This window comes from Halogeometricum rufum (genome assembly GCF_900112175.1).
Lineage (GTDB): Archaea > Halobacteriota > Halobacteria > Halobacteriales > Haloferacaceae > Halogeometricum > Halogeometricum rufum.
This window is the reverse complement of sequence record NZ_FOYT01000002.1, coordinates 440830-495887: the sequence shown is the minus strand read 5'-3', so window position 1 is coordinate 495887 and position 55058 is coordinate 440830. Positions and strand designations below refer to the sequence as shown.

Genomic DNA, 55058 nt, shown 5'->3' with positions numbered 1-55058 from the left:
CCATCCTGACGGTGTTCACGATACTCGGCCTCACGATGGCCGACCTCTCGACGCTCCGCCCGTTCGCGCCCAACGGGTACGGTGCCATCCTCCCCGGGACGGCACTGGTGTTCGTCTCGTTCCTCGGGTTCGCGAAGATAACGACCGTCGCGGAGGAGATTAAGAACCCCGGACGGAACCTCCCGCTGGCCGTCGTCGGTTCCGTCGTCATCGTGACCGTGATGTACGCCGTCATCATGGTGATGCTGATGGGCGTCCTCAACTGGACGGAACTCGCTCAGTCGGCGACCCCGGTCATCGACGTGGCGGAAGTCGTCTTCTCGAACACGCTCGGCCTCGGCGTCGTCGGCGCGGGTCTCATCCTGTTCGGCGGCCTCCTCGCAACCGCGTCGAGCGCGAACGCGTCCATCCTCGCGTCCTCGCGAATCAACTTCGCGATGGGACGCGACAGGCTCATCACGGCGTGGCTGAACGACATCCACCCGCGCTTCTCGACGCCGTACCGCTCTATCGCCGTCACCGGCGTCCTCATCCTCCTGTTCATCGCCGTCGGCAACGTGAAGGTGCTGGCGAAGGCAGGCAGCGTCCTCCACCTCATCGTCTACGGGCTGATGAACGTCGCTCTCATCGTGATGCGGGAGGCCGACGTCGCCGACTACGACCCCGAGTTCACCGCCCCGCTCTACCCGGTCGTCCCGATTCTGGGGGCCGTCCTCTCGTTCGGACTCATCGCCTTCATGGAACCCATCGAGATAGCGCTCGCCGCCGGTTTCGTCGTCGCGTCGGTGGCGTGGTACCTCGTCTACGCGCGCGGAAAGACGGAGAAGTCCGGCGTCCTCAGCGAGTACGTCCTCAACCAGTCGGAGAAGATGCCCGACGCCGCCGTCTCGGCGGCCACGTCCGTCCAACCGGACGGCGGCCAGTACCGCGTGATGGTGCCGCTGGCGAACCCCGCACACGAGACGGACCTCATCACCCTCGCCAGCGCCGTCGCGAAGGCCCGCGAGGGAACCGTCGTCGCCGTCCACATCGAACAGGTGCCCGACCAGACGGCGCTGGAGTCCGCCCGCGAACGCGGCGACTTCGCGGAGGCACACGAACTGCTCGAAGCCGCCCGCGAGGACGCCGAGACGTTCGGCGTGCCCGTGGAGACGCACACCGTCCTCTCGCACCGGTCGTTCGAGGAGATATTCGACGCCGCTCGCACGTACGACGCCGACCTGACCGTCATGGGCTGGGGCCCGGACGCCCACGGGGCCCCGGGTCGCGCCGAGAGCGCCATCGACGAACTCGCCAGTTCGCTCCCGTGCGACTTCCTCGTCCTGAAGGACCGCGGGTTCGACCCCGCGGAGATTCTGGTCCCGACGGCGGGCGGTCCCGACTCGGACCTCTCGGCCGCCGTCGCCGCCACCCTCGCCGAGCAGTACGGCTCGACGGTCCGCCTCCTCCACGTCACCGACGACGAGGCGGAGGGCGAACGGTTCCTCTCGGAGTGGGCCGAGAACCACGGACTCGGCGACGCCGAACTGATCGTCGAGGAGTCCGACGACGTGGAATCGGCCATCGCGCGCCACGCGCGAGACGCGACGATGCTCGTCATCGGCGCGACGGAACGCGGCCTGCTCTCGCGACTCGTCCGCGGGACGCTGGTCCTCGACGTGGTGAACGAGGTGGACTGTTCGGTCCTGCTGGCCGAGAAGACGCGGAAACGCTCGCTCGCGGAGCGGTTGTTCGGTAATCGCTGACCGGGCGGCCGGTATCGGCCGGTCGGCCGCCGCCGCGGTGAGGCGACCCCTCCATCGAGCGATAGCGTATTTGTCCACGGGTCCCCTACGGACGGTATGTCGTCTCTCGACACCGTTCACGACGGCGGCGTCACGCCGGACGTCGTGGGGATGCGGGGCGAATCGCAGTTCGTCGACGTGGGCGACGTCGAACTCCACGTCGTCACCGCCGGCCCGGAGGACGGCGAACCGGTCGTCCTCCTGCACGGCTTCCCCGAGTTCTGGTACGGCTGGCACGAGTGCATCGGTCCGCTGGCCGACGAGGGGTACCGCGTCGTCGTCCCCGACCAGCGCGGCTACCACCTGAGCGACAAGCCCGAGGCCGTCGCCGCCTACCACCCCGACGAACTCGCCGGCGACGTGCTCGGACTCCTCGACGCCCTCGACGTGCCGGACGCGCACCTCGTCGGACACGACTGGGGGGCGTTCGTCGCGTGGTGGGTCGGACTCCACACGCCCGAGCGAGTCAGGACGCTCTCGGCGCTGAACGTCCCCCACCCGACGGCGTTCAGACGAGCGCTCAAGAACGACTGGGAACAGCGGTTCAAGAGCTGGTACGTCCTGTTCTTCCAGCTCCCGAAGGTGCCCGAGGCGCTGGCGAAAGTCGGCGGCTACCGCACGCTCTGTGACCTGATGCGCCGGTCCAGTCAACCCGGGACGTTCAGCGAAGCCGACTTCGACTGCTACCGGGCGGCGTGGTCGCAACCTGACGCGTACCGGTCGATGGTGAACTGGTACCGGGCAATCGTCCGGTCGAACCCGCGACCGAAGACCGAACGCGTCGAGGTACCGACGCTCGTGCTCTGGGGGGCGAAAGACGCCTTCCTCACCCGGTCGCTGGCCCTCCAGAGCGTCGAGTACTGCGAGGACAGCCACCTCGTCGTCCTCGACGACGCGACTCACTGGATACAGCACGAGGAACCCGTCCGCGTCCGGCAGGAACTCACCGACCACTTCCGGATGTGCGAGAACTGAGCGGGACGGAGGCGGCGGCTCTCACGACTCCCTCCTGAGTCTATATACCCTCACCGAGTCGACTTAGCGACTTACTTAAGGAAGCGGGAGAGACGTTCTAGTGACGCGGAAAGAGGTCGCGTTACCGGGACTGGATGACCCCGACCGATACTACCTCGTTCGCGTCTCCTTCATGAGCCGACCGGTCGCCCCCCGTGCGGCCGGTCGCTTTCCCTCACCGTGACTGGCGAGACGACCGTCCGAACGCGACTTCGAAGCGCGCACCGCCGGACCGACTCTCGCCGACGCTGACCCGCCAGTCGTGCGCGTCGGCTATCGCGGTGACGATGGCGAGACCGAACCCGGTGCCGTCGTCGTCGCCGGTGACGCCGTACTGGAACACGGAGTCGCGGCCGCTCTCGGGGATTCCGGGGCCGTCGTCGGCGACGTAGAAGCCGTCCTCGGTGCCGCCGACTTCGACGGTCACCTCGGGGCCGGCGTGCGACCCGGCGTTCTCGAACAGGTTCTCGAGGAGGCGGCGGAGGCGGGACTCGTCGGCCGACACCGTCTCGGGCGGGTCCGCGAACGCCAGCGTCCCCGTCTCCGGGCCGGCGACGTTCCACGCTCGCTCCGTCACCGTCGACAGCGAGACGGCGGTCCGTTCGACCGACCGCGCGCCCTCGTGTGCCAGCGTCAGCGCTTCGTCGATGCGGTCGTTCATCCGCAACAGCGACTGGTACGCCGAGTCGAGGTGGGGGTGGGACTCGCCCGGATACTGCGCGCGGGCCACGTCGAGTTGAGCGAGTGCGGCGCTGAGCGGGTTCCGCAGGTCGTGCGTGACGCTGCCGGCGAAGGCGGCCAGTCGCTCGTTGCGGCGTTCGAGCGAGCGTCGCTCCGAGCGGTAGTCGGTCACGTCTCGGACGACGAGGGCGTACCCGTCCGCGCGGACGCCCGGAGTCGCGGGCGCATCGGGAACGTCGTCGTCTCGGAGCGACGTGACGGCGACGTGAGCGTCGTACGCCTCACCGTCGCTGTCCCGCGCCACGCACTCGACTTCGACGCGCCCCGCCGCGTCGGTCTCTTCGAGGAGCGTCGTCGCTCCCACGTCCGCGTCGAGGACGGCGTCGACTGCCTCCCCGCGGGCGGTGGTCCGGTCGTACCCCGTGAGTCGCCGCGCACTCGCGTTCCACGTCGCCACCCGCCCCTCGTCGTCGAGGAGCACCACCGCCGCGTCCACGGCGCGTTCGCCGAGTGCGCGGTAGTCGGCGTCGCCGCCGTCGCCGTTCTCGTCGGCGGCGCGTCGTGACTCCGAGGCCGTCGAGTCCTCCCTCACCGTGTTCCTCCTTCGGTCGGCGACTGACGAACGGCGTCGGCGGGCGCGGTGGAGGGCCGATAGCTCCGACGGGCGGTCGGAACGCGCGGCACCGGAGCGCCCGGTCCGCATCCGGGTGACATCGAATCGTCCTCACCGACGACATATCGCCTGGTATATCTTACGGCAGTTCCGGGGGCGACAACGGCACGTTGAAACCGACCGCCGTCGACCGTCCCCCATGAGCGACCTCGGAAAGGTGGACCGCGCGTTCTTCGACCGGTACGTCTTCTCGAACCTCGGGGCCGACCGCGACGACGTCGCCCTCGGTCCGACCCACGGCGTCGACTTCGGCCTCCTCGACGTCGACGGGACGGCCGTCGCCGTCGCCACCGACCCCGTCTCCGTCCTGCCGGACCTCGGACTCGCCCGCGCCGGCCGGTTCGCCCTCGACTTCGTCCTCGCCGACGTTGCCGTCTCGGGGCTTCCGCCCTCCCACCTCGCCGTCTCCTTCACGCTCCCGCCGGAGTTCGAGGACGAGGCGTTCGCCGAACTGTGGACGGCGATGCACGAGGAGGCCGCGGACCTCGGCGTCAGCATCGTCACGGGGCACACCGCCCGCTACGCCGGGTGTTCGTTCCCGTGGGTCGGCGGCGCCACCGCACTCGCCGTCGGCGACCCCGGTGACGTGATTCGCCCGGACGGCGCCCGCGTCGGCGACGACGTCCTCGTCACGAAGGGGCCGGCCGTGGAGGCGACGGGTCTGCTGACGACGCTGTTCCCCGACCAGTTCGACCTCCCGGCGGATACGCTCCGCGAGGCGCAGGCCCGCTTGGACGAGGCCGACTGCGTCCGCGACGCGATGACCGCGGCGGCCGCCGGCGGCGTCCACGCGATGCACGACGCCACCGAGTGCGGCCTGTTCGGCGCGCTGAACGAAGTCGCCGACGGCGCGGGCGTCCACCTCGACGTCTCGACCGACGAGATACCGGTTCGCCCGGGCGTCCGCGAGGCGTGCGCGTTCCTCGATATCGACCCGTGGACGGCGACGACGGGCGGCACGCTGGTGCTCGCCGTCGACCCCGACTCGACGGCGGCCGTCGTCTCGGCGCTCGAATCCGAGGGGACGCCCGTCGGCGTCGCCGGCACCGTGTGCGAAGGGACCGGCGTCACCGTGGACGGCGAGTCGGTGCCGCACCCCGAGGTGGACCCGTCGTGGGCGGCCTACGAGGAACTGGCGCGGCGGAGCGAGTCACCGTAGCCCGCGCGGGTTCGAACGCGCCTGCCGGCGACCGACGGGCGGCCGATTCGGCTCGGCCCCGCCGGAGGAGAACGTTCAACTCGGCTCCGCGTGACCGCGTATCGGATGGACAGAAACGGATTCGTGAAGCTTTCGTTGCTCGCGTTCGGCCTGATACTGCTGAGCTTCGTGATTCTCGGTCTCTCGCGCATCGTGCTCCCCTACCGAACCGCGCGACTGCTCTCGGCGCCGACGACGTTCCTCGCCGCCCTCCTCGTCGCGTACCTGTTCGTCCGCGCGGTCCTCGCGTGGGTCGGTCTGCTCGAAATCGAGTGACCGCGCTCAGAACTCGGACAGTCGCTCGACCACCCGGTCGAACGCCTCGTCGGCGGCGTCCGCCTCCGACGCGAGACTCAGGAAGCCGTGGACCATGCTCGGGTAGTGCTGGTGGGCGACGTCGACGCCCGCGCCCCGGAGTCGCACGGCGTACCGCGTCCCCTCGTCGCGGAGCGGGTCGAACCCGGCGGTGACGACGCACGCCGGCGGCGTCTCGGCCAGCAGTTCCTCGTCGGCCCGCACCGGCGCGGCGAACGGACTGTATCTGTCCACCTCGCTCCGGAGGTAGTGGTCGCGGAACCACGCCATGTCCGCGCGCGTGAGGAGGGGGCCGTCGGCGTTCTCCTCGTAGGAGTCGGTGTCGAACGTCTGGGCGGTGATGGGGTACGCGAGGAGTTGGCCCGTCGGCGTCGGGCCGTCGCCCTGCGTCGCGTTCGCGGCGGCCCGCAGGGCGACGGCGGCGGCGAGGTTGCCGCCGGCGCTCGTCCCCCCGACGGCGACGTTCCCGCTCCCGCCGAGCGACGCCGCGAACTCGCACGCCCACTCGAACGCGGCGAAGGCGTCGTCCAGCGGTTCGGGGAACGGATGCTCGGGCGCGAGTCGGTAGTCGACGCTCACGACGAGGCGACCCGACCGGGCGGCGAGGCGACGGCAGATTTCGTCCACCGAGTCCAGCGTCCCCAGCACCCAGCCGCCGCCGTGGTAGAACACCAGCACGTCGCGCGTCTCCGCGGGCGCGGGGTGGTACGTCCGGACCGGAATCGCCCCGTGCGGGCCGGGAACCGAGAGGTCGCGGACGCGTTCGACGTCCGGCGGGTCCGCGGGCGCGAACGCCTCGTCCTCGACCCGGCGCGCGCTCTCGACGGAGAGGGAGTGCCACGGGGGGAGTCCCTCGCGTTCGAACGCCGCCACCACGTCCGCCACGTCGGAGTCCAGTTCGGGGGCACGTCGGTCCATAGTGGGTGCCCGTGGCGGACGACCAAAAAGCGGCGGGCTGGCGGTGTTGGACACTTCGACGCCGGGGCGAGGAGAGTCCGACGGCGCGGCGAGGCGAACCGCTTTGTGGCCCGCGGCGGAGGTGTGGACATGGACGACTCACGCGACGACGCGGACGCCGACGCGTCCCCCGAATCGAGCGCCGGCCGCCCGCCGACGCTGACCGAGGCCCGCGAACGCGACGCCGACGACCCGCTGGCGACGCTCCGCGAGCGCTTCTTCGTCCCGGACGGCGAGTTGTACATGGACGGCAACTCGCTCGGACTCTGCGCCGCGGACGCGGCGGCCGCGTTGGAGGAGGCCGTCGAACAGTGGCAGACGCTCGCCATCCGCGGGTGGACCGACGCCGACCCCGACTGGTTCACGTACGGCGAACGCCTCGGCGACCGACTCGCCGGCCTCGTCGGCGCCGACCCCGCGGAAGTCGTCGTGGGCAACTCCACGACGGTGAACATCCACACCCTCGTCGGGACGTTCTACGACCCCGACCGGGGCGCGGAGATTCTCGTCAACGACCTCGACTTCCCGACGGACCACTACGCCATCCGCGCGCAACTCCGGCAGGCCGGCCGCGACCCCGAGGAGGCCCTCCGCGTGGTCGAGAGTCGCGACGGCCGAACCGTCGACGAGGACGATATCGTCGCCGCCATCGACGACGACGTGGGGATGGTGTTCATGCCCTCGGTCCTCTACCGGAGCGGGCAACTGCTGGACGTGGAGCGAATCACCGAAGCGGCGCACGACGCCGGCGCACTCGCCGGGTTCGACCTCGCGCACTCCGTCGGCGTCGTCCCGCATCGCCTCTCGGACGTCGGCGTCGACTTCGCCGTCTGGTGTCACTACAAGTACCTCAACGCCGGCCCCGGCGCCCCCGCCGGCCTGTACGTGAACGAACGCCACTTCGGCGTCACGCCGGCGCTCGCGGGGTGGTGGGGCCACGAGAAGGAGACGCAGTTCGAGATGCGCCACACGTACACGCCCGCGCCGTCGGCGGGCGCGTTCCAGATAGGCACGCCGCCGATTCTCGCCGCCGCGCCGTTGGACGGCGCCCTCAACGTGACCGAAGACGCCGGCATCGAGGCGCTCAGGGAGAAGTCCGTCGCGCTCACCGACTTCCTCGTCGCCCTCGTGGACGACCGACTCCCCGACTGCGAGGTGGGGACGCCGCGGGAGGCGGCGCGGCGCGGCGGCCACGTCGCCGTCGAACACCCCGAGGCCTACCGCATCTCGGAGGCGTTGAAGGCCCGCGGCGTCGTTGTCGACTTCCGCACGCCGAACGTCGTCCGCGTCTGCCCGTCGCCGTACTACGTCGGCTTCGAGGACGTCTACCGCGTCGTCGAACACCTCGAAGCGATTCTCGACGACCGGGAGTACGAGCGGTTCGAGACGCGCGGCGGCGGCGTGACGTAGCGCCGCGCGTTCGGCGTCCCCCGGCCGAGACGGCCGCCGTCAGCAGTACCCGGAGGGGTCCAGTACGTCCCGAGACACGCCCGTCAGGCGCACGCCGGACTCGGAGACGACGTAGGTCGTCTCGGTACTGGTGCCGTCGAGCGATTCGTCCGGGGTGCCGTCGCCGTCGCAGTCGAGTTCGAGGCTGTACCCGACGGAGACGCGAACGACGACGCCGCTCTCGTTTCGCTCTACCACCTCGGACTCGGCCGGTCTGAGGATACCGAAGCCGAGGCCGCCGACCGCCTCGTACTCGCTCAGGCGACGTTCGATTCGGGACTGCTCGGCCTCGATGGCCCGTTCCCCGGCGTCGTCGGCCGAAATCGTCGCCGTCGACGTGGGCGTCGGCGTCGGCGTCGGTGTGGGAGTCGCCGGTGGCGTCGCAGACGATGTCGGAGACGACGGCGACTCGCCGACGCCGCCGAGACACCCCGCGAGGACGAGGAGCACACAGACGAGTAGCAGGGGCCGTGTTCGTGTCACTACGCTGTACGGAAACGGGGCGCAGTATAGTTTTTCTGCACCGCCGCCGCTACCAGTCGATGACCTCTCGGTCGCGCCAGAAGTGCCCCGACGGCGAGTCCGGTTCGAAGCGACAGAGGTAGACCGGCGTCTCTGCGCCCCGTTCGACCGACCGGTCGGCCTCCTCGCCGCCCATGTCGGTCCGGACCCACCCCGGACAGACCGAGTTCGCGAGGAGTCCGTCGTCGCCGTACTCGCCGTCCAGATACTTCGTGAGGCCGTTCAGACCGGTCTTCGAGACGCGGTAGGAGGGGGACCCGCCCGACTGGTCCTCGTTCAGTGCGCCCATCCCGGAGGAGACGTTGACGACGCGGCCGCCCTCGTCCTGCACGAGGAGGGGGACGGCGTGCTTGCAGAGGAGCATCGGCCCGCGGAGGTTCGTCGCCAGCGTTCGGTCGAGGTCCTTGACCGACTCGGCGACGATGTCACCGTCGCCGCCGCCGACGGCGGCGTTGTTGACGAGGATGTCCAATCGGCCCGCACTCGCGAAGATGTCGTCCACCGCGTCGGATATCTCGCCCTCCTGCGTCACGTCGACGAGGAGGTGCTCCCACTCGTCCGGTATCTCGTGGGTCATGCTGCGCGTGGCGGCGAACACCGTCGCCCCCAGGTCGTGCAACTGTTCGGCTATCTCGCGGCCGATGCCGCGGTTCGCGCCCGTCACGAGGGCGACTTGTCCCGAAAGCGAGTCGTACAGGTCGGGTTCCGCAACGTCCTCGGTCATCAGTCGGGGGGAAGCACCGACGCCGCAAGGGGGTTGCGTTCTCGGCCCGCGGTCAGTCGGCCCGAGTCAGGGACAGGCGGTCGAACGTCTCGCCCGTCCAGCGGTAGGCGTTCAGTCGACCGTCCGGGTTGCAGAGGAGGTAGACGTACCCCGGCCACGTCGCCCGTCGCTCGTCCGTTCGACTCGGAACCGGGTCGCTCTCGGGGTGACTGTGGTAGAAGCCGACCACGTCCAGTCCCGTCGATTCGAGGCGGTCGATGGTCGCGACGGTTCCCGCGGGGTCGAGTTCGTACTCGCGCCGGGGGTCGCCGGCGACGTTGGGAACCGGTTCGGCCGCGGTCACGGTGTCCGTCTCCGCGGCGTCGCCATCGAACGCGCCGTCCCCCCGGTCGGCGCGACGGCCGCCGAGGACGCCGCAGACTTCCTCGGGGGGCGTGGTCGCCGCGCCCTCGCGGGCGTGGTCGAGAATCGACTCGGCGACGCCCCGTTCGAGGACGAGACTACTCTCCGTCCTCGAAGTCACGGCGCATCGCTATCTCGAACCACGGGCACAGGCGCAGTTGGCGGTACCACTGCGGGTGTTCGTGGAGATGTTCGTAGTCGACCCACAGCAGGCCCGCTATCTCATCCTCGTCGGGGTTCAGCGTCGTGTCCTCGAGCGTCACCTTCAGGACGGCACAGACCTCCCACTCCAGACCGGCGTTCTCGTAGTAGCGCTTGTACTCGAACCGGTCGGTGACCCGCAGGTCGCCGTACTGGTCGGGCGTGATGCCCAGTTCCTCTTCGAGTCGCTGTTCCGTCGCCTCCTCCTGACTCTGCCCCTGCACGGGGTGGGAGGCGACGGTGCCGTCCCAGTGGGTGTCCCACAGGCGCTTGTTGGGCGCGCGTTGGGCGAGGAGCAGACGCCCCTCCTCGTCGAAGACGAGACAGGTGAACGCGCGGTGGCGCGTCCCGTGACCGGTGTGGGCCTCCAGTCGGTTGACCAGTCCCGTCTCGTTGTCGTCGGCGTCGACGGCGATGACGTCCTGCGCGGCGTTCTTGTGGAGTTCGCTCTCCGCGTCGGCGGCGGAACTCCCGCCCTCGTCCGTACTCATACCGTGGACATTGGCGAGGTGGGTCAAGGAGTCTTCGATGCGCGGCAGTTCACGCGGCGTCGGTCGGGTCCGGCGGCGACGGGTCGTATCCCTCGCCGACGCGGAACCGCATCGCTCCCGGGCGGGCGTCCGCGCGAAGGTGCCTCGCCTCCACGAGTTCGCCGTCGAGGCTGACCTGTCGGGCCGCCCCGGCGTCCACTTCGAGGTGGCTCACTCGCAGGTGCGTCAGGTGCGACGCCCCGCGCCGCAGGAGTCTGTCCGCCGCGCCCGTCGTCAGGTAGTCCAACGCGGGGCGGTTCTTGACGACGACGACGTTCAACAGCCCGTCCTCCATGTTCGCCTGCTGGAGTCGTTCGCCCGGGAAGCGTCGCCCGTTGCCGACCAACAGCATCAGCGCGTCGCCGGTCCACACCGGGTCGTTCCGGGGACCGGCCCGCACCTCCAGCCGCAGTCCCTCGAACGTCCGCTTCCCCTGAAGCGTCGAGAGGACGTAGGCGACGACGCCCAAGCGACGCTTCGCCTCGCGCGTCGTCCGCGCACTCGCCTCGGCGGTGAGTCCGAAGACGCACGAATTCACGAACGGTCGTCGCGGCGCGTCCGAGAGCCCCGCCGAGGACGCCGCGGCCGTCCACCGGGCGCTCCCGAGGTCCAGCGACCGCTCCCGTCCCGATTCGAGCACCTCGAAAGCGTGGGCGACGCCGCGGACGCCGAGGTTGTCCGCGAAGTCGTTTCCCGTGCCCGTGGGGACGATGCCCAGCGTCGTCTCCGCCAACCGCCCCGCTTCGTCCACGCCGCGGACGACTTCGTTCACCGTGCCGTCCCCGCCGCAGGCCGCGACGAGCGACGCCTCCCCGACTGCCGCCTCGCGAGCGATGTCGACCGTGTCGCCCGCCCGTTCGCTCTCGCGGACGTCGTAGCCGCGTTCGACGGCGAGCCGCCTCGCGCGGTGGCTCTGCTTGCCGTCTCCGCTTCGAGGGTTCAGGACGAGGATACGGCGGGCCACGACCGGGAGTGGGGGCAGAAGAACAAAGCCGTACCGACCCCTCGGAGCGTCTGTGTTCGCCCTCGATCTCCACACCCACTCTCGCTTCTTCCACTGGTCGCCGGGTGGTCCGACCCGGTTCGACCCCATCGGTCTCTCACTCGCCACCGCGGTCGCGCGTCTCCGAGGACTCGACGGCATCGCGGTGACGAACCACGACTACGCGTACGCCGCAGAGCGGCGACTCCAGACGATTCCGGGCATCGAGGTGACGACGACGGACGGGCACCTCCTCGTCGTCGGACCCGACCCGCCGAGTCGGACGGAACCGGACGAGTTGACGCCGCAGGAGGCCGTCGAACTCGCCCACGAACGTGACTGCGCCGCCGTCGTCGCGCACCCGTTTCGGAACAGCGAACTCAAGGACGCCGACGCCGACTTCGACGCCCTCGAACTGAACGGGAAGAACACGGAGCACGTCGAACGGACGCGAGCGCTCGCCGCGGAGATGGACGTCCCGCTGACCGGCGGGAGCGACGCCCACTACCCCGTCGAGGTGGGCCGAGCGTACACGCTCGTCCACGCCGACGAACTGACGCCCAGCGCCGTCGCGGACGCCATCCGCGACGGCCGGGTCGAACCGGTCGTGAACCTCAACCGATTCGAGCGGACGGTTGACAGGGCGTACACGCGAGTCCACGCGGCGAAGGGGTTCGACACCGACGACGTCTCACAGCGAGTGGACGACGCGTAGGAGGGACGGACCGGTCGGACGGCGGAACGGGGACGCCGACTGGTCCTACGGGTTCCGACCGAGTCGTTCGTCGAGGATGAGGCGCGTCTTCGTGCTCTTGACCTCGTCCAACTCGCGCGCCTGCGTGATGAGTTCGTTCACCGCGCGCGTGTCGGCGGCGTCGACGACGAGGACGACGTCCTCCTCGCCCGACACCTGCCAGACGAAGTCGACCTGGTCCCACTCGGCCATCCGGTCGGATATCTCCGTCGTGTCCACGTCCACCTTCACCGACACCTCGATCATCGCCTTGATGTTCCCCGTGCGGGTGGCGATGGTGAACCGTTCGATGACGCCGTCGCTCATCAGACGCTCGACGCGGTTGCGGACCGTCCCCTCGGAGGTGCCGACCTGTTCTGCGATCTCCGTGTAGGGAGTTCGAGCGTCCCGCCGGAGGATGTCGAGAATCTCTCGGTCCAGGTCGTCCATGTTCCCTCTCTCCCCTGCGGCGACTTACCGATTACGAAATTCGTAACTCAACTACGAAAGCAACATTTATACCCCCAGATTCCGTGTGTTTCTCGTAATGTCGGACGCCTATCTGGCTCTGGAAGACGGCCGCGTCGTCGAAGCGCGCGGTCGCGTTCCGGGGCGCACACGTGGCGAACTGGTGTTCACGACCGCGTACACGGGCTACGAAGAGAGCCTCACGGACCCCTCCTACGAGGAGCAGGTCCTGACGTTCTCGTACCCGCTCATCGGGAACTACGGCGTCCGAGACGAGCGATTCGAATCGGACCGCGTCCACCCGCGCGCCGGTATCGCCCGCGAGTTCACCGACGACGTGGTCGAGTGGCTCGACTCGGAGGACGTGCCCGCCATCGACCACATCGACACGCGCGACCTCGTCACCTCCATCCGCGAGGAGGGGGCGATGAAGTGCGGCATCGCCGTCGGCGACGACGCGACCCCCGCGGACGCCGAAGCCGAACTCGCGGCGTGCAAGGGCATGAGCGAGCACACGGACATCGGTAAGCAGGTCAGCGCCGTCGAACACGAGACGTACCGCGGCGGCGGCGAGGCGCAGGTCGCTCTCGTCGACTGCGGGGCGAAGAAGTCCATCGTCGACTCGCTGAACGAACGCGGGGCCGACGTGCACGTCCTGCCGTACGACACGACGGCCGACGAGATAGCGGACCTGGACCCCGACCTGCTGTTCATCTCGAACGGTCCGGGCGACCCGGCGAACTTCGACGACGCGCAGGCACTCGTCGAGGAGTACGTCGGCGAAGTCCCCCTCGCGGGCATCTGCCTCGGCCAGCAGGTCATCGCGCGCGCGCTCGGCGGCACCACCGAGAAGATGGACTTCGGCCACCGCGGCGTCAACCAGCCCGTCCGCGACCTGAACACGGGCAAAGTCGTCATGACGACGCAGAACCACGGCTACACCGTCGGCGACCCCGGCGACCTGAACGTCACGCAGGTGAACGTCAACGACGACACCGCGGAGGGACTGGAGAACGACGACCTGAACGTCATCACCCGCCAGTACCACCCCGAGGCCCACCCCGGGCCGCACGACTCGCTGGGCTTCTTCGACGACGTCCTCGGCATGGTCGACGCGGACGCCCGCCGAGTCGCCGCCACCGACGACTGACCATCCCACCCTACCTGACCGTTCGCGCACCACCGCACCGCCGGAGGCCGCCGGCACCGCTCTCCTTCCCTCTCCTCGCTTCGCTCCCGTCGCAACCCACGTCGCGCCGACCGTCGGTCCCGCCGCCGTCGCTCCGGAGGGGCCGAGAACGCCAGACGAGAGCACGCTTCCCGACTAGTTGGGTAGTTCGGCTATGCGTTTCGCAGACGACGGTACGAACCGCAGATGCACTCACTACGACGACGCGACGTTCTGAAAGCGGTCGGAGGCACGGGCGTGCTACTGGCTGTCGGGGCCGGGTCGGCCAGCGCTCGACGCGGTGCGAGCGCGCCGGACACCATCGTCGATATCGCCGCCGCGACGGACGACCTGAGCATCCTCGCCGCCGCGGTAGACAGAGCCGGACTTCTCGGGCTGTTGAGCGGGAACAGGCAGCTGACGGTGTTGGCACCCACGAACGCGGCGTTCGAGTCGTTCCTGGCGAGTTCGCCGTACGGCTCACTCGACGACGTGCCCGTCGACGTCCTTCGGGCCGTCCTCGCCTACCACGTCCTCCCCGGCCGCCGCTACTCGGAGTCCATCGTGAACGCGCCGCGCCTCCCGACGCTGAACGGCGCGCCCGTCACCGTGGACGGAACCGAACTGAACGGCGGACAGGCCGAAATCGTCGCGACGGACGTCGAGGCGTCGAACGGCGTCGTCCACCTCCTCGACGGCGTGTTGACCCCGCCGTAGCGCCGGCCGACGGCGTCTACGCGGTCCTTCTCTCGAAGCGAGTCAGAACGCCCGGTCGGGGGACCGTTCGGGAGCGAACGGGTCGGTCAGGCGGGAGGATAGAAGCGGGTCGGGTCAGGTCAGGTCGGCTTCCATCACGAACGTCGGTTCCTCCGCGATGTCGGCCTTCGCGCGGGCGGCGTCGGTGACCCAGCGGACACCCTCCGGAATCAGCACCCGCGTCCGGTCGGCGCCGACGGCGGCGGCGTCGCGGGCGACGGCGGCGAGGAGGGCGTCGGCCGCGTCGTCGTCGCGCCACGCCCACGCGCCGACGGCGTACTCGGCCCACGTCTCCGTCTCGCCGTCGGACTCGCGTTCGTACGTCCGACTGCGTGCGGCGAACCCGCGCGTCGGACCCGCGCCGGCGACGAGCAATCGGCCCTCGTCGGCCGCCGCGCGGAGTCGGTCGCGGGTCAGTTCGGAGACGGCCCACGACTCCTCGAAGTCGAGGACCAGTCCGCTCAACCGCGTCCGGGCCTCGCTGTTCGTCCAGAACGACCACGCGGCGTCGGGGTTCGCGTCGCCGGTGAAGACGGGAACGTCTGCGTCGCTCTCGGCCGTCGCGCCCGCGTCGGGCGTCGGGTGGACCCAGCGGAACTCGATGCCGGGGTCGTAGCCCGTGTCGCGGGCCAGCCCGAGACTCCGCACGTTCCACGAGAATATCATGTTCCTGAGGACCGTCGCGCCCGCATCGCGCGCGAACGCGAAACTGGCCTCCGTTATCGCCTTCGCCAGCCCGCGGCCGCGGTAGTCGGGGTTGACCCGGAGGCCCTGTCCCCACGCCTCGTACGGCGAGAGCGTCACCACCTGCACGATTGCGCCGAGTTCCGCGGAGGGCGTCTCCGCGCCCACGTCGACGACGAACGTCTGTCGCGTCTCGCCGTCGTCGTCGGCGATCCAGTCGTGGTAGATGTCCGGGATGTAGTCGCTCCCGCCCCTGTCGGCCCACGTGTCCGCGGTGAACGCGGCGACGGCGTCGTAGTCGTCGGGCGTCGCCGCGCGGACGGTGACCGTCTCGCCCGTGTCGTCCTCGTACCAGCCGAACGTCTCGGGCACCGTCGCGTTCACTCCCACGGCACCGACCGCTGAGTGAGTTCGCCCGACAGCGACCGCTCCATCGCCGCCGCGGGGTCGTCGAGGTTCGCCGCCGCCCACATGAGTTTCACCTTCGCGGTGCCGGGGAGGGTGTCGCCCGCCTCCACGACGCCGGCGTCGAGGAGGTCACGGCCCGTGTCGTACACTCGGTCGCAGACGCGGCCGTCCAGACACTGCGTCGTCATGGTGACGACGGTGCCCGACTCGACCAGTTCCGCCAACACGGGGATGAAGTCGGTGTGGACGTGGCCGAGACCCGTCCCCTCGACGACGAGTCCGTCGAGGTCCTGCCCGCGGAGGAAGTCGGCGTAGGCGTCGAGGTCCATGCCGGGGGTGAACTTCAGCAGGTCCACGTCGTCGCTGAGGTCCGTCGCGATGGAGAACTCCGTCTCGCCGCGGGCGTCGAACTCGCGGCGGAAGGTCACCGCTTCCGTCTCGTAGTCGACTTCGCCCAGCGGTTTCGCGCCCACCGTCTCGAACGCGTCGCGCCGCGAGGTGTGGTTCTTGCGGACGCGGGTCCCGCGGTGGAGCGCGCAGGCGTCGTCGGACTCGCTGGCGTGCATGCAGACCAGCACCTCCGCGCAGTCGGCCTTCGCGGCTTCGACGGCGCAGACGGCGTTCATCACGTTGTCCGAGGAGGGGCGGTCCGCCGAGCGCTGACTCCCCGTGAAGACGATGGGGACGGGCGTGTCGAGCATGAACGACATCGCCGCGGCGGTGAACTGCATCGTGTCGGTGCCGTGCATGACGACGACGCCGTCGGTGCCGGCCTCGATTTCGGTCTCGATGGCCTCGGCGAGTTCCCGCCACACCGCGGGCGTCATGTTCTCCGAGAGGATGTTGGCGACGACGCGGCCGCGGTAGTTCGCCCGCCCCGCGAGGTCCGGGACGGCCCGGAGCACGTCTTCGGCGTCGAACTGGGCCGTCACCGCGCCCGTCCGGTAGTCGACCGTCGACGCGATGGTGCCGCCGGTGGAGATGAGCGAGACGGTCGGCAGGTCGTCGTCGAAGGCTATCTCGGAGGTGGTCGACTCGGACTGGGCCTCCTCGACGTCGTACACGTCCGTCTCCAGTACGTCGACGTCGGCGTCCTCGCGTTCGATGCCGACGTTGTACCCGCCGTCGAGTTTGACGACGAGGTACTCCGGCGTCGTCGAGGGCATCAGTACGCCCTCGTTCGTGACGCCCGCGCGTTCGACGCGGACGCGGTCCCCTGCGTTCATACCGCGAGGTACCGCCGGGCCGGACTTGAAATCTCCCTTTCGGCGTCGACGGGGCGTCGGCCGCCGGCCCCCGTCCGTCGCGTCGAGTTTCCCCGCCGGCGACTCGGCGCAAAGCCCATACTCTCGCGCCGCGCAGGTGAACGTATGCAACGGACAGACGAGAAGGAAGCCTCCACCACCGACTTCTCGCTGGACGACGAGTTCTCCGGGGTCGGGGAGTCCGCGGAACGGTCGCCGGCGTCGGCCCGGTCCGAGTCGAACGGCGGCCGACTCGGCGGCGCGTTCTCGCCGAAACTGTTCCTCGGCGTCCTGCTCGCGTCGCTCCTCGGGGCGTTCCTCGGCGGGTCGATTCCCGTCGTCGGCTTCGTCGGCCGCTTCCTCGGCCTGTTCGCCGTCGGCTTCGGCGTCGGCCTGCTCTCGGGTCGCCGCCGCTACCTGGAGGTCGGTCTGGCGGGCGCGTTCGCCTCGGGCCTGCTGTGGGTCCTGACCACGCTGACCTCGACGTTCGCGTTCGCGCCGTTCGCCGTCGAACTCCTCGCGCAGTACGGACTCGCCATCGCCGGCGTCGGTGCCGGCGCCGGACTGCTCGCCTCGCTGGCGGGACACTACTTCGGCCGAGACCTGCGCGACGGACTCACGCGAGACATCTGAGAGCGCCGCCGTCGCTCACAGACCGACGAGCAACGCGACGACGCCGACGAGGAGTGCGACGAGTGCGAGCGCGGAGTGGCCGCCGGTGGCGACGAGGAAGACGCCGAACCCGACGCTCGCGCCGACGGCGAGGAGCGCGACGGTCCCCACCGCGTGGACCGCCTCGACGCGGAGCGTGGGGGTGTCCGCGCCGACTTCGGCCGCGATGGTGAGTCCGTTCCGGCCGACGGACCACGACACCGCGACCAGCGACGCGGCGAGGAGTACGAACGACGGCGCCATCCCCAGCGCTCCGGCGACGACGACGGCCGCGAACAGACACGCCGCCCCCGCGGAGAACGCCCGCCCCGACCGGCGACCGAGGCCGACGGCGACGAGTGTGAGACCGAGCACCCCGGCGGCGAGCGTGTACGGCGACACCGCGACGACGACGACTCCGGCCGTCGCCGCCGCGAGTGAGAGGACGCCGCTCGGCGTCGGCACCCCGCCGGGGAGCGCGTCGCGACTACGTCTCACGGCGAACCACCCGTTCGAAGTCGACGGTCGGGTCCCAGTCGAGGACCGAGAGACCGGCGTTGCGGAGTTCGCGGAGGCGGAGACGACGCCGAATCGACGCGTAGCCGAGCGCGCAGTCCGACGACGACGCCGTCGGGTCCGGGCTCACGACGCGTATCGGGTAGCCGTGCGCGTCGAGTCGCCGAGCGACCGCCCGCGCGTCGTCGTCGCAGACCGGCGAGAGGAACAGCAACTGCGTGTCGGCGTCGACGCGCCGAACGACGGATTCGACCGCCGCGTCGACGCCGACGCGTTCGACGGGAGGGTCCCACGAGAACGCGTCGTCGCCGGCGAACGCGTCCAGCAACCGGCGTCGGTGGTCGGCACCGACCCCCGGGGGGAGCCAGCACGGCCGCGGCGACAGCGCCGTGATACCGACCGGAACGCCCGACGCGACGAGTCCGTCGGCGAGAGACCGCGCCGCGGCGACGCTCCGACGGACCGCCGGCACGCCCCCGTCGTCCGGCGTCAGGTAGGCCGCCCGGCGGGCGTCCACGACGAGCAGCACCCTCGCGAGTCGCGACTCCCGGAAGTCGACCGTGGTGAACTCGCCCGTCTTCGCCTTCCGGTTCCAGTCGACGCGCGAGAGGGGGTCGCCGGGGCGGTACTCGCGAACGGAGCGGAACTCGACGCCCGACCCCTCGACCGTCGACCGGGTCTGGCCGGGGAGTACCGTGCGCTGCGGGCCGAGTCGGAGGTCCGGCGCGGGCGGGTCTGGTCGGCAGGCCACCTCGGACCCGCCCGCGTCGGCGAGCGTCTCCCGCCTGCGCAGGCCCGCGAGGTCCCGGGTGACGACGAGGGCGGGGTCGAACTCGTGGACGCCGGGGGCGGCCTCGACCGTGTACGAGAACGTCGCTCGCCGCCCGGGTCGAAGCGCGGTGGTGAACCGGGGTGTCCCCTCGGTGACGGCGAGTCCGGCGGGGACGCCGTCGACGAGTCGAACGTCCGGGAGCGTCGTCTCGCCTGCGTTCTCGACCGTCACGGTCACTTCGACGGCCGAACCGGGTTCGGGGGCGTCGTCGCCGACGGTTCGGGTCACCCTGACGGCGTCCGACGGCGGCGCGGCGACGCGGGCGTAGCCGGCGACGGTGACGCCGAACAGCGAGAGCAACAGCAGCGCCGGGCGGAGGGTGACGATGCCGAACCCGCCGGCCGCGAGGGCGGCGACCGTCGCCTGCCGCGCCCGTCCGGTCTCGACCGCGCGCGACGCCTCGCCGTCGACCGACGACCAGTACCGCCTCGTCGTCGCCGGCCGCGACTCGTCCGTCCGCGCGGCGAGGACTGTCGAGGCGCCCGCCGTTCCGTCCCGACGCACCAGTTCGGCGACGGCGTGCCGCGCCCGGCGGGCGAACGGCGGGTCACGGCCGAGGAGCGAACGGAGGTGCTGCCGAACGGAGAGCGACGGGACCGCGTCGTCGGCGAAGAAGGCCGCCGCGCGGGCGTCCGTCGTCCAGTCGCCCTCCCGAAGGCGCGCTTCGGTCTCGGACTGCGACCAGCCCTCGGTCTCGGAGAGGACGTGGACGGCGGCGTCCCGCACGTCCGAGCGCAGGGCGAGGCGAGCGGTCGGTTCGGACTGCCGCCGGTCGGTCCACGAAATCGCCGCGACGCTATCGACCAGCGACGCGCCGGGGCGGGCGTACGACGGCCGGTTGCCCGGCCGAGGGTAGCGTTCGCTCCCGGCCGCCGCGTCGGCCGCGTCGCCCGCCTCCAGTTCGGCGCGGACGTAGTGACCGGCGACGACGAGGGCGGCCACGCCGACGGCGACGAACGGGGCGGCTCGGACCGTTCCGGAGAGGTCGACGCCGGCCGTGAGCGTCGGCGCGGCGAGGAGGAGGAGCCCGAGGAGGCTCGACGCGAGGCCGACGGCCAGCGCGTCTCGGCGGCGGCTCATCGGTCCGACTCCGCGTCGCTCGGCGCGTCGACCTGCGGAATCCGGTCGAGAGCGTCCAGCGCGCGCCGTTCGCGGTCGGCCGTCGGCGGCGCGTCACCGTATCGGACCGACCGGAACAGTTCCGTCAGCCGACCGACCGGTGCGTCGGGAAGCCCGGACTCGGCCGCCCGCCGAGCGAACTCGGTGGGGGTCTCCTGCGACCGGCGACGCGTCGGCCCGGCGGACGCCAGCGCGCGCCACGCGCGGTAGACGTCGTTCGTCGGTGGCGGGCCGGTCACACCCCGCGGCGCGTCGGCCGACGGCGACGCGGGGGCGGTGGGCGACGGCGGGTCGTCGGCGTCCGGGGGCGCGCGTGCGTCGTCCCCGGTGAGTCGCACCACGACGAGAAACGCGCCGACGAGGAACAGCGCGACGCCGACGACGAGTCGTCCGAGCGCGGTTCCGTCGCCCGTCGAGTCGCTCTCCAGTTCGTTCGCGGCGTCGACGGAGGGGAAGACGAGGTTGTCGAGATGCTGCGAGGACGATTCGGCGCCACCGCCGGACGGCGAACCCGACCCGGAGGCGGCGCTGTCCCGTGGCTGTACGGCGTCCGACTGTGCCGCGGGGAGCGTGCTCGCCGCGAGACCGACGACTGCGACGGCGAACACGGTCAGTAGGAGGGCGGCGGCGCGGGACCGTTCCATCGATACGTTCGTCTCGCTGACAGAATCGGCGGCCCCGATGAAACATCTTTCCCTCCGTCGGCGCGGTCGGTCGGGGCCGGACGAGAGAGCGCCGTCCGGTCAGGCCAACGTCCCGCCGGCGACGACCCACCCGCCCTCCTCCTTCGCGACGAGTCCGCGTTCGGCGAGTCGGTGGACCGCCTCTTCGACGTCGGCGGGCGCGGCGTTGAGTTCGCGCGCGACGCCCTCTATCGTGTCCTCGCCGCGCGCGATGGCCGCGAGCGTCTCCGCGTAGAAGCGGCTGTCGGCGTCCGCGCCGATGCGCTCGTTCAGTCGGTCCAGCACGTCGGTGATACGCCCGTGGACCCAGCGCTGCGCCAGCGACAGTTCGTTCTCCAGGTCGGCGAGGTGGCCGAGTTCCTGCGCGAGTTCGCTCACGTCCTGGGCGTCCTCGGCCGGCATGTCGAAGGAGAGGTGCGGACACCGGCCGGACATGTCGAGGTTCGGACTCGCGGGATAGGCGCTCTTGGCTCCGAACCCGTACGGCGAGACGTTCACCTCGAGGCGGAGGTTGCGCGAGATGTGGAAGTACTTGCGTCGCTGGTCGTCGGTGCGGCTCTTGACGAGTCCGGCGTCCTCCAGTTTCCGGAGGTGGTCGATGACCGCCTTCGGACTCACTCCGAGGTACTCGCTAATCTCGGTGACGTAGCAGGGTTTGTGCGACAGCAACCGGAGGATGCGCCGCCGGTTCTCGTTACCGAGTAGGTCTAACAGTACCGCGGAGTCCATAACCAGAGGTAAATCACGCGGCGTGATGAGACTTACTGACGCTCGGCGGCCGCGGCGGCGTCCTCGCGCGTCGATTCGGCGCCGTGCCGGTCGAACATCCACGCCGCGAGCGCCACCGTGAGCAGGGTGAGCGTGACGGTGATACCCGCCAAGAGCGGCCCCGCTTCGTACTTCAGCGGCGGGTAGAAGCCGAAGCCGTAGTCGTACACGTCGTTGACGAGGGCGAGGACGAGGGCGAGTCCGAGCGCCCCCCGCGTCGTCTTCCCGTAGTAGGGGACGGCCACCGCCTCGACGAGGAAGAACAGGTGCGTGAGCATGATGCCCCAGTAGTCCCAGAGCAACTCGGGCGTGAAGCCGACGTAGAGGTCCGGACGGAGGTTGAGGGCGACGGCGGTCCAGACGCCGTACTTCACCAGCCAGACGAACGCGAGCGTGTGGACGACGGCGAGGACGCGGTTCGACGGCGCGTCCGTCACGCGTTCGCCCAGGTGCGGCAGGAGCGTCGCGAACGAGAGCGTCGCGAGCGCCAGCGCCGTCGGCGAGTCGCCGAACAGCGGGTACAGGAGCGAACTGACCTCCGACAGCGACGGCTCCGAGTGGACGTAGAAGCTCACGCCGAGGAGGAACGCGGCGGCGTTGACGAGGAGCAACCACGCGAGACTCGCCCCGTTGCCGAGGTAGTACTGCACCCAGCGCTCGGGAACCGGTCGCCGGAGCGTCCGCCTCGGCGTGTCTCCTGTCTCGTCCATCGCCCGTCCCGACGGGCGGCGGTCGAAAGAAGCTGTCGCGTTCCGCTCGTCGGTCCGCGCCGGGCCGCGCCGGTCTGCACCCGCGGTGGACCGCCCTGCCGCCGCCCCCGGCCCGCCGTTCGCCGAACCGCCGGAGAGAGCCGCGGACGCCCGCAAAAGACCGTGAACGACCGACATCGGGAAGCGAAGGCTAGTTACGACTCGCCCGCGTCGCCCCGAACATGCAGGCTGCGCTCGTCATCCTCGACGGCTGGGGTCTCGGCGACCACGACAGACGCGACGCGGTGAAGGCGGCGGCCACGCCGAACTTCGACCGCATCGCCGAGGCAGGTGCGTACGGAACGCTCGACGTGTCCGGACGGAACGTCGGCCTCCCGGCGGGACAGATGGGCAACAGCGAGGTGGGCCACCTCAACATCGGCGCGGGCCGCGTCGTCAAACAGGCGTACACGCGCATCGAGGACGCCATCGACGACGGCTCGTTCTACGAGAACGACGCGCTGAACTCGGCGTTCGAGCACGTCTCGGAGACGGGCGGACGCGTCCACTTCATGGGCCTCGTCAGCGACGGGGGCGTCCACTCCGAGCAGCAGCACCTCCACGCGCTCATCGAGATGGCCGCGGACCGCGGCGTCGAGGCCGTCAGCCACGCGTTCATGGACGGACGCGACACCGACCCCCACGGCGGCGAGGACTACCTCGCGGAACTGGAGTCGGTCGTCGACGACCACGGGACGGGCGACGTCGCCACCGTCTCGGGGCGCTACTACGCGATGGACCGCGACCAGAACTGGGAGCGGACGAAGCGCGCCTACGACGCCATCGTCGAACGCGAGGCCGAGTACGAGGCGGCGACGGCCGTCGACGCCGTCACCGAGTCGTACGACCGCGGCGAGACGGACGAGTTCGTCGAACCGACGCTGGTCGAGGGCGGGCCGGCGCTCGACGACGGCGACGCCGTGATATTCTTCAACTTTCGACCGGACCGCGCCAGACAGCTCTGTCGGATGCTCGCAGACATCGACCCCGAGTGGTCGTTCGAGACGTCGCCGCCGGAGACTCGGCTGGTGACGATGACGGAGTACGACGAGACGTTCCCGTTCCCCGTCGCCTTCCCGCCGGAGGAGCCCCAGCAGACGCTGGGGGAGACGCTGGCGGAGGCGGGGAAGACTCAACTCCGCCTCGCCGAGTCCGAGAAGTACGCCCACGTCACCTACTTCCTCAACGGCGGCCGCGAGGTGGAGTTCGACGGCGAGATTCGGCGCATCATCGAGAGCCCCGACGTGCCCACCTACGACGAGAAGCCCGAGATGAGCGCCGCGGCGGTGACCGACACGGCAATCGACCTCGTCGAGTCGGAGGACCCCGACGCGATGGTCCTCAACTACGCGAACCCGGACATGGTGGGTCACACCGGCGACTTCGACGCCGCCGTCGAAGCCGTCGAAGCCGTCGACGAACAGCTCGGTCGGCTGGTCGAGGCGGTGGAGGCGGCGGGCGGACACGTCCTCGTCACGGCGGACCACGGCAACGCCGACGACATGGGGACGCCGGAGTCGCCGCACACCGCCCACACGACCAACCCCGTTCCGTTCGTCTACCTCACGCCCGAAGGCGACGACGGCGGCCGAACCGTCCGGTCGGGCGGGTCGCTGTGCGACATCGCGCCGACGATGCTCGAACTGATGGGAATCGAACGGCCGGCGGCGATGACCGGCGAGTCGCTCCTCGAATAGCCCGGCTCAGGCGGCGTCGCCGTCCGCGCCGTCGGCGCGTTCGCCGTACCACTCGTACGCCGTCGGCGCGAGCAACAGCACGGCCGCGAGTCCCGCGGCGACGACCAGTCGCGCGTCTATCGCGCCCGCGAGGTCGCCCGTCGTCAGCGTCTCCGCCGAGGCGCCGGCCAGGACGCCGGCGACGGCCCACGGCAACTCGCCGACGGCGGTGCCGACGACGAACCAGCGGAGACGCACCCCGGCGATGCCGGCGCCGACCGACACCACGTCGGACGGCGCGGGGACGAGACGGCTGAGCACGACGCTCCTGAGGTCGCCCGTTCGCTCGACGAACGACTCGCCGGCCGCCGCGAGCCGACCCGTCCGGCCGTAGCGCCGGGCGAACAGGAACGGCGGTACGCTGGTCAGGACGATGAGCGCGAGGGCAAAGGGGAGGCCGACGAGTCCGAAGCCGAACCCGACGACGACGGCCAGAATCGTCGTCGGCCACGCGAGGAACGGCCGGACGACGGCGAGGGCGACGGCGGCGACGACGAGACGCGTGGGGTCGACGACGACCCACGCCGCGCGCGAGAGAACCGCGTCGGGCGAGACGGCCACCGCCGCGATGGCGACGACGACCAGCGTCACGCCGGCGACGACGCGCGAACTGACCCGAGGGCGCTCCATCGACGGACTCTCTCGCACGCGAGGCTATACGCCTTGTGCCTCGCCGGGATCCGTCCGCCGCGGCCGCCCGCCCCGCGTCACAGGCCTCGCTCTCGACCCGACCGCGGTGCGTTTTTGTCGCTGCGCCGCCCACGTGAGGGTGATTCGTGGACGACGACAGCGAGGCGCAGTCGGACCTGTCGGCCTTCGAAGTCGGGAGCGACGGCACCGCCGACGGTGGGTGCGGCCGGGACGGCGCCGCGGACGACGCCGAGAGCGGTGACCGGGCGGGAACGGGCACGAACCCGAGTCACGACGGACCCGACGCCGGCCCCGCCGCGGACCGTCCGGTGGGCGAGATGGACCGCGAGGAGCGCATCGAACTCGGCGTGGACCTCCTCGCCCACCTCGAAGCCGACGAACTCCCCCTGTCGGCGGCCGTCGACCGCATCGAGACGGTGACGACGAACCCGACGCTCACGCGGGAGATACTCGACACGGCGGAGCTTCGGGGGGTCATCGACCGGGAGGAGGGGCGCATCCTGACGCGCCGCGGCGGGACGTTCGTCCGCTTCGAGCGTCAGGTGGTCCGACGGGACGGCGACTTCTCCTGTCGGCGGTGCGGGGCCGGCCTCTCGACGGGTCACTTCGTCCGCTTCGACTCCGGCGAGTTGGGGCCGTTCGGCTCCTCGTGTATCAGGAAAGTCCTCGGTCGCGACTGAGTCGACGCCGGTCGGAGCCGCGGTTACCGACCGCGGCGCAGTTCTTCGATGAGTTGCTCGATGAGTTCGCGCTGTTGGCGAATCTCCTCGCCCTGCCTGTCGACGGTCGCCCGGAGTTCCGCGAGTTCCTCGGCGACGCGTTCGTCCGCGTCGGCCGCCGCGGACTGGAAGCCCGACCCCTCGAACCCCTCGTCGGCGTCGGCCGTCGTCTCCGTCTCCGCCTCCGCTTCGACCGACTGGGGAGACGCTTCGACCTGCTGGGGAGACGCTTCGACCTGCTGGGCGACGCTTCCCGCACTCGCACTCGCGTTCGCGGCCGCCTCGACGGGTTCGTCGGGTGCGGACTCCGAACGCGTGGCGTTCTTCGGTTCGTCGGACAGTTCCGCGGGGTTGGCGCTCAGCGGGTCGGGACCGTCGCCGAAGGAGACCTCCCCATCCTCGGCCGGCGGTTCGTCCTCCTCGGGTTCGTTCGCCTCGCGGAGTTCGTCCAGCGAGGAGACGCCCCAGTAGCTCAGCAGCGCGGATTCGAGCGTCTCGCGGAGTTCGCGCGCGTCGTCGTTCGGCGCCTTGAACCGCTCCTGCCGACCGTCGACGGTCATCACGACGGAGGTGGCGACGCTGCCGCCCTCGAACTGGAGGTCGGTCACGTCGTCGTAGCGGTACTCCTCGAAGTCGTCGTCCCACAGCGCCGACCCGATGTGCTTGACGACCCGTCCGGCGGAGACGACGAGGGTGAGTTCGCTGAACCGGAACAGTCGCTCGACCGGTTCGTCGGCCGCGAGGATGTCGTTGGCCTTCAGGACGCCTTCGACGACCGGGTGGAGGGCGCGGTCGAGGTGCTTCACGGAGAGACCGAACGACTGCTCGCCGTCGAGACCGTAGTCGAGCGTTATCTTCCCCTTCCGTCGACCTTCGGAGGCGGTGATACGCTCGGCGGTGTGCGGGTACTCCTCGACAGTCTCGTCCGAGAGTAACCCTTCCGACCGATAGACCAGCGTTCGCGTCGGCGTGGCGTACAGTTCGTCCTCGCCGCCGAGGGCGACGCGGGCGACCACGTCTTCGCCCTCGAGGGCGGACTGGACCATCTGCGGTTGGCTCATAGGTGGGTGTACCCGTCCCGGTTGATAAATCCGAGGGTGACTCGACGCCCCCTCGTGCGGCGTGGTGGCACGCCTCTCGGCACTATCAGATGAGAAGGTTAAAGAACTTCATCGGCCAACGAGTGAACGAGCCCGGGTGGCTTAGCTGGACATAGCGCCGCACTCATAGGGTTTCTGAGATTCGGTGCGGTATGCCTTGGAAGCCTCCGCCCGCTCCCCACAGGGGCCTGCCGAGCCTCAGACCTGGGACATGCGGAGATCGTGGGTTCGGAGCCCACCCCGGGCACTTCTCTCGAACGTCACGCGAACAGTCGTCTCCTTCCTCGTCGAGTCACAACGGCCGTTCGACGCTCCGAGTGCGCTCGGTTTCGCCTCTCGACCGGACCGTCTCACGGTTCGTCGGTCGTTCACGCCGTCCGTCTCGAACCGTCCGTCAGCGACGGCACCGGTTCTGCGGTCGAACGTGCGTCGGCAGAAGATGTCGTGAACGGCCGACCGTCGTCGCGCGACGGCGCTGTCGCTCTCGGTTGCGGCGTCGAAATAAGTGAAGTTCGAAGGGCCGGCGCGAGCCGGTGGTTCAGACGTTAGTCGCGACGGATGGCGAGGAGCGCGGCGGCCAGCAGTGCCGTCACGGCGACGACCACACCGAAGCCGGGCGTACCGGTCTCAGTGGCGGGCTCCGTGCCGGTGTCCGTACCGGGCGCTTCGGTGTCCGTACCGGGCGCTTCGGTGTCCGTACCGGGCGCCTCGGTTTCGGTGTCCGTCATCTCCGTCTCAGTCATCTCCGTCTCCGTCATCTCCGTCTCCGTCATGTTCGTCTCCGTCTCGACGCTCTCCACGACGTTCCCGTCGAACGTCTCGGAGTCAGCAGCGCCGCCACGGACCGTCAGCTCGAACGTGTCGCCGACTTCCTGCTCGCTGAAGTCGAACGTACTGGAGAACGTCTGGTTCTCCGTGACGTAGACGGTCGCCGTCTTCAGGAAGCTCGGCTGCGTGTCGCCGCTGGAGCGGGCGCGCAGGCTGACTTCCGTGCCGGGTGCGACGGTCGTCTCGCCCATTATCGTCTGCTCGCCAGAGGCCGAGACGTTCACGGGCTCGTCGACCATGTACTCGGCCTCGACGAAGCTGTACTCGTCGAGGACGGTCTCGCCGTCTTCAACGTCGGTGAGGTTGTCTTCGTCCTCGTAGACGGTGAAGTTGGCTTCGAGCGTGTCGTCATCTTCGATGGACCGCGTGTCCGTGTTCAGGTTGTTGGAGTCCGTGTCGTAGATGATGAAGTACGTGTCGTTCTCCGAGTCAGCCCACACGGTCGCGTTGTCCGGGCCGAGGAGGACCTGGTACGGGTCGCGGTTCGCACCGGGGTCCATCTGCTCGACGGTGAGCTTGTACTCGTCGCCGTCGTTGTCGAAGAACTCACTCGTCACCTCGTCCTCGTCCTGAGCGCCCAGCAGGCCTTCGAGACCGGAGGCCTCGAGCTGGTGGACGGCCATGTCGCCGTAGGCGATCTGGTTGGACTGGGTGAGGTTGTTGTCACCGACCGCGTCGTAGAGTTCTTCGGTGTCGTCGAAGCTGGTGCCCGTCGGGGCGGTCCAGCTACGGATGGACGTCGTGTTGCGCTCTTCGAGCGTCAGCGTGCCGACGCCCTGCGAGTCTTCTTCCTCGCTCTGACCGGCGCGGACTTCGAGGTCGTACTCGCCGGATTCGAGGAGCGAGTCGACGCCTTCCTCGATGGTGGCGTCAGTGATGGAGTCGTCGTCGTCCTCCAGGTTGGGCACGTCGTAGACGTTCGTGTTCTCGACGTTACCCGAGCGACCCGTTGCCGCCCACGTGTTGAACAGGAGGTTGACTTCGCCGTCGCCGTTCTCGTCTTCGACCGTCACGTTGCTGCGGTAGCCGACGTCGTCGGACCCGAGCGTCAGGGTCGCGTAGTCGGTGTTCTGCAGCGTGATGGTGATGTTCGCGACGTCACCACGCTGTTCGGTGATGATGCCGGAGCCGCCGATGTCGGCGCGGCCCTCACCAGCGTCGGTGACGACGATGGAGGAGGATTCCGCTTCGACACCGGACTGGTTGTCCGTCGCCAGCACGGTGTAGTTACCGTCGTCGAGGTCGAGGTCGGAGGCGTTGTACGTGAACTCGTACTCGGCCTGACCCGTCAGACGAGCGGCGATGGTGCTGCCCTGCTCGTCGACGACGTCGCCGTCGGAGTCGAGCAGTTCGAGCGTGACCGGACGGTTACCCGCGTTCGCGGAGACCGTCCCTTCGATTTCGTCGTCGTTCGTGATGTTCAGGTCGTCGATGTCGACTTCCAGACCGAGGTCACGAACGTTGACCGTCGCTTCGCTTTCGCCTTCGATGGAGATGTTGTACTGACCGATGTCACGGTCGTCCGTGTCGAAGACGAACACTTCGCTGTTCGCACCGGTGCTACCGGACACGAAGTAGTCGAAGTCCTCTTCGCCGCTGGCTTCGACTTCGATACCCGTGTCGGTGCCGTCAGCGACGACGGCAACCTGCGAGCCCTGGTAGGCGTTCACGTCTTCACCGCCCGTCACGGTGACGGGTGCGACCTCGACGGTCTTGTTACCGGTGTTGGTGAGTTCGTTGCCGCCGGCGTCGGTGATGCTAGACGTGAGGAGAACCTCGATTTCGCCGGTGTTGACGTCAGAGCCGTCGACAGTGGCGATGTACTGACCGCCACCCTCGTTGCTGACGGACTCGGTGAACTCGCTCACCGTGCCGAGCGGTTTCTCGTCGAGGTAGAGGTTGGCGTCACCGAGGTTGTTGACTTCCTCGCTGAACGAGAACTCGATTTCGGTCTCGTCGTCGGTGGTGTCAGCGTCGTAGTGGACCGATTCGAGGTATTCGGGAGCCTCGGTGTCACCCGACGCGTCGGCGTCGTTGATGGTGACGGTCTGCTGAGCGCTCTCGGACGTGCCGTCGCTGTCCGTGAGCGTGAAGCTGATGGGACCGGAGACGTCACCGTCGACGTTGGACGGCGCAGCCACGTCCATCGACCCGTTGAGGTAGATGGTGTCGTTGTGGGCTGTGCCCGTCGCGTCGAACGAGACGTTCAGGCTGTCACCGTTGACGTCGCCCGAGGAGACGGTGGTGATCACGTCACCATCTCGGGTCTCGACGGTGAGGCCAGTGGCGTCGTCAATCGTCCCTGCGGGGAGGGTGACGTTGACGTAGTCGTCGCCAGCGCTGTCAGCATATCCAGTGAACGATACGTTCAGGTTGTGTGTCTCCGTGGTTCCTTCGTCCAGATTGTCTGGGTTGAAGAAGTCCACAGAGGCACCAGTAACCGCAGCAGCGCTTCCAGCGAACGCGACGGTGCCGGCGAAAACCGACATGACCATCAGCGCCGCGAGGAATACCGCGCGGAGTTGCTTCGTGTTGCTTGTCATGGATTTTTGGAGTTGTTGCAGACGGCAACACCGGCTTTCGTCCACCCTCTGTATCCCACAGAGCGCCCGACCGCACGGACTTGGATGGAGTTACTCACGGATGTCACCATGGGCAGGGGTACGTACGGTCCGACGACCGTGTCACGTAAATACTTTCTGTACTAACACGATGGCCACGAGTTAAACTCCCTGTCAGTCGCCGATGTAGGAATTATCAACAGAAAACCTTTTTTGGACTGACGAGTTAGGTGACGGTGCGTACTGCCGCCTTGGGTAGGGCGGACCGCACTTCGCGGTTCCGTACGCACGCCGCGCGCCCTCCGTGTCCGCGCGGCTTTCGTTGGTCCCACGGTCGCCCGCTCCCCGCACGATTCTGCTCGGTACTCCCCCGCCGAGAGCCGTGACCGTCCTCGATGCAGTGGCGAGAGGCGGTTGTTCGTCCCGAGTGAGCGGTGCGGCTCTCGCGTGCGCGGGCACGAACAACTTACGACGAGCGACTGCGGCACCGCGCCTCGACGAGAGCCACTGAACATCGGCGACCTGACCGACGACGGGCCGAGTAGCGCGTCGGGGTTGGGACGCCGACCGGACCGATCGGAGCATCGGCCCCGTCGGCGCTCGGGCGGCCGGCCGGAAACGGCCCGACTGTTCGATAGTTTTTGTCTATCCGCCCGAAACTCCCGAACAGGGGTGACTACCCCCATTTAAACTGGTCTTAAAGGGGTGATTAACGGATGAACTCGTATATGACTGTTCGGTTAACTTGACCTTTAGATTTAAGTTGGAGTAGCGTATCGGGGCGAATAGACACGCCACGACAGGGGATGGGACGGTGGCCCACCGACTCCGGTGGGGTCACCGAGGGGGAAGCGAACCGCCGACTCTTCTGTCGTCGGAGTGTGTCCGACAAACCAACCATGAAGCTCAAACAGCTGTTCACGGACGACTCCGCGGTGTCGCCGGTCATCGGCGTCATCCTGATGGTGGCCATCACGGTCATCCTCGCCGCCGTCATCGGCACGTTCGTGCTCAACCTCGGGGGAAGCGTTTCACAGACTACGCCGCAGGCCAGTTTCGGATTCGATTACAACAGTACCGGTATCAACGTTACCCATGAAACTGGGGACACGATCGATATCAGTACGGCAACTGTCAGAATCGTTGGAGGCGACGACGACGTTACGTGGAACGAAGGCGATCAGAGGATCAGTGCTGGCGATATGCAGGTTCTCAAGGGGTACAACAACGGAGAGACGTACCGCGTCGTCTGGGAGAGCGAGAACGGCGATAACTCCGCGACGCTGAGCGAGTCCACGGCTCCGAACTAAAATGAAACTTAAACAATTATTCACGGACGACTCCGCGGTGTCGCCGGTCATCGGCGTCATCCTGATGGTGGCTATCACGGTCATCCTCGCCGCCGTCATCGGCACGTTCGTGCTCAACCTCGGGGGAAGCGTCTCGCAGACCACGCCGCAGGCCAGTTTCGGATTCGACTTCGAGGACGCCTCGAACGACAACGTGACGATCACGCACGAGACGGGTGATACGATCGACGCAAGTCGACTGAACCTCACGGCTACGAAGGACGTCGACGTCGCTACGGACAAAAATTTGGTCGGTATATCTACCGAAACTACCAGCTCAAGCGAGGGATTCACTGACTCTGGCGGCTTCGGTTCGTCGGCGTCTGTGAGCGCCGGTTCGACGCTCTACGCTGGCGGCAACGGAGACCTCAGCGGACAGACGTTCCGCGTCGTCTGGAACTCCGAGAACAACGAGAACTCCGCGACGCTCTCGGAGTACACGGCACCGAACAACTAATCGGCGACTTCCCTTTCTTATCGACGCCACGCGGCGAGCGACGGCCACTCCTCGACGACGCGAACGCCGGAGCCAGCGCTCGGGACCGTAGCTTCGAGACGAAAAATCAGCGCGAGACGCCGTCTAGACCGGTCGACCGCCGCCGGACGTTCCGACGAGCCACGTCCCCACCGTGAGGACGAGAGCGGCCACGGCCAGTGCGTACACCGAGACACCCGCGACGCCGGGGACGACGCTGGGGAGGAACGCGAGCGTTCCGACGACCATCAGAACCAGACCGACGAGCGCTTTCTTGCTGCTGAGCAGTCCCATGCCTGACGCTGGGCAGGCGTCGAATATGTGTATTGCGCTTTCATCGTGCGATTGTGTCACTCGTTAGCAGGCGACCAATCGCGCTCGCCGGCGGCGACGGCCACCTCCAGCCAGTTCTCCTCCGGGGGGAGTGGACAGGCGAAGGTGTCGCTGTAGGCGCAGAACGGCGTGTACGCGAGGTTGAAGTCCAAGACGACGGACTCGCCGTCCGTCAGCCCGTCTTCGGGATGGAGTTCGAGGTAGCGGCCGTTCCGGTAGGACTGCTGGCCCGTCGTCTTGTCCCGGAACGGGACGAAGATGGCGTCGTCGTCCTCGCGTTCCTGCTGGTAGCCGTGGAGTTCGACGGACTCCCCGCGGAGTTCGAAGGCGAACGTGACGAGTCGGAGGTAGCGCACCTCGTTGCCCGCAGTCGTCTCCATCGTCACTGGTTCGGGGTCGTCGTGGACCCGCACGGTGACGGCGACGCGGGCGTCGGGGTTCGGGTCGAAGTAGTCCAGTCCGGAGAACGAGTCGCGTTGCTCGGGCGGAATCGGGGACTGCGGGTGCGAGGCGAAGAAGTCGTCCTTCTCCTCGCGTTTCCGCTGCAGTTCTTCGGCGTAGGCGTCCGGGTCGACGTCCGCGGCGGCGTTCGCGTCGGTCATACCCGCCGATACGATGCCGCGCCCGGTACGTCTGACGGTTCTACTCCGCCTTCGCTTCGAGGAGGCGTTCGAACTGGTCGGCCGTCAGCGACACCTCCGCCGCGGCGAGGTTCTCCCGCAGTTGGGACACCGTGCGCGCGCCGACGATGGGGGCCGTCACCTGGTCGTGGTGGAGCAACCACGCGAGTGCGACCTGCCCCGGCGAGGCGTCGACGTCCGCGGCGACGGACTCGACGGCTTCGAGGGCGTCGAAGTTCTCCGACGTGAGGTACGAGTCGACGAACTGCTGGTCGGAGGCGGCCCGCGAGTCGGCGGGCGGTTCCTCGCCGCGACTGTACTTGCCCGTGAGGAACCCGCCCGCGAGCGGAGACCACGGGACGACGCCGACGTCGTAGTCGGCGCACATCTCGAGGTAGTTGCCCTCTATCTCGCGGTTGACGACGTTGTAGCGCGGTTGCGCCAGCGTGAACGGTTCGTATCCCCGCTTGTCGGCTATCTCGTTGGCCTTCACCACCTTCCACGCGTTCGGTTCGAACGTGGACGTCCCGAGGTAGTTCACGGTGCCGTCGCGCACGAACTCGTCGAGCGTTCGCATGAACTCGCGCGCCGGCGTGTCGTCGTCCCACCGGTGGGTGTAGAGCACGTCGACGTAGTCGGTCCCGAGTCGGTCGAGCATCTCGTCGATGCTCCGGCGGAGGTGCTTGCGGTTGAGTCCGCTCCCGTTCGGGTCCTCGCGGGTGGGCCAGTATATCTTGGAGGCGACGACGAAGTCCTCCCGGTCGCGCTCGGCCAACCAGTCGCCGACGTACTCCTCGGCCCGCCCGCCGCCGTACATGTCGGCGGTGTCGATGAACGTCCCGCCGGCGTCCGCGTAAGCGTCGAGCAGTCGATGTGCTCGCTCGGGACCCACCTCGACGGCCCCCGTGTCGTCTTCGCGGCCGAACCGCCACGTCCCGAAGGCCACCTCGGACACCTTCGTCCCGGTTCGACCCAGCGAGACCGTATCGAGCGTCATGGCTGTGGCAAACAGCGGTCGGGCGGTAAACGCCTCGATTCGTCTCCGAGCGAGAAGCGGTGCGACCGGCGGACGCGATCAGTTCGGGGCCGAGAGAAAACGAAGAAGCGTGGGAGGGCCGGAGTGGTGGGGGAGGGCCGAAGCGGTGGGAAGCGGTGAGGGTGGACCGAAGCGGTGGGAACGGTGGGGGAGGGCCGAAGCTACCGATTCTCGGTCTCGTCGCTGCTGTGCCCGTGCCCGATGACCAGGGCGGCGACGTTGACCGCGAGGAGCGACCCGAACACCGTCGCCTGTCCGCCCCGGAGGCCGCCGTGCAGGAGCGGTAAGTAGAGGAAGGGGAGAGCGACGGCCAGCCAGAACGCGACGAACTGAATCGGATAGGCGACCAGTTTCAGTCCGAAGCGGACGGTGTTCGGCGTCGTTGCTATCACTTCGCGCAGTCGGGCGAAGCGTTCGTGGGGGACCGTTGATGACGAGTTCGACATTTCCTGGGGCACACCTCACCTGTCCGAAGGCCGGACACTCACATTAACCCGCCCGAGAGTTGGCGTCTGTTCATAACCGTTTAAATCAGACAGTAACGGAACGATGACTGTTCTAAACGAGGCGAGAGACTCCGAGATAGTTTATTCAGCTCATAGAATCGGTTTCGATGTGAAACCGTTCGTGACAAGATACGTTCTTTTGGAAGATACTGTCGGAGATGAGATAATCGTCTGACGCGGTCGAACGCGGCGGACGCGCCCACAGACTACCGAACCGGCTGCGGGCCGCGAGTCCCCTCCATTTCACCCGGTGACGGGGAGAAAACGTTCCGATAATCCGACGTGACGGGGTCGTACGCGCCGCTATCGGGGGTGGGACCGACGCGCGCCGGTGGCGAAAGACGTAATCGACGCGGCGGCGTCCTCGGGGACGAACGATGTCTACGGTACACGTCGTCGGGTGCGGCGGAACGATAGCGAGCGAACCAGCCGAGGACGGCGCGGCCCCCGCGAAGGCGGGCGAAGAACTCGTCGAGGCGGTGCCGGCCGTCGCGGACCACGCGTCGTTGCGCGTCACCGACGTCGGGTCGCGACCGGGGTTCGACATGGACTTCGGCGTCGTCGCCGCGGCCGCGGACGCGGTTCGAACCGCCGCGGCCGACGGCGCGGACGGCGTCGTCGTCACGCAGGGGACGGACACGCTCGCTGACACGGCGTACGCGCTCGACGTCGCCTGCGACGTGTCGGTGCCCGTGGTCGTCACCGGGTCGCAACGGCGCTTCGACGAACCGGGGTCCGACGCCCCGGCGAACCTCTTGACTGCCGTCCGGGCGGCCGTCGACGACCGATTCGCGCCGGGCGCCCACGTCGCCTTCGACGACGAACTCCACGCCGCCCGCGACGCGGTCAAGACGCACACGAACGCGCTGGACACGTTCCAGTCGCCCGGAAAGGGACCGGTGGCGATGTTCACGCGCGCGACGACGCGCATCCACCGGGACCCCGCGCGGGCCGCGTCCGACCTGTCGCTCCCGGCCGAGGCTCTCGACCCGGACCGGGACGCAGGTGACTACGCCGTGGTCCCCGTCGTGCACTCGGGGACGGGCGTCGACGGGAGCGCCCTCGAACGCCTCCTCCCAGACGCCGACGGCGTCGTCGTCGAGGGGACGGGACTCGGCAACGCGACCGGTCCGCTCGGAGACGCCGTCGCCGACGCTCTCGAGTCGGTCCCCGTCGTCGTCTCCTCGCGGTGCCACGCCGGCCCGACCGAGGCGGTGTACGGCACCGCGGGCGGCGGCGTCACCCTCCGCGACCACGGCGTCGCCTACGCGGGCGACCTCTCGACGGCGAAGGCGCGGGTGAAACTCGTCCTCGCTCTCACCGCCGGACTCTCCCGCGAGTCGGCCGCGGCGACGTTCGAGTGACCGCCGCGTTCGGGCGAAGCGGTCGTCGCGGCGGCGGGAGACAGACCCACTAGCACGGCAGACGCTCGTCAGCGGCTTTTTGTGGTCGTAGGGTGACGACCCGAACGTCAATGATGGAGGAAGACGCCGCAGCGGGACGGTCCGTCGATAGCAACCTGTTCATCACCGTCTCCGGCCCGCCGGGATGCGGGGCGACGACGCTGTGCGAAGGCCTCTCGCGGTCGCTCGACTGCGGGTACGTCTCCGGCGGCGACATCTTCCGCGAACTCGCCGAAGAGCGCGGGATGTCGCTCTCGCAACTCATCGCCAAGGCCGACGAGTCCGACGAGATAGACCGGGCGCTGGACCGTCGCCTCCGCACCATCGCCGAGCAGTGGGGGACGGCGAACAAGGCGTTCGTCCTCGAGTCGCGCCTCGCCGGGTGGCTGGCGGGCAACCGGGCGGACCTGCGAATCTGGCTCGACGCGCCCGAGGAGGTCCGCGTCGAACGGACGGCCGACCGCGAGGAGATGGGGGCCGAGATGCGCGTCCGCGAGGTGAGCGAGGCGGGCCGGTACGAGTCGTACTACGGCATCGACGTCTCCGACCAGTCGTTCTACGACCTCCGCGTCAACACCGCGCGGTGGAGTCCCGAGGCCCTGCTCGAAATCGTCCTCACGGCCGTCGAGGAGTACGACGCCGAGGTGGACGAGGGCGCGTTCCACACCCCGGACGTCGAACTGTAGTCGAGTCACTCGCCGCCGCGGCGTCCTCGGAGTCGGACTTTTGGGCCGACGGCGCCTCCGTCCGCGCATGGCAGACCTCAACGACGTCGCGAAGCGCATCCACAACGTCTCGCCGAACCCCGTGCGCCTCACGTTGGACGACGGGTCGTCGGCCGTCTACCGCATGCACAGCACCGAGTTCTTCCAGCAGGAGTTTCAGGCGGAGGGCGAACGGGTGGACGACGACGCCGAGTACCGTCTCGTCACCTCGGCGGACAACGAGTCCGTCCTCCTCGGCCGGAAGGGAGCCGACGAGGACGGGTGGACGATGGTCGCCGAAGTCGTCGAGGCGACGCGCGCCGACTCGTAGGCCGCCCGCCTCGGGCGAGGCGACGGATCTCGTGCCGACGGAGCCGAGCGTCTCGACCCCGGGACCGGGCGTTAGCTCGGCTCCACCGCCCGTCCGGCGAGCGTCGGTGCCGCTATCGTGACGCCCGCCGCGACGGCGGTGCCGACGACGGTCACGAGAAGCGGCGGCGAGGTGACGTAGACTCCGACCCAGAGGACGGCGACGGGGACGCCGGCGGCGACCGTCTCGCGGAGGCTGAGTTGCGAGGACGGTCGGACGACGTACCAGGCGATTCCTGCGCCGACGGACCCGCCGAGCCACTGCCCGGCCTTCCAGACTTCGCCGGCCGGGGAGACGGCGCTCGCGACGACCGCCAGGACGCCGAGTATCGACCCGAGCGCGAACACGCGGAGCGGGTCCCGGCTCCCGACGGCGGCGGCGGCCGCGAACAGGCTCGCGCCGGCGAGGAGACCCACGGCGATGTCGACGAAGAAGTGCACGCCGAGGACGATTCGGGACGCGGCCACGAGCAGTACCCCGACGAGAGCTACCGTCCACCGGGTGGCTCCCGACCCGGCCTCCAGCCGGTAGGCCAGCGCGGCGAAGACGGCGGTCGTCCCGAGGGCGTGTCCGCTCGGGAACGCGTACCCCGTGCCGGTCGTGATACTCCGGAACGGCCCGGCGAGGACGGCCGGGAGCCAGGTCGGGAGCGCCACCGTTCCGGCACCGGGCGGACGCGGCGCGACGAAGACGTTCTTGAGGAGGTCGATGAAGGAGAACGCCGCGAACGTCACCGCGAGGACGAACGCGCCCTCGCGCGGTCGCTGAACGAGCGAGCGCTCCGTTCCGAGGAGGTAGAGCAGGGTCGCGGTGAGGAGGAGGAACCACGGGTCGCCGAACTGCGTGACCAGTCCGGCAACCGCGAGCGTGGCGCTCGTCGGCGACGAGAGGAGCTGAAAGACGCCGATACCTCGGTTCGGGACGGCGATGTCGAACGCGAAGGCGGACGCGAGGACGACGCCGACGGCGGCGGCCGCGGCGAGCGCGACGGTCCACCTGCTCGGTCGGTCACCGTCGGAGCCCAGCACGGCCTCTCTCATCGCCGCGACCGGCCTCCGTTCGCCTCGTTCGGTTCTGTCGCCCGTCGCGCGGCATCGGCCCGGACTTCGGCTCGGACCGAGAGCGACGGCGCGTTCCCCGGAACCGGTCGGTCAGTCTCGGTACGCATGCGGTCGGTAACCCGGTAGGTTCCTCCGCCACTTGAGGCGTGTGGCGGAACGCCGCCCGGACGAGAGAGTCCACCCGACCGCCCCGCGTCTCGTCGGACGACCGCTCGAGAGCGCCTCCGGTCAGGACAGCGCTCTGCGGATGCGAGGCAGTTCTCGCCGCAGGCTCTCCCGTTTCAGGAGGAGGAAGCCGGCGAAGATGACGACGAAGCCGACGACGGTGTACACCGTCGGCAGTTCGCCGAGGAACGCCCACCCCGTGAGCGCCGCGAACACGGGCGCGACGTAGGAGACGAGGTTTATCTCGATGGGGCCGAGGCGCTCCAAGAGGTCGAAGTAGACGAGGAAGCCGATGGCGCTGGCCACCACCGAGAGGTAGCCGACGGCCAGAAGCGAGTCCGTCGTCCACGTCACGTCGGCGGCGGACTCGCCGATGCCGACGCTGACGACGTGCATCAGCAGGGCGCCGCCGAGCATCGTCCACGCCTCCATCGTCTCGATGGGGAAGTCGGCGTCGATGCGGCGGGTGAGCACCGATCCGAGCGCGAAACTCACCGCCGCGCCGAAGATGAGGAGTTTGGCGACGGTGCCGCCCGACAGCAGGTTGTTCGGGTCGGGGTTCGAGAGGACGACGACGCCGACGAGTCCCAAGAGCAAACCGGCGGCACCGAGGACCGAGAGCGTGTCGGACGGGAGGAACGCGCGGGCGAACCCCGCCGTGAGGACGGGACTCAGGCTGACGATGACCGCGGCGGCCGCGGAGGTGACGGCGGGGTCCGTCTCGCCGACGAACAGGAGGGCGTGGTAGCCCGCCATGATGAGGACGGAGCCGACGACGACGGTGGTCCACTCGTCGCGGCCGCTCGGAATCGCGTGGTCGGTGGCGTAGACGGCGTAGCCGAGCATCAACACGCCGGCGACGTCGTAGCGAATCGCGGCGAACAGCACGGGCGTCTCGAAGAACCCGCCGGGGTCGCCGGGCGTCCCGAGGCCGGCCTTGATGGCCATGAACGCCGCACCCCACACCGCGGCGAGAAAGAGGAACAGGCCGAGATTGCGATAGCGGCTCACACCTGCGGTCGGTCGGCCGCCCCCCTCAACGTTTCGTTCGGCCACCTCGTCTGCCGGAGAGCGAAAGTCGCGGCCCGGACCGTCGTGCGGCGTCGGACTTCGCGCGAGTGCCCGCGCGCCCTCAGTCGCCGCGGCGTCGGTCGCGAATCGCGCGGAGCACGTCCTGTCGGGCGACGATGCCGACGAGACGCCCGTCCTCGACCACCGGGAGTCGGTTGATGTCCCGGGCGTCGTCCGCGAGGAGGTCGAGGAGGGTTTCGAGGTCGGCCTCGGGACCGACCGTCACCACGTCAGCGGTCATCACGTCGCTGATGGGTTTGTTGGCGTTCTTCAACAGGTCCACGCCGAGGTCCAGGTCGTCCCACGAGACGTCGATGGCGTAGGTCAGCGTCTCCATGAACGGCGGGAAACCGATGGGTATCCACAGCGTCCGGTCTTTCGTCTGGAACAGTTCCACGAGGTCCCGTTGGGTTACGATGCCGACGACCCGTCCCTCGTCGTCGACGACGGGGAAGCCGTTGAAGTCTGCGCGGGCGAGGCGGCCGAGCACCTCGCTCACGTCGTCGTCCGGCGCCGCCGTCTCGACGTCCGTCGTCATCAGTTCGCGGGCGGTGAGTTCCATACCCGTCCGTACGTGAACGACGGGCATCTGTCTGTTCCTTACCGCGACCGCTGCAAACGCGGGATATATTTAAGTTTCGTGACCGATTACGGGGGATATGGCCGTTCACGGCCGTCAATCCCTTCGAGACTTGTTCGACGAGTCACCCACGCCGCACATCGCGCACCCGCCGCGCACACATCACCGCCACTTCTACGTCGCCACCGACGGCTCCTATCGACCGACCGGTGACGGCGGACTCGGCGTCGTCATCGAGACGTGCGACGGGACGCGCGTGGCGCGGGTCGCCCTCCCCGACACGGCTCCGAACAACAACGTCTCCGAGTACCGCGCGTTACACCTGGGTCTCGACGTCCTCGCCGCCCGCGCGCCGCCGAACGCGCGCGTCGGCGTCCTCATCGACCACGACGCCCTCGCGGCGAACGTCAACACCGAAGTCCTCGCCGCCGCGGACCCCGACTGGCGACGGCGACGACCCACGTCGGTGCCCGCCGGCAGCGAGAACCACTGGCGGGGCATCCGCGCCCGCATCGCCGGGTTCGCCGAACTCCGCGCCGCGCGCATCGACGGCCGGGAGAACCCGGCGCATCCGCTGGCGAACGCGCCCGACGAGTACGCGCACGTCAACCGGAAGAAACAGCGCTGCGTGATGCCGGACACGCTCTCTCCGGTCGAACCCGCCGACGCCGAGACGGACGACCCGCAGTTCCCGCCGCCGTCGCGGTTCGAGGGGAGCGCGAGCGACTGAGCGTCCGCCCACCGCGTCCGCTCACAGCCCCGCACCCGAGAGCGTCAGTCGGACGCCGATGACGGCCAAGAGTCCGAACGTCGCCGCCCGCTGAGACGACTCGGGGACGGCCGGCCGGACGCGCTTGCCGACGGCGACGCCGGCGAGTCCCGGCACCGCCGCCGCCGCGGAGACGGCGAACAGGCCCCCGCCGTCGTACAGTCCGAGCACCGCCGCCGTGCCGATGCGGACCACGGAGACGCCGAGGAACACCATGGCGACGACGCCGACGAACGTCTCCCGGTCCAGGTCCAGACTCTTCAGGTAGGCGACCACCTGCACGCCGACGTTCGAGACGCCGAAGACGGCGCCGGAGACGAATCCGAGCGCCGCCTTCGTCGCCCCGGTGTCGACGAAACAGCGCCGTCTGAGCAGCGACTCGCCCGGAATCTCGACTCGCTCCTGCGAGAGTGCGACGTAGGCGAGGACGAACAGGCCGAGTCCGAGCGCTAGCGGTCGCGTCGGTACGATGGACAGCGACAGCATGCCGAGGACGGTTCCGACCAGCGCCGCGCCCACGTAGGGCCAGAACCGTCGGACGCACGAGACGAAGCCGTCTCGGTCGAGTTCGCGGACGAGGGAGACGTTCGCGGCGAGTATCGGGAGAATCATCGTCGTCACTGCCGTCTGGGGGTCCATCACGAACGCCAACAGCGACGTGCCCACGACGGCGAACCCGAACCCGTTCAGCCCGGTGACGAACCCGCCGAACGCGACGACGGCGGCCACGACCAGTGCGAACGAGAGCGACGCCGGGTCGCCCGGTGGGACTGTCATCGCGTGAGCGTCGGCGAGCGACGACGTGAAGCTACGCACGCTGTGCGCGGCCGGCGGACGACCGGTTCCCCGCGGGCGGGGACAGAAAGTTGATAGTCGCCGTCCCGAGACGCTCTGCCGATGCCCTCCGAATACTACACCGCCGACGGCTTCGACGGCACCGCCGACGGTCCTCTCTGGGCGTCGGCCCGCCGGCATCTCCGCGCGCTCTTAGCCGTCTTCCTCCTCGTCTCCGCCGTCGTCACCGCCCTCGCGGCGGCGTTCGACCTCACCGCCGTCGCCCCGTCGTCCGTCCTCCCGGTCGACCTCTCCCCGCGTCCCCAGTCGGGGTTCCGCCTCGCGGTCGAAGTCGGCACGCTCGCGGGGGCGTTCGCGGCGGCAATCGTCCTCGTCGGCGCGGTGGGCCGCGACGCGCGCGTCTCCCTCTCGCGGGGCCGACGACAGGCCGCCGTCGCTCCGGTCGCGTTCGCCGTCGCCGCCGTCTGCGGTCGGGTCGCACTCCCGCACGTCGTCGGCGCTGTCGCGTCCGCCTCGGGGCGTCCGGTCCTCGACGCCTACTGGGCCGCGGAGGTGTGGCTGTTCTTCCCCGTCGCCCTCGGCGCCGCGGCGGCGACGCCGTTCCTCCTCGCTGCCGCCGTCCGCGCGGGCGTCGTCGGTCGGTACACCTCGACCAGACAGCGCGGGTACGCCGCGCTCGCGTTCGTCGCGTTCGCGGCGTGCTACTCGCCGCCGGACGGCGCGACGTTCGTCCTCTTCGCGGCACCGCTCTTCGCCGGGTTGGCCGCGGGCGTCGCGTGGCTGGAGTTTCGGTGAGCGTCGAGCGAATCGGAAGCGAGTCAAACGAGGCGAAAGAGAGCCGAACGAGCCAGAAGAGAGGTGTCGCTGACTACTCGTTCTGCGCGTCCACGACGGCCACGCCCGCGAGGTTCAGCGACCACCTTTTTCCGACTCGGGTCCGCTCCGCGGACGCCTCGTCGCAAAAAGCTGTCTCGTTGAGCGCAGCGAATCGAGGTCCGATGGACGCTCAGCGTCCATCGGTGGACCAAAAAAGCGGCGTTACTCGTTCTGCGCGTCCACGACGGCCACGCCCGCGAGGTTGACGATGTCCTTCACCTCGTCGCCCCGTTGGAGGACGTGGACGGGCTTGTCCATGCCGACGAGCATCGGGCCGATGGCCTCCGCGCCGCCGAGACGCTGGAGCAGTTTGTAGCCGATGTTACCCGCTTCGAGGTTCGGGAAGACGAGGACGTTCGCCGGGTCGTCCAGTTCGGAGAACTCGTACGTCCCCTCGAGGATGTCCTCGACGACGGCGGTGTCGGCCTGCATCTCGCCGTCGACGGCGAAGTCCACCTCGTCGTCGTCGTGGAGCAGTTTCACGGCGTCGCGGGGCTTTCTCGTCCCCTGATTGTCGACGCTCCCGAAGTTCGAGTACGACAGCATCGCCGCGCGCGGTTCGACGTTGAACCGGCGCGCCAACTCGGCGGTGTGTTTCGTAATCTCCGCCAGCACGTCCGCCTCGGGCGCGAGGTTCACCGTCGTGTCCGCGCAGAAGATGACGCGGTTCTTGAACGTCAGCATGTAGACGCCGGCGGCGTAGTCGGCGTCGGGCGCGGTGCCGATGACCTGAAGCGGGGGGCGAAGCGCCGAGGGGTAGTGGTGCGTCAGCCCCGTCAGCATCGCGTCGGCGTCGTTCTCCGCGACCATCACGCTGGCGAAGTAGTTGGTGTCGCGCCGGATGAGTTCGTGCGCCTCGTTCTTCGTCATCCCCTTGCGCTGGCGCAGTTCGTACAGGCGGTTGGCGTAACTGTCCCACTCGCCGCTTCGCGGGTCCGCCACCTCGGGGTCGAAGTCCAGTCCGAGGTCCGCCGCGGTCTGCCGTATCTTCTCAGCGCTGCCGATGAGGACCGGGTGGGCGATGCCCTGCTCCTGCAGTTGGTACGCCGCGCGAATCATCTTCTCGTCGGTCCCCTCCGCGAGGGCGAGGCGCTTGGGGTCGGACTTGGCCTTGTTGAGGACGACGCGCATCATCTCGCGGGACTTGCCGAGGCGCGCCTCCAGACGCTCCTCGTACGCCTCGGGGTCGAGTTCGCTGCGTGCGGACCCGCTGTCCATCGCCGCCTGCGCGACGGCGGGAGCCACCTCGAACAGCACCCGCGGGTCCAGCGGTTTCGGGATGACGTACTCGGGGCCGTACTGGAGCGGTTGGTCGCCGTACGCCTTCACGACGGCGTCGGGGACGTCCTGTCGCGCGAGGTCCGCGAGTGCCTCCGCGGCCGCGCGCTTCATCTCCTCGTTTATCTCCGTCGCGCGCACGTCGAGAGCGCCGCGGAAGATGAACGGGAAGCCGAGGACGTTGTTCACCTGATTCGGGTAGTCCGAGCGACCGGTCGCCATGATGACCGTGTCGTCGCGGGCGGCCTTGGCCTCCTCGTAGCCGATTTCGGGGTCGGGGTTCGCCATCGCGAAGATGATGGGGTCCTCGGCCATCGACGCCACCATCTCCTGGTCCACCAGTCCGCCGATGGAGAGGCCGACGAACACGTCCGCTCCCGCCATCGCCTCGGCGAGGGTGTCGGCCGGGACGTCGTTGGCGAACTCGGCCTTGAACTCGTTGACCGCCTCGCGGTCCGGCGTGATGACGCCGTCGGAGTCGCACATGACGATGTTCTCCTTCTTCGCGCCGAGGGAGACGTAGAACCGGGCGGTGGCGATGGCGGAGGCGCCCGCGCCGGAGAAGACGATGTTCAGGTCTTCGAGGTCCTTGCCGGCGATGTCGGCGGCGTTGAGGAGGGCGGCCCCGGAGATGATGGCGGTGCCGTGCTGGTCGTCGTGGAAGACGGGGATGGACATCTCCTCGCGCAGGCGCGACTCTATCTCGAAGCACTCCGGCGCTTTGATGTCCTCCAGATTGATGCCGCCGAACGTCGGTTCCATCGCGCTGACGGCCGCGACGATGGACTCGGGGTCCTCGAGGTCGAGTTCGATGTCGAACACGTCGATGTCGGCGAATCGCTTGAAGAGGACGCCCTTCCCCTCCATGACGGGCTTCGACGCCTGCGCGCCGATGTCGCCCAGGCCGAGGACCGCAGAGCCGTTGGAGACGACGCCGACGAGGTTCCCCTTCGCCGTGTACTCGTAGGCGCGGTTCGGGTCCTCGTCGATGTCGAGACACGGGGCGGCGACGCCGGGCGAGTACGCCAGCGAGAGATCACGCTGCGTGTTCGTTGGTTTCGTGGTCGAAATCTCTATCTTGCCCGGCGGTTCTTCGCGGTGATACTCCCGGGCGTCGTCGTCTAATCCCATGCCGGAGGGACCGTCGGAGCCCTCAAAAAGCTACCGTACTGTCGAACTCTGCTTCGACAGACGACGAAATGCAACTCGGTTCCGAGTAGTAGTGTCGCCTCGCGCCGACGCGCCCCGGCGCCGGGACTACTCCGGGTCGATGTGCAGCACTTCCGGCCGTTCGAGGGCGAACTCGTGGTCCCACCCCTTGACGGCGCGCGTGGGCCACTCGCCCGTCGTCGTCAGCACCTCGGCGTCGTCGTCGCTCACGAGGACGGTGTCCTCGGACTTCGCCCCCCGAATCGTCGGGTTGTACGCGTACGCCATCGGGGTCCGGACCGCCTCCTCGGCGTCGGGCGCGGCGAACCACTCGCGGCCGGCGTAGCCCGCGGCCCCGCCCTGGTGGTGTTCGCGCCACTCCTCGGGGAAGTCGACGTGTTCGTAGGCGGCCGCGATGTTGTCGAAGACGCCGCCCGCGGTGCCGCCGAGTCGGGCGACGGCCTGCGTCGCCGCCAGCGCACTCGTCTCCACCTGCTGGGCCTTCGCGTGCCGTTCGGCCAGCCACCCCGGCGGGTCGAACGCGACGGTCCGGGTCGTACTCGCGTACAGGCCGCCGCGTTCGGCCGTCACCGAGAGGAGGGCGTAGTCGCCCAACTCCGCGTACGTCGGCGTGTAGTGGCGGTACTGCTGGGCGCGTTCGCTCCCGCCGACGAGGACGACGGGGGCGTCGATGCCGCGGGTCGCCAGCGCTATCTTCAGGGCGGCGGCGACTTCGTGTTCGGTGTCGCCGGGTTCGAGTTCGCGGGCGACCCGTTCGACGGCGTCAGCGGTGTCGTGGCCGAGGTCACGGTACCGGTCGACGTCCGTCGCGGAGAGCGGTTGGCGGAGTTCGCTCGCCGCCACCGTCTCCAGTCCGGGCACGTCGAAGTCCGCCGCGGCGCGACCGGTCGTCCGGTCGGCGACGGCCTCCGCGAGGGAGGACTCGTACCACGGCGTCTCCTCGACGGCGAACTCGTCGGGCAGTTCCTCGTCGGCGAGTCGCTGGGCTTCGATGTTGTCGGTGACGACGACCCACCCGTCGTCGCGGTCGTAGCCGGCGGCGGCGACGCCCACGTCGGCGTCGCGGGAGACGACGTTGCTCCCGCCGGTGAGCCACGAGAAGGAGTTCGGCCGCGCGAACCAGACGGCGTCGAGGTCCTCGCGGTCGAGGTAGTCGTCCAGGCGTTCGCGCCGGTCGTCGAGGTGCCTCGCGACGGTGTCGTCCTCGTCGGTCATGTGAGAGCGTTCCCGCCCGAGAACTTGAAACGTTCCGATGCGCTCGCGGCCCGACACCGGTTCCCGCACGGCCGAACGGGCGCGACCGAGAGCGCCGGCGTCGCACGCCGCGCGCGAGCGAGTAGTTCGCGCGTCGGCGGAGAGAGGGGTTCAAGTGGATTCGCCCCCGAGCGGAGAGTATGAACGCTCGCCTCCGGCGCCTCGTGGCGCTGTCGGTCCCGTTGACGGGGTTCCTGATGGTGCTCGGGGTGTACACCGCCGCGGCCGGTGCGGGACTGACGTGCGCCGGCCGGTGGCCCTTCTGCGACGGCTTCCTCGGACTGTTCCCGGCGAACTGGAGCAGTTTCATCGAGTGGTTCCACCGCCTCGTCGCGATGGTCGTCGGCTTCGTCATCCTCGGGACGACGATTCAGGTGTGGCGGACCGGGGCTGACCGCCGGGTCCGCCGCGCCCTCGCCGCCGCGACCATCCTCCTGCCCTCGCAGATAATCCTCGGCGCGCTGACGGTGACGACGTACGAGTGGGCCATCCTGTCGGCGCACTTCGTCACCGCCTCGACCATCTTCACCGGCGTCGTCCTCGCCGCCGCGTGGACGTTCGAAGCCCCCGGAGTCGCCGAGATTCGCCGCCTCGTGTCCGCCCTCGCCGTCGGCGTCGCCGCCCTCGTCGTCCTCGCGCCCCACATGTTCGTCCCGTTCGGCGCGAACGCGCAGGCCGTCTACTACACGCTCGGTCTCGTGACGTACGGCTCGCTCGTCGCCGTGACCGTCTGGTTGGCCGACGCCGACGGTGCGGACCGAATCCGCTTCGCCACCGGCGGCGCGGCCCTCCTCCTCGTCGCCCTCCTCGTCCTCGGGCGGCAGGTGTACGGCGGCGGCCTCCAGTACGTCTCCGTCGGCGGCACCGTCGTCGCTCTGGGGCTCGTGGGCGCGGCCGCGTACGCCCTCCGGGACCGGGCGGCGCGGCGGTCCCGCGGCGTCCCCGGCGGGAGCGACTGACGGCGGACCGCGACGCCGCCGAGTCGTCCCCGCGGAGTCGGCCGATTCCGTCCGAAGCCGCCCGTGGAGTAGACGAAAGAATGTGACAATCGACCCTTCTTTCCGCAAAAATTGTCAGTCTCGAACGCGCCGAGGTCGTCGAATCGAAGATATGTTATACCCCCATCGGTTACGAAACGTTGTCATGGATAGACGTACCTACCTGAAGACGGGTGTCGGCGTGGTCGGCACCGGTCTGTTCGCGGGATGTACCGGTGGCAACGGTGGCAGTACGGAGGCTGAGACGACCGAATCGACGACCACGGAGAGTTCCGGCGGCGAGACCACCGAGGAACCGACGGCGACGGCGACGGAGGACTCCGTCGTCCCGGACAACGTCGTCATCGGGTCGGACATCCCGTACCGGCCGTTCGAGTACGAGACGACGTCCGGCGAACTGACCGGCTTCGACGTGGACATCGCACAGGCCATCTTCGAGGAGCAACTCGGCGTCAGCTACGAGTTCAAGCCGACGAGTTTCGACTCCATCATCCCCTCGCTGAACAACAACAACTTCCGCATCATCATGTCCGCGATGACCATCAACGACACGCGCGCGGAGAAGGTTGACTTCTCGGACCCCTACTTCACGGCGTACCAGACGGTCATCGTGCGGGCGAACGGCGACATCTCGTCGAAGGAGGACCTGAAGGGTCAGCCCGTCGGCGTCCAGAAGGGGACGACGGGTTCCACCGCCGCCGAGGAGCTCAAAACGGAGTTCGACGGCGACCTCACGCTCAAGCAGTACGACCAGATCAACGGCGCGTTCCAGGCCCTCATCAACGGGCAGGTCGTCGCCGTCATCAACGACAACACCGTCAACGCCGAGTTCGCCAACCAGCGCGACGACGTGGTGTTCCTCGAAGGCGAGGGCGCGGCCGCCGAGGCCGGGCAGGAAGCGCCGCCGTACCTCACGCTGACCGTCGAGAACTACGGCATCGCGTTCCGCCAGGACGACGACGAGTTCCGCGAGAAGGTCAACGAGGCGCTCGCGGCCATCAAGGAGGACGGCACGTACGACGAGATATACTCGGAGTACTTCAGCGGCTGAACGGGACCCTCCTTTATTAACTCACACCGATATCCGAACTATCATGGCTGATTCATACTCGGGGGCAACGTCCGACGAGGGGAACCGCGGGAGCGGCGGGCTCCTCGACGACACGACGCTGAAGTGGCTCGGCGCGAGTCTGTCGAGCGTCTTCGCGCTCGGCGTCCTCGCACTCGTCGTCTACATCGTGGTCACGCAGGTCAGCTTCGAGCTGATGCGGACCGTCCTGCCGCAGTTCGTCTCGGCGTACCTCCTGGTGCTCCAAATCGTCGTCATCGGCGGTGTGCTCTCGGTGACCGCGGGCGTGTTCGTCGGTCTCGCGCGCGTCTCGAAGACGTCGATAACGAACGGCATCGCGACGGCGTACGTTCAGTTCTTCCGCGGAACGCCGCTTCTGTTCCAACTCTTCGTCGTCTACTTCGGCATCCCGACGCTGTGGCCGGGGACGTTCCCGGTGCAGAACTGGGGCTTCCCGACGGCCATCATCGCCCTGACGCTGAACCACGCCGCCTACGTCGGCGAGGCGGTCCGCGGCGGTATCGACGCCGTTCCCGACGGCCAGATGGAGGCCGCGCGGTCGCTCGGCATGGGCTACATCCAAGGGATGCGCGAGGTGGTCGTCCCGCAGGCGTGGCGCAACGCCCTCGCGGCCATCGGCAACGACCAGGTCATCCTCGTCAAGGACACCTCGCTTCTCACCATCATCGCGCTCCCCGAACTGATGCAGCAGTTCAGAAGCGTCAACAGCGCGACGTTCGACCCCTGGACGCCGCTCGTTATCGTCGCCATCGCGTATCTCTCCATCACGCTCCCGTTGATGCGACTCGTGACCTACCTGGAGGACCGCGCCGACTGGGGGGGTGACGACCAGTGAACTCCCTCCTGGAGTTCGACCACGTTGACAAGTACTTCGGCGAGACGCACGTCCTCAGAGACGTCTCCTTGGACGTCGAGGACCAGGACGTGACCGTCGTCATCGGGCCGTCCGGGTCCGGTAAGTCCACGCTGCTTCGGTGTGCGAACCGCCTCGAAGAGATTCAGGGCGGCGAGATTCGACTCGACGGCGACTCCATCTCCGACCCGAAGGCCGACATCAACGTCCTGCGCCAGCGCATCGGGATGGTGTTCCAATCGTTCAATCTGTTCCCGCACAAGACGGCGCTGGAGAACGTCACGCTCGCGCCGCGGAAGGTCCGCGGCATCGACGAGGCGGAGGCGATGGCGCGCGGCGAGGAACTCCTCGAACGCGTCGGACTCGGCGCGCAGATGAACTCCTACCCGAACCAACTGTCGGGCGGCCAACAGCAACGCGTCGCCATCGCCCGCGCGTTGGCGATGGACCCGAAGGTGATGCTGTTCGACGAGGTGACGAGCGCGCTGGACCCCGAACTCGTCGGGGAGGTGCTGGAAGTGATGCGGACGCTCGCCGACGAGGGGATGACGATGATGGTCGTCACCCACGAGATGGGCTTCGCCCGCGAGGTGGGCGACCGAATCGTCCTCATGGCCGACGGCCGAATCGTCGAGACGGGCGAACCGAAGCAGTTCTTCGAGAACCCCGAAACCGAACGCGGCCAGCAGTTCCTCTCGAAACTGCTGTAGCCGAGCCACGGCGACACACGCTACCCTCTTCCCCTCTGGCAGCGTCTCTCTCGGTATGAACGCGCTCACACGCCGGTCCCGCGAACGCCAGACGACCACCACCCCGAAAGCCGTCCTGTTCTGTCCCGCCTGCGGCCGCGCCGCGCCCGTCGACGAGTGGCTCACGGTCGCGACGCGCGACGCCGAGTCGCTCTCCTGTCCCGACTGCGGGGAGACGCTCACCGTCCGCTAGCTCCCGTCTCGACAGACCGAAGACACTTATCGCCCGTCGGAGTAGCGTCGCGTATGACGAACGTCCCCGGCCCCGGCTTCCTCGTCGTCCTCGCCGCCGTCGCGACGCTGTTCGCCCTCTCGTTCCTCGCGGGCGTGAGCCTCGTCGTCGCCCGCCTCTCGCGACTGTCGCTCGTCCGTTCGCTCGCGGGCGTCCACGCCGCGGGTGCGCTCGTCGGCGCACTCGCGCTCTTCCGGTCGCTGACGTCCTCGCCGTCGAACCCGTTCGGAATCGAGGGCAACGCCGTCGTCCTCTCCGTCCTCTCCGTCGTCGTCGGCCTCCTGACGGCGGCCGTCGTCGAGGGCGTCCCCGTCGCCGTCGGCGCCGTCGGCGCGCGACTCCTCGCCGACGTTCCGTGGGCGACGGGCGTGTGGTACGGGACGCTCGGATACGTCGCCGGCGGGTTCGGCGGCGCTCTCGTCGTGGGCGCCCTCACCGGGAGCGTCGGCATGGCGTCTCTGGGGTCGGTGCTCGCACTCCCGGCGGCCATCCTCGCGGGGCCGTTGCTCGGCGTCACCGCGCCGCGACTCGCCGCGCGCGCGGCCGTTCCGTAGCGACTTTCGGGCCTCGAACTCCCGTTCGGGGGTCGCTCAGAACGTCATCACTTCGACGCCGACGGTGTCGTAGTCGGTCATCGCCGCCAGTCGGTCCGGGACCGCTTCGAGTGACACCGTCCTCGTCACGAGCGCACCCGGTTCGACTCGGTCGGCGGCCAGAAGCGACAGCAGGTCGTCCGCGCTCGTCGGCGGCATCCCGCGCGCGCCGAGGAACGACACCTCGTGACGGGTCATCCAGTCGGTCGGGAGCGACACCTCGCCCCGCTCCTCGTCCGTCGTCAGCCCCACCTGCACGTGCGTCCCGCGCGGTCTGACGCATCGGACCGAGTTGCGGCACGTCTCCGCGACGCCGAGGGCGTCCACGGAGACGTGCGCGCCGCCGTCCGTGGCGTCGCGGACCGCCGATACCGCGTCCGCCTCGCCGGCGTTCACGAGCACTTCCGCGCCGAGGTCCGCCGCCGCGTCGAGGGCCGCCTCGCGCACGTCAACCGCGACGACGCGCGCGCCGAGGACGCCGGCGACCTGAATCGCCGAGAGGCCGACGCCGCCGCACCCGTGGACGGCCACCCACTCGCCCGGTCGGAGTCCGGCGCGGGCGTCCAAGGCGTTGTACGCAGTCATGAACCGACAGCCGAGGGCGGCCACGTCGCGGGAATCGACGCCGTCGGGCAGGTGAATCGCGTTGTAGTCCGCCGACGGGAGGTGGACCCGTTCGGCGAACGCGCCCTGCGCGGACCGCTCGAAGCCGAGCGCGTGGGGGTGGTCGCCCGTGCAGACGTTGCCGTGGCCGGTCCGACAGTGGCCGCACGACCCGCAGGCGAGGTTGAAGGGCAGGGCGACGCGGTCACCCTCCCGGACCGTCTCAACCCGGTCGCCCACCTCGACGACGCGGCCGGCGGGTTCGTGACCGAGAATCTGCCCCGCGTCCACCGCGTCGTCGGCCCACTCGCCGTGGCCCATCCACGCGTGCCAGTCGCTCCGGCAGATACCGCAGGCTTCGACGTCCACGACGACGCCCTCGGGGTCCGGCGTCGGTTCGGGCACGTCGTCGATGCTCAGCGGTTCGCCGTGTTCGCGGAGGACTGCGGCGCGCATACACGCGGTTGCGCGGCCGACTCGAAAAAGACCCCGCTCGGGTCGCCGCCGCCCGGACTACCGGAACGAGGGGAGCACTTCCTCCTCGTAGAACTCGAAGAACGCCTCCTGGTCGTCGCCGATCTGGTGGAAGTAGACGTGGTCGTAGCCCGCGTCGAGACACTGCTGGATGCTGTCGACGTGCGCCTGCGGGTCCGTGTCGGTGAGTATGCTCCCCTCCCGAACGTCGTCCTCGGACACCAACTGGCTCGCCTGGTCGAAGTGCTTCGGCGTCGGCAGTTCCTGGTTCAACTCCCCCGGCAGCGCCGACTGTCGCCAGTTCTCGTGGGCCGTCTCGACGGCCTCGTCCTCGCCGTCGGCGACGCAGACGGACAACTGCGTTATCTTCGGGCCGTCGCCGTCGAACTCGGAGACGATGTCCTGCGGACCGACCGACCAGAAGCCGTCGCCGAGTTCGTCCGCCATCCGCGCGGACTCCGCCCCGAACGCCGAGACGACCAGCGACGGCGGTTCGTCCGGGAGGGTGAACAGACGGGCGTTCTCGACGGTGTAGTGGGGGCCGCGGTGGCTCACCTGTTCGCCGGTCCAGAGGCTCCGAATCACGTCGATTGCCTCCGCCAGCATCTCCTTTCGCACCGCGTACTCGGGCCAGCGCTCGCCGGTGACGTGTTCGTTCAACGCCTCGCCGGTGCCGACGCCGAAGTGGAACGCCCTGCCGTCCAGCATCGCCTTCGTCGTCGCCGCCGCCTGCGCGACGTTCACCGGGTGGATGCGCGTCGTCGGGCAGGTGACGCCGACGCCCACGTCCACCTCCTCGGTCGCTTCGGCGACGCCGCCGAGGGTGCTCCAGACGAACGGCGACTCGCCCTGTTCGGCCAGCCACGGGTGGAAGTGGTCGGAGACGGACAGGAAGTCGTAGCCCCTGTCCTCCGCTTCGACGGCGTTCTCCACCAGTTCGGTCGGGCCGAACTCCTCGCTCGACAGCGTGTATCCGAACTCTGTCACACGCCCGTTTTCAGGTGGCTGTTCGATAAAACGAACGGCAGGCAGGTGTCAGAAGAAGTCGTCCAGCCCGGACTGGCCGTCGTCGTCCTCGGCGTCCTCGGCCCTGTCGTCGGCGTCGGCGTTGCCGTCCAACACGTCGTCGTCGGCGTCGTCCCGGTTCGCCGCGTCGTCGCCGTTCGCGTCGCCGTCGGTGTCCGCGCCGTCGCCGCCGTCGGCGTCGGGTGCGGCCCCCTCGAACGCTCCGCCGGTGTGTGCTTCCATCTCCGTCTCGCGCATCTCGCGGGCGTCCTCGACGATGGACTGCACCTTGTTCGTCGTCTCGCCGCTTCCGGTGACGTAGGAGACGGCCGCCTCGTCCAGGTCGTACCACGCGGCCATGGCGACGGTCAGGTCGCGGGGCTTGCAGTGGTGGGTCATCGTCGCGAGGAACGGGAGGACGTCACGGCGGGCCGTCCCCATCGAGAATCCGCCCGATTCGGCTATCTTCCGGACGATTTCGTCCCGCGTCGAGTCGCGCGTGGAGCGATACGGCGCGCCGCCGTACTGGGTCCACCCGCCGCGGGTTCGGTCCCGCGCCGCGGCGACGCCCGCGGCGACGTTGTCCGTCGCGTACCGCCAGTAGGAGTAGTCCTGCGTCGCCCTGACGCGGCCCAACCAGACGTCGGCGTTGGCGAGGAACTCGTAGGCGCGGGCGAGTTCGTCGTCGTCGTACACCAGCGACACCTTGTCCTCTATCCACTGCACCTGGTCGTCGGGCGTCTCGTCCACCGCGTACGCCGACTGGAGTGCCTCCTCCGCGGACTCCTCTTTCAGCACGGCGTCGATGAACGCGAACAGGCCGATGGCCCTGTCGCGCGTCCCCGTCACCACGTCCTCGACGGTGAGACGCTCCTTCCCGTCGGCGGCCGCCTGCAGGTCCTTCACGGCCGAGCGCAGGTCGCCGCTGTTCGTCTCCGCGAGTCGGTCCAGGGCGTCGCTGTCGAACTCGATTCCCTCCTTGCGGAGGATGTCACGGAGGACGGGGACGATAGAGCGCGCGGAGACGTCGCGGAACTCGATGTCCTGCGTGGCGTTCCGCAGGCCGTTCGACATGTCGTAGTACTCGTTGGCGATGAGGACGATGGGCTGGTTCGCCTTCTTGACGAGGCGCGTTATCGCGCCCGCGCCGCCGCGGTCGTAGTTGCCGTGGATGTTGTCCGCCTCGTCCATGACGACCAACTGCCGACCCTCGCGCCGGCCGTCGGCGTCGCCCGCCGACGCGCCGGCCAGCGTCGTGTTCATCGCGGCGCGCCCGGCGAAGCGTTCGATGACGTCCGCCGTCCGCTGGTCGGAGGCGTTCAGTTCGACCGTCTCCCACCCCATGTCGTTGGCGAGGGCGTGCGCCGCCGACGTCTTGCCGACGCCCGGCGCGCCGTGGAGGACCACCGCCTCGCGGTGGTCGTCCCACGTCTTCCCCCACTCGGCGAGTGCGTCGCGGGCCTTGTTGTTCCCGCGGACCTCCGCCAGCGTCGAAGGCCGGTACTTCTCCGTCCAGTCTGCCATTGTGTGAGGGTGGTCGGACGGGCGTTTAGTGGTTGCGAATAGTCCACCGGGAATCTCGTTCGAGGGACCCGTCTTTTCGTGCAATCCACTCGTGGCGTACGAGGAGTAAACGTATTACTCCGGAGTCTCGAACAGTACGGCATGGCGAGCGAGGACGAGTCGAACGTCGAGGGAGCGAATCTCTCGGAGATGCGAGCGTACCTCGCCGAGACGCCGGTCGTTTTCGCCGTTCTGTTCGGGTCGCACGCACGAGAAACCGCCACCGAATCATCCGATGTGGATGTCGCCCTCCGGTTCCCCGAGGAGATGACGGACCACGAACGGTTCGACGCTCGAAACCGCATCGACGCTGGACTGCAGGAGTACGCCGACGGGTTCGTAGACGTGAGCGACGTCGACTCGCTTCCGACGCCGGTTGCGTACGCCGCACTTCGTGACGGAATCGTTCTCACCGGCGACGAGCGTGCGGTCGAGACGTACCGAGAACGAATCGGGCGAGAGTACGAGTCGACGGCGAACGAACGGGAGCGGGAGCGCCGTGAGTTCATCGACCGACTCGCCCGGGGCGACACGTAGATGGTCGACGGGGACGTCGTCGTGGACAAACTCCGTCACGTCAATCAGTACACTGACGACCTGAAGCGAATGCGAGGGATGTCGAAGGAGGAGTACCTCGCCGACATGGTGACTCAGCGGGCCGTCGAACGGACGTTCATGAATCTCATCCAGTCCTGTATCGACCTCGCCCAGCACATCCGTTCGGCCGAAGCACTCACCCCGAGTGGGACGTCGAAGAAGGAGATAGAAGCCCTCGGGAACGCCGGTATCCTCTCGGACGAGACGCAAGCGAAGATGGAGGAGGCCGTCGGGTTTCGGAACGTTCTCGCTCACCGATACGGCGATGTCAATCACGACGTCGTCTACGACGTGCTACACGAGGACCTCCGCTGGTTCGGGCGGTTTCAGACCGAAGTCGCTCGGTGGTTCAAGCAGCAGCGGTCGTAAGCGGTAGTCCTCGGTCAACAACGCCATTCCGGCTCTTCACACCCCGACCGAGGAGGAACAGACTGTGCGGTTCGTCCGTCGGATTCCGAGGAGGAGGACGGCCGGCCTTACACACGAACTACACACGATTAGACCGACTGCTCCGTCCAGTCTGCCATTGTAGAAGGGTCGTCCGAGGTGCGTTTAGTGGTTGCGGAGCGTCACCGGCGCGTCGCCACCGGCGACTCAGTCGGCGGCCGACGAACGGCTTCCGCCGCTTCCGTCCATCTCGGCGGGGTTGCCCATCCCCTCCTTGACGCCGGCGACGATGA

58 protein-coding genes and 1 tRNA gene (2 of these 59 only partly in view) are annotated in these 55058 nt (G+C 68.9%); 27 read left to right on the top strand and 32 right to left on the bottom strand.

Going from position 1 to position 55058, the window contains the following annotated elements; all coding sequences use genetic code 11:
- Positions 1-1745, top strand: the 3' portion of a protein-coding gene (locus tag BM310_RS12125) for an amino acid permease (RefSeq protein WP_089808049.1). 499 nt of this gene lie to the left of the window's left edge; only the last 1745 of its 2244 coding nucleotides appear in the window; its start codon lies beyond the left edge, outside the window; its stop codon occupies positions 1743-1745.
- A gap of 96 nt (positions 1746-1841) precedes the next feature.
- Positions 1842-2759, top strand: a complete 918-nt coding sequence (locus BM310_RS12120) for an alpha/beta fold hydrolase (RefSeq protein WP_089808047.1) — start codon at positions 1842-1844, stop codon at positions 2757-2759.
- 214 nt (positions 2760-2973) lie between these two features.
- Here the strand turns inward: BM310_RS12120 and BM310_RS12115 are convergent, their stop codons facing one another.
- Positions 2974-4071, bottom strand: a complete 1098-nt coding sequence (locus tag BM310_RS12115; RefSeq protein WP_177232607.1) for a PAS domain-containing sensor histidine kinase — start codon at positions 4069-4071, stop codon at positions 2974-2976.
- Positions 4072-4291: 220 nt separating this feature from the next.
- Here BM310_RS12115 and BM310_RS12110 point away from each other — a divergent pair, with 220 nt between their 5' ends.
- Complete coding sequence (locus BM310_RS12110) at positions 4292-5311, top strand: AIR synthase family protein (RefSeq protein WP_089808043.1); 1020 nt, start codon at positions 4292-4294, stop codon at positions 5309-5311.
- A gap of 105 nt (positions 5312-5416) precedes the next feature.
- Positions 5417-5626, top strand: a complete 210-nt coding sequence (locus BM310_RS12105; RefSeq protein WP_089808041.1) for a hypothetical protein — start codon at positions 5417-5419, stop codon at positions 5624-5626.
- Between the two features lie 6 nt (positions 5627-5632).
- Here the strand turns inward: BM310_RS12105 and BM310_RS12100 are convergent, their stop codons facing one another.
- Positions 5633-6583 carry an alpha/beta hydrolase gene (locus BM310_RS12100; RefSeq protein ID WP_089808039.1) on the bottom strand — a complete coding sequence of 317 codons (951 nt, stop codon included), beginning with the start codon at positions 6581-6583 and terminating at the stop codon, positions 5633-5635.
- A gap of 129 nt (positions 6584-6712) precedes the next feature.
- Between BM310_RS12100 and kynU the strand changes: the two genes are divergently transcribed.
- Positions 6713-8032 (top strand): kynureninase, encoded by a 1320-nt coding sequence (gene kynU, locus BM310_RS12095; protein ID WP_089808037.1) that lies wholly within the window; start codon positions 6713-6715, stop codon positions 8030-8032.
- A gap of 39 nt (positions 8033-8071) precedes the next feature.
- Here kynU and BM310_RS12090 read toward each other — a convergent pair whose 3' ends face one another.
- From BM310_RS12090 to BM310_RS12070, 5 genes are read right to left on the bottom strand one after another with little or no spacing between them, the layout of a single operon-like run.
- On the bottom strand, positions 8072-8554 hold the full coding sequence (locus BM310_RS12090; RefSeq protein ID WP_143105159.1) for a hypothetical protein: 483 nt from the start codon (positions 8552-8554) through the stop codon (positions 8072-8074).
- A 49-nt stretch (positions 8555-8603) separates the two neighbouring features.
- Complete coding sequence (locus BM310_RS12085) at positions 8604-9317, bottom strand: SDR family NAD(P)-dependent oxidoreductase (RefSeq protein WP_089808033.1); 714 nt, start codon at positions 9315-9317, stop codon at positions 8604-8606.
- Positions 9318-9369: 52 nt separating this feature from the next.
- Complete coding sequence (locus BM310_RS12080; RefSeq protein WP_089808031.1) at positions 9370-9840, bottom strand: desampylase; 471 nt, start codon at positions 9838-9840, stop codon at positions 9370-9372.
- On the bottom strand, positions 9818-10411 hold the full coding sequence (idi, locus tag BM310_RS12075) for an isopentenyl-diphosphate Delta-isomerase (protein ID WP_089808029.1): 594 nt from the start codon (positions 10409-10411) through the stop codon (positions 9818-9820). The genes BM310_RS12080 and idi overlap by 23 nt, the downstream gene beginning before the upstream one ends.
- 49 nt (positions 10412-10460) lie before the next feature.
- Positions 10461-11414 carry a diacylglycerol/lipid kinase family protein gene (locus BM310_RS12070; protein WP_089808027.1) on the bottom strand — a complete coding sequence of 318 codons (954 nt, stop codon included), beginning with the start codon at positions 11412-11414 and terminating at the stop codon, positions 10461-10463.
- A 52-nt stretch (positions 11415-11466) separates the two neighbouring features.
- On the opposite strand from BM310_RS12070, the gene BM310_RS12065 reads away from it, so the two are divergent.
- Complete coding sequence (locus BM310_RS12065; RefSeq protein ID WP_089808025.1) at positions 11467-12147, top strand: PHP-associated domain-containing protein; 681 nt, start codon at positions 11467-11469, stop codon at positions 12145-12147.
- Positions 12148-12192: 45 nt separating this feature from the next.
- On the opposite strand, the gene BM310_RS12060 is transcribed toward BM310_RS12065, so the two are convergent.
- Complete coding sequence (locus BM310_RS12060; protein WP_089808023.1) at positions 12193-12615, bottom strand: Lrp/AsnC family transcriptional regulator; 423 nt, start codon at positions 12613-12615, stop codon at positions 12193-12195.
- A 97-nt stretch (positions 12616-12712) separates the two neighbouring features.
- On the opposite strand from BM310_RS12060, the gene carA reads away from it, so the two are divergent.
- Both carA and BM310_RS12050 read left to right on the top strand, forming a co-directional pair.
- A complete protein-coding gene (carA, locus tag BM310_RS12055) occupies positions 12713-13783 on the top strand; it encodes a glutamine-hydrolyzing carbamoyl-phosphate synthase small subunit (protein WP_089808021.1) in 1071 nt (356 codons plus the stop codon).
- 276 nt (positions 13784-14059) lie between these two features.
- A complete protein-coding gene (locus tag BM310_RS12050; protein ID WP_245778486.1) occupies positions 14060-14518 on the top strand; it encodes a fasciclin domain-containing protein in 459 nt (152 codons plus the stop codon).
- Between the two features lie 114 nt (positions 14519-14632).
- Here BM310_RS12050 and BM310_RS12045 read toward each other — a convergent pair whose 3' ends face one another.
- Both BM310_RS12045 and gatD read right to left on the bottom strand, forming a co-directional pair.
- Positions 14633-15613, bottom strand: coding sequence for a GNAT family N-acetyltransferase (locus tag BM310_RS12045; RefSeq protein WP_089809211.1), 981 nt, complete (start codon positions 15611-15613; stop codon positions 14633-14635).
- 8 nt (positions 15614-15621) lie between these two features.
- Positions 15622-16875 (bottom strand): Glu-tRNA(Gln) amidotransferase subunit GatD, encoded by a 1254-nt coding sequence (gene gatD, locus BM310_RS12040; RefSeq protein WP_089808017.1) that lies wholly within the window; start codon positions 16873-16875, stop codon positions 15622-15624.
- A 144-nt stretch (positions 16876-17019) separates the two neighbouring features.
- Between gatD and BM310_RS12035 the strand changes: the two genes are divergently transcribed.
- Entirely contained in the window at positions 17020-17526 is a 507-nt protein-coding gene (locus BM310_RS12035; protein WP_089808015.1) for a hypothetical protein, read from the top strand.
- Positions 17527-17541: 15 nt separating this feature from the next.
- On the opposite strand, the gene BM310_RS12030 is transcribed toward BM310_RS12035, so the two are convergent.
- From BM310_RS12030 to BM310_RS12010, 5 genes are all read right to left on the bottom strand, one after another.
- Entirely contained in the window at positions 17542-18042 is a 501-nt protein-coding gene (locus tag BM310_RS12030; RefSeq protein ID WP_245778485.1) for a DUF7519 family protein, read from the bottom strand.
- Positions 18032-19972 carry a DUF58 domain-containing protein gene (locus tag BM310_RS12025; protein WP_089808013.1) on the bottom strand — a complete coding sequence of 647 codons (1941 nt, stop codon included), beginning with the start codon at positions 19970-19972 and terminating at the stop codon, positions 18032-18034. Before BM310_RS12025 ends, BM310_RS12030 begins: the two co-directional genes overlap by 11 nt.
- On the bottom strand, positions 19969-20655 hold the full coding sequence (locus BM310_RS12020) for a DUF4129 domain-containing protein (RefSeq protein ID WP_089808011.1): 687 nt from the start codon (positions 20653-20655) through the stop codon (positions 19969-19971). Before BM310_RS12020 ends, BM310_RS12025 begins: the two co-directional genes overlap by 4 nt.
- Before the next feature lie 99 nt (positions 20656-20754).
- Positions 20755-21423 (bottom strand): ArsR/SmtB family transcription factor, encoded by a 669-nt coding sequence (locus BM310_RS12015; RefSeq protein ID WP_089808009.1) that lies wholly within the window; start codon positions 21421-21423, stop codon positions 20755-20757.
- 32 nt (positions 21424-21455) lie between these two features.
- Positions 21456-22172, bottom strand: coding sequence for a DUF1405 domain-containing protein (locus tag BM310_RS12010; RefSeq protein WP_089808007.1), 717 nt, complete (start codon positions 22170-22172; stop codon positions 21456-21458).
- A gap of 221 nt (positions 22173-22393) precedes the next feature.
- On the opposite strand from BM310_RS12010, the gene gpmI reads away from it, so the two are divergent.
- Positions 22394-23908, top strand: a complete 1515-nt coding sequence (gene gpmI, locus BM310_RS12005) for a 2,3-bisphosphoglycerate-independent phosphoglycerate mutase (RefSeq protein ID WP_089808005.1) — start codon at positions 22394-22396, stop codon at positions 23906-23908.
- Positions 23909-23914: 6 nt separating this feature from the next.
- Here gpmI and BM310_RS12000 read toward each other — a convergent pair whose 3' ends face one another.
- Complete coding sequence (locus BM310_RS12000; protein WP_089808003.1) at positions 23915-24577, bottom strand: TVP38/TMEM64 family protein; 663 nt, start codon at positions 24575-24577, stop codon at positions 23915-23917.
- Positions 24578-24915: 338 nt separating this feature from the next.
- Between BM310_RS12000 and BM310_RS11995 the strand changes: the two genes are divergently transcribed.
- The gene (locus BM310_RS11995; protein WP_089809207.1) at positions 24916-25278 is read left to right on the top strand and encodes a DUF5830 family protein; all 363 of its coding nucleotides are present in this window, start codon (positions 24916-24918) and stop codon (positions 25276-25278) included.
- Positions 25279-25301: 23 nt separating this feature from the next.
- Here BM310_RS11995 and BM310_RS11990 read toward each other — a convergent pair whose 3' ends face one another.
- Positions 25302-26378 carry a DUF7115 domain-containing protein gene (locus BM310_RS11990; RefSeq protein WP_177232605.1) on the bottom strand — a complete coding sequence of 359 codons (1077 nt, stop codon included), beginning with the start codon at positions 26376-26378 and terminating at the stop codon, positions 25302-25304.
- A 130-nt stretch (positions 26379-26508) separates the two neighbouring features.
- Between BM310_RS11990 and BM310_RS11985 the strand changes: the two genes are divergently transcribed.
- Positions 26509-26664: transfer RNA gene (locus BM310_RS11985), tRNA-Met, on the top strand.
- A 298-nt stretch (positions 26665-26962) separates the two neighbouring features.
- Here the strand turns inward: BM310_RS11985 and BM310_RS11980 are convergent.
- Positions 26963-29788, bottom strand: coding sequence for a DUF7827 domain-containing protein (locus BM310_RS11980; RefSeq protein ID WP_089808001.1), 2826 nt, complete (start codon positions 29786-29788; stop codon positions 26963-26965).
- 917 nt (positions 29789-30705) lie between these two features.
- On the opposite strand from BM310_RS11980, the gene BM310_RS11975 reads away from it, so the two are divergent.
- The gene (locus BM310_RS11975) at positions 30706-31116 is read left to right on the top strand and encodes a type IV pilin (RefSeq protein WP_089807999.1); all 411 of its coding nucleotides are present in this window, start codon (positions 30706-30708) and stop codon (positions 31114-31116) included.
- 1 nt (position 31117) lies between these two features.
- Positions 31118-31612, top strand: a complete 495-nt coding sequence (locus BM310_RS11970) for a type IV pilin (RefSeq protein ID WP_089807997.1) — start codon at positions 31118-31120, stop codon at positions 31610-31612.
- Between the two features lie 123 nt (positions 31613-31735).
- Here the strand turns inward: BM310_RS11970 and BM310_RS11965 are convergent, their stop codons facing one another.
- The 4 genes from BM310_RS11965 to BM310_RS11950 form a co-directional block, all read right to left on the bottom strand.
- Entirely contained in the window at positions 31736-31924 is a 189-nt protein-coding gene (locus BM310_RS11965) for a hypothetical protein (protein WP_089807995.1), read from the bottom strand.
- Positions 31925-31980: 56 nt separating this feature from the next.
- Complete coding sequence (locus BM310_RS11960; protein ID WP_089807993.1) at positions 31981-32565, bottom strand: DUF1684 domain-containing protein; 585 nt, start codon at positions 32563-32565, stop codon at positions 31981-31983.
- Between the two features lie 40 nt (positions 32566-32605).
- Entirely contained in the window at positions 32606-33580 is a 975-nt protein-coding gene (locus tag BM310_RS11955; RefSeq protein ID WP_089807991.1) for an aldo/keto reductase, read from the bottom strand.
- A gap of 200 nt (positions 33581-33780) precedes the next feature.
- Complete coding sequence (locus tag BM310_RS11950) at positions 33781-34011, bottom strand: hypothetical protein (RefSeq protein WP_245778484.1); 231 nt, start codon at positions 34009-34011, stop codon at positions 33781-33783.
- A gap of 491 nt (positions 34012-34502) precedes the next feature.
- Here BM310_RS11950 and BM310_RS11945 point away from each other — a divergent pair, with 491 nt between their 5' ends.
- The 3 genes from BM310_RS11945 (at position 34503) to BM310_RS11935 (ending at position 36563) form a co-directional block, all read left to right on the top strand.
- Complete coding sequence (locus BM310_RS11945) at positions 34503-35489, top strand: asparaginase (RefSeq protein ID WP_089807987.1); 987 nt, start codon at positions 34503-34505, stop codon at positions 35487-35489.
- A gap of 110 nt (positions 35490-35599) precedes the next feature.
- Positions 35600-36214, top strand: coding sequence for a (d)CMP kinase (gene cmk / locus BM310_RS11940; RefSeq protein ID WP_089807985.1), 615 nt, complete (start codon positions 35600-35602; stop codon positions 36212-36214).
- 67 nt (positions 36215-36281) lie between these two features.
- Complete coding sequence (locus BM310_RS11935; RefSeq protein ID WP_089807983.1) at positions 36282-36563, top strand: transcriptional regulator; 282 nt, start codon at positions 36282-36284, stop codon at positions 36561-36563.
- 71 nt (positions 36564-36634) lie between these two features.
- On the opposite strand, the gene BM310_RS11930 is transcribed toward BM310_RS11935, so the two are convergent.
- From BM310_RS11930 to BM310_RS11920, 3 genes are all read right to left on the bottom strand, one after another.
- Positions 36635-37642, bottom strand: a complete 1008-nt coding sequence (locus tag BM310_RS11930; RefSeq protein ID WP_089807981.1) for a phosphatase PAP2 family protein — start codon at positions 37640-37642, stop codon at positions 36635-36637.
- A 249-nt stretch (positions 37643-37891) separates the two neighbouring features.
- On the bottom strand, positions 37892-38839 hold the full coding sequence (locus BM310_RS11925; RefSeq protein WP_089807979.1) for a DMT family transporter: 948 nt from the start codon (positions 38837-38839) through the stop codon (positions 37892-37894).
- Between the two features lie 121 nt (positions 38840-38960).
- The gene (locus BM310_RS11920; RefSeq protein ID WP_089809203.1) at positions 38961-39461 is read right to left on the bottom strand and encodes a CBS domain-containing protein; all 501 of its coding nucleotides are present in this window, start codon (positions 39459-39461) and stop codon (positions 38961-38963) included.
- Between the two features lie 97 nt (positions 39462-39558).
- Here BM310_RS11920 and BM310_RS11915 point away from each other — a divergent pair, with 97 nt between their 5' ends.
- Positions 39559-40209 (top strand): ribonuclease H family protein, encoded by a 651-nt coding sequence (locus tag BM310_RS11915; RefSeq protein WP_089807977.1) that lies wholly within the window; start codon positions 39559-39561, stop codon positions 40207-40209.
- Positions 40210-40230: 21 nt separating this feature from the next.
- Here BM310_RS11915 and BM310_RS11910 read toward each other — a convergent pair whose 3' ends face one another.
- The gene (locus tag BM310_RS11910; protein ID WP_089807975.1) at positions 40231-41025 is read right to left on the bottom strand and encodes a sulfite exporter TauE/SafE family protein; all 795 of its coding nucleotides are present in this window, start codon (positions 41023-41025) and stop codon (positions 40231-40233) included.
- Positions 41026-41145: 120 nt separating this feature from the next.
- Here BM310_RS11910 and BM310_RS11905 point away from each other — a divergent pair, with 120 nt between their 5' ends.
- Entirely contained in the window at positions 41146-41838 is a 693-nt protein-coding gene (locus BM310_RS11905; protein ID WP_089807973.1) for a twin-arginine translocase subunit TatC, read from the top strand.
- 243 nt (positions 41839-42081) lie between these two features.
- Here BM310_RS11905 and BM310_RS11900 read toward each other — a convergent pair whose 3' ends face one another.
- Both BM310_RS11900 and BM310_RS11895 read right to left on the bottom strand, forming a co-directional pair.
- Positions 42082-44328, bottom strand: coding sequence for an NADP-dependent malic enzyme (locus BM310_RS11900; RefSeq protein WP_089807971.1), 2247 nt, complete (start codon positions 44326-44328; stop codon positions 42082-42084).
- Positions 44329-44454: 126 nt separating this feature from the next.
- On the bottom strand, positions 44455-45582 hold the full coding sequence (locus BM310_RS11895; RefSeq protein ID WP_089807969.1) for a M24 family metallopeptidase: 1128 nt from the start codon (positions 45580-45582) through the stop codon (positions 44455-44457).
- Between the two features lie 179 nt (positions 45583-45761).
- Here BM310_RS11895 and BM310_RS11890 point away from each other — a divergent pair, with 179 nt between their 5' ends.
- The 6 genes from BM310_RS11890 (at position 45762) to BM310_RS21410 (ending at position 50097) form a co-directional block, all read left to right on the top strand.
- Complete coding sequence (locus BM310_RS11890; protein ID WP_089807968.1) at positions 45762-46580, top strand: COX15/CtaA family protein; 819 nt, start codon at positions 45762-45764, stop codon at positions 46578-46580.
- Positions 46581-46764: 184 nt separating this feature from the next.
- A complete protein-coding gene (locus BM310_RS11885) occupies positions 46765-47670 on the top strand; it encodes a basic amino acid ABC transporter substrate-binding protein (RefSeq protein WP_089807966.1) in 906 nt (301 codons plus the stop codon).
- A 43-nt stretch (positions 47671-47713) separates the two neighbouring features.
- Positions 47714-48544 (top strand): amino acid ABC transporter permease, encoded by an 831-nt coding sequence (locus BM310_RS11880; protein WP_089807964.1) that lies wholly within the window; start codon positions 47714-47716, stop codon positions 48542-48544.
- Positions 48541-49272: an amino acid ABC transporter ATP-binding protein gene (locus tag BM310_RS11875; protein ID WP_089807962.1), complete on the top strand. Its 732-nt coding sequence runs from the start codon at positions 48541-48543 to the stop codon at positions 49270-49272. Before BM310_RS11880 ends, BM310_RS11875 begins: the two co-directional genes overlap by 4 nt.
- Before the next feature lie 55 nt (positions 49273-49327).
- A complete protein-coding gene (locus tag BM310_RS21415) occupies positions 49328-49504 on the top strand; it encodes a hypothetical protein (RefSeq protein WP_177232604.1) in 177 nt (58 codons plus the stop codon).
- Positions 49505-49557: 53 nt separating this feature from the next.
- Complete coding sequence (locus BM310_RS21410) at positions 49558-50097, top strand: hypothetical protein (protein WP_089807961.1); 540 nt, start codon at positions 49558-49560, stop codon at positions 50095-50097.
- A 36-nt stretch (positions 50098-50133) separates the two neighbouring features.
- Here BM310_RS21410 and BM310_RS11865 read toward each other — a convergent pair whose 3' ends face one another.
- From BM310_RS11865 to BM310_RS11855, 3 genes are read right to left on the bottom strand one after another with little or no spacing between them, the layout of a single operon-like run.
- The gene (locus BM310_RS11865; protein ID WP_089807958.1) at positions 50134-51195 is read right to left on the bottom strand and encodes a zinc-binding dehydrogenase; all 1062 of its coding nucleotides are present in this window, start codon (positions 51193-51195) and stop codon (positions 50134-50136) included.
- Positions 51196-51252: 57 nt separating this feature from the next.
- Positions 51253-52200, bottom strand: coding sequence for a TIGR03557 family F420-dependent LLM class oxidoreductase (locus BM310_RS11860; RefSeq protein WP_089807956.1), 948 nt, complete (start codon positions 52198-52200; stop codon positions 51253-51255).
- A 48-nt stretch (positions 52201-52248) separates the two neighbouring features.
- Entirely contained in the window at positions 52249-53742 is a 1494-nt protein-coding gene (locus BM310_RS11855; protein ID WP_089807954.1) for a replication factor C large subunit, read from the bottom strand.
- Positions 53743-53883: 141 nt separating this feature from the next.
- Here BM310_RS11855 and mntA point away from each other — a divergent pair, with 141 nt between their 5' ends.
- Both mntA and hepT read left to right on the top strand, forming a co-directional pair.
- On the top strand, positions 53884-54318 hold the full coding sequence (gene mntA, locus BM310_RS11850; protein ID WP_089807952.1) for a type VII toxin-antitoxin system MntA family adenylyltransferase antitoxin: 435 nt from the start codon (positions 53884-53886) through the stop codon (positions 54316-54318).
- Positions 54319-54747 (top strand): type VII toxin-antitoxin system HepT family RNase toxin, encoded by a 429-nt coding sequence (gene hepT, locus BM310_RS11845; protein WP_089807950.1) that lies wholly within the window; start codon positions 54319-54321, stop codon positions 54745-54747.
- Positions 54748-54972: 225 nt separating this feature from the next.
- Here hepT and BM310_RS11840 read toward each other — a convergent pair whose 3' ends face one another.
- Positions 54973-55058, bottom strand: partial view of a DUF4396 domain-containing protein gene (locus BM310_RS11840; protein WP_089807948.1) — the 3' end only. Its footprint extends 697 nt past the window's final position; 86 of the gene's 783 nt are visible here — the last part of the coding sequence; its start codon lies beyond the right edge, outside the window; the stop codon is at positions 54973-54975.

Excerpts from the sequence above, each read along its gene's own strand:
- BM310_RS12120 (WP_089808047.1), top strand. The coding sequence starts at position 1,842 with ATGTCGTCTCTCGACACCGTTCACGACGGCGGCGTCACGCCGGACGTC.
- BM310_RS12110 (WP_089808043.1), top strand. The coding sequence starts at position 4,292 with ATGAGCGACCTCGGAAAGGTGGACCGCGCGTTCTTCGACCGGTACGTC.
- BM310_RS12105 (WP_089808041.1), top strand. The coding sequence starts at position 5,417 with ATGGACAGAAACGGATTCGTGAAGCTTTCGTTGCTCGCGTTCGGCCTG.
- BM310_RS12100 (WP_089808039.1), bottom strand. The coding sequence starts at position 6,583 with ATGGACCGACGTGCCCCCGAACTGGACTCCGACGTGGCGGACGTGGTG.
- kynU (WP_089808037.1), top strand. The coding sequence starts at position 6,713 with ATGGACGACTCACGCGACGACGCGGACGCCGACGCGTCCCCCGAATCG.
- BM310_RS12085 (WP_089808033.1), bottom strand. The coding sequence starts at position 9,317 with ATGACCGAGGACGTTGCGGAACCCGACCTGTACGACTCGCTTTCGGGA.
- idi (WP_089808029.1), bottom strand. The coding sequence starts at position 10,411 with ATGAGTACGGACGAGGGCGGGAGTTCCGCCGCCGACGCGGAGAGCGAA.
- BM310_RS12060 (WP_089808023.1), bottom strand. The coding sequence starts at position 12,615 with ATGGACGACCTGGACCGAGAGATTCTCGACATCCTCCGGCGGGACGCT.
- carA (WP_089808021.1), top strand. The coding sequence starts at position 12,713 with ATGTCGGACGCCTATCTGGCTCTGGAAGACGGCCGCGTCGTCGAAGCG.
- gatD (WP_089808017.1), bottom strand. The coding sequence starts at position 16,875 with ATGAACGCAGGGGACCGCGTCCGCGTCGAACGCGCGGGCGTCACGAAC.
- BM310_RS12035 (WP_089808015.1), top strand. The coding sequence starts at position 17,020 with ATGCAACGGACAGACGAGAAGGAAGCCTCCACCACCGACTTCTCGCTG.
- BM310_RS12025 (WP_089808013.1), bottom strand. The coding sequence starts at position 19,972 with ATGAGCCGCCGCCGAGACGCGCTGGCCGTCGGCCTCGCGTCGAGCCTC.
- BM310_RS12020 (WP_089808011.1), bottom strand. The coding sequence starts at position 20,655 with ATGGAACGGTCCCGCGCCGCCGCCCTCCTACTGACCGTGTTCGCCGTC.
- BM310_RS12015 (WP_089808009.1), bottom strand. The coding sequence starts at position 21,423 with ATGGACTCCGCGGTACTGTTAGACCTACTCGGTAACGAGAACCGGCGG.
- BM310_RS12010 (WP_089808007.1), bottom strand. The coding sequence starts at position 22,172 with ATGGACGAGACAGGAGACACGCCGAGGCGGACGCTCCGGCGACCGGTT.
- gpmI (WP_089808005.1), top strand. The coding sequence starts at position 22,394 with ATGCAGGCTGCGCTCGTCATCCTCGACGGCTGGGGTCTCGGCGACCAC.
- BM310_RS12000 (WP_089808003.1), bottom strand. The coding sequence starts at position 24,577 with ATGGAGCGCCCTCGGGTCAGTTCGCGCGTCGTCGCCGGCGTGACGCTG.
- BM310_RS11995 (WP_089809207.1), top strand. The coding sequence starts at position 24,916 with ATGGACCGCGAGGAGCGCATCGAACTCGGCGTGGACCTCCTCGCCCAC.
- BM310_RS11990 (WP_177232605.1), bottom strand. The coding sequence starts at position 26,378 with ATGAGCCAACCGCAGATGGTCCAGTCCGCCCTCGAGGGCGAAGACGTG.
- BM310_RS11980 (WP_089808001.1), bottom strand. The coding sequence starts at position 29,788 with ATGACAAGCAACACGAAGCAACTCCGCGCGGTATTCCTCGCGGCGCTG.
- BM310_RS11975 (WP_089807999.1), top strand. The coding sequence starts at position 30,706 with ATGAAGCTCAAACAGCTGTTCACGGACGACTCCGCGGTGTCGCCGGTC.
- BM310_RS11970 (WP_089807997.1), top strand. The coding sequence starts at position 31,118 with ATGAAACTTAAACAATTATTCACGGACGACTCCGCGGTGTCGCCGGTC.
- BM310_RS11965 (WP_089807995.1), bottom strand. The coding sequence starts at position 31,924 with ATGGGACTGCTCAGCAGCAAGAAAGCGCTCGTCGGTCTGGTTCTGATG.
- BM310_RS11960 (WP_089807993.1), bottom strand. The coding sequence starts at position 32,565 with ATGACCGACGCGAACGCCGCCGCGGACGTCGACCCGGACGCCTACGCC.
- BM310_RS11955 (WP_089807991.1), bottom strand. The coding sequence starts at position 33,580 with ATGACGCTCGATACGGTCTCGCTGGGTCGAACCGGGACGAAGGTGTCC.
- BM310_RS11945 (WP_089807987.1), top strand. The coding sequence starts at position 34,503 with ATGTCTACGGTACACGTCGTCGGGTGCGGCGGAACGATAGCGAGCGAA.
- cmk (WP_089807985.1), top strand. The coding sequence starts at position 35,600 with ATGATGGAGGAAGACGCCGCAGCGGGACGGTCCGTCGATAGCAACCTG.
- BM310_RS11935 (WP_089807983.1), top strand. The coding sequence starts at position 36,282 with ATGGCAGACCTCAACGACGTCGCGAAGCGCATCCACAACGTCTCGCCG.
- BM310_RS11930 (WP_089807981.1), bottom strand. The coding sequence starts at position 37,642 with ATGAGAGAGGCCGTGCTGGGCTCCGACGGTGACCGACCGAGCAGGTGG.
- BM310_RS11920 (WP_089809203.1), bottom strand. The coding sequence starts at position 39,461 with ATGGAACTCACCGCCCGCGAACTGATGACGACGGACGTCGAGACGGCG.
- BM310_RS11915 (WP_089807977.1), top strand. The coding sequence starts at position 39,559 with ATGGCCGTTCACGGCCGTCAATCCCTTCGAGACTTGTTCGACGAGTCA.
- BM310_RS11910 (WP_089807975.1), bottom strand. The coding sequence starts at position 41,025 with ATGACAGTCCCACCGGGCGACCCGGCGTCGCTCTCGTTCGCACTGGTC.
- BM310_RS11905 (WP_089807973.1), top strand. The coding sequence starts at position 41,146 with ATGCCCTCCGAATACTACACCGCCGACGGCTTCGACGGCACCGCCGAC.
- BM310_RS11900 (WP_089807971.1), bottom strand. The coding sequence starts at position 44,328 with ATGGGATTAGACGACGACGCCCGGGAGTATCACCGCGAAGAACCGCCG.
- BM310_RS11895 (WP_089807969.1), bottom strand. The coding sequence starts at position 45,582 with ATGACCGACGAGGACGACACCGTCGCGAGGCACCTCGACGACCGGCGC.
- BM310_RS11890 (WP_089807968.1), top strand. The coding sequence starts at position 45,762 with ATGAACGCTCGCCTCCGGCGCCTCGTGGCGCTGTCGGTCCCGTTGACG.
- BM310_RS11885 (WP_089807966.1), top strand. The coding sequence starts at position 46,765 with ATGGATAGACGTACCTACCTGAAGACGGGTGTCGGCGTGGTCGGCACC.
- BM310_RS11880 (WP_089807964.1), top strand. The coding sequence starts at position 47,714 with ATGGCTGATTCATACTCGGGGGCAACGTCCGACGAGGGGAACCGCGGG.
- BM310_RS21415 (WP_177232604.1), top strand. The coding sequence starts at position 49,328 with ATGAACGCGCTCACACGCCGGTCCCGCGAACGCCAGACGACCACCACC.
- BM310_RS21410 (WP_089807961.1), top strand. The coding sequence starts at position 49,558 with ATGACGAACGTCCCCGGCCCCGGCTTCCTCGTCGTCCTCGCCGCCGTC.
- BM310_RS11865 (WP_089807958.1), bottom strand. The coding sequence starts at position 51,195 with ATGCGCGCCGCAGTCCTCCGCGAACACGGCGAACCGCTGAGCATCGAC.
- BM310_RS11855 (WP_089807954.1), bottom strand. The coding sequence starts at position 53,742 with ATGGCAGACTGGACGGAGAAGTACCGGCCTTCGACGCTGGCGGAGGTC.
- mntA (WP_089807952.1), top strand. The coding sequence starts at position 53,884 with ATGGCGAGCGAGGACGAGTCGAACGTCGAGGGAGCGAATCTCTCGGAG.
- hepT (WP_089807950.1), top strand. The coding sequence starts at position 54,319 with ATGGTCGACGGGGACGTCGTCGTGGACAAACTCCGTCACGTCAATCAG.